The organism is Fusobacterium sp. (assembly GCF_032477075.1).
GTDB lineage: Bacteria > Fusobacteriota > Fusobacteriia > Fusobacteriales > Fusobacteriaceae > Fusobacterium_A.
This window is the reverse complement of the sequence record NZ_JAWDXO010000002.1, coordinates 1-57,671: the sequence shown is the minus strand read 5'-3', so window position 1 is coordinate 57,671 and position 57,671 is coordinate 1. Positions and strand designations below refer to the sequence as shown.

Annotated in this window: 50 protein-coding genes, 1 pseudogene and 2 riboswitches (1 of these 53 running past the window's edge); of the genes and pseudogenes, 28 read left to right on the top strand and 23 right to left on the bottom strand. The window is 29.0% G+C overall.

Features of this window, described 5'->3' with window-relative positions:
* From metK to E6771_RS01450, 4 genes are all read left to right on the top strand, one after another.
* Window positions 1-281 carry the 3' end of a methionine adenosyltransferase gene (gene metK, locus E6771_RS01465; protein WP_316089117.1) on the top strand. The gene continues 874 nt to the left of window position 1, outside the view, so the window shows 281 of its 1,155 coding nt (coding positions 875-1,155); the start codon falls outside the window, past its left edge; it ends in the stop codon at window positions 279-281.
* Between the two features lie 28 nt (window positions 282-309).
* Window positions 310-432 (top strand): hypothetical protein, encoded by a 123-nt coding sequence (locus E6771_RS01460; RefSeq protein ID WP_316089116.1) that lies wholly within the window; start codon window positions 310-312, stop codon window positions 430-432.
* Between the two features lie 215 nt (window positions 433-647).
* Window positions 648-857, top strand: a complete 210-nt coding sequence (locus E6771_RS01455) for a hypothetical protein (protein WP_316089114.1) — start codon at window positions 648-650, stop codon at window positions 855-857.
* Window positions 858-1,210: 353 nt separating this feature from the next.
* On the top strand, window positions 1,211-2,389 hold the full coding sequence (locus tag E6771_RS01450; RefSeq protein WP_316089113.1) for an NADP-dependent malic enzyme: 1,179 nt from the start codon (window positions 1,211-1,213) through the stop codon (window positions 2,387-2,389).
* Between the two features lie 45 nt (window positions 2,390-2,434).
* On the opposite strand, the gene E6771_RS01445 is transcribed toward E6771_RS01450, so the two are convergent.
* The 3 genes from E6771_RS01445 to metF are packed head-to-tail and all read right to left on the bottom strand — an operon-like array spanning window position 2,435 to window position 6,990.
* The gene (locus E6771_RS01445; RefSeq protein WP_316089111.1) at window positions 2,435-2,722 is read right to left on the bottom strand and encodes a putative quinol monooxygenase; all 288 of its coding nucleotides are present in this window, start codon (window positions 2,720-2,722) and stop codon (window positions 2,435-2,437) included.
* 60 nt (window positions 2,723-2,782) lie between these two features.
* A complete protein-coding gene (metH, locus tag E6771_RS01440; RefSeq protein WP_316089110.1) occupies window positions 2,783-6,109 on the bottom strand; it encodes a methionine synthase in 3,327 nt (1,108 codons plus the stop codon).
* Window positions 6,109-6,990, bottom strand: coding sequence for a methylenetetrahydrofolate reductase [NAD(P)H] (gene metF / locus E6771_RS01435; protein ID WP_316089109.1), 882 nt, complete (start codon window positions 6,988-6,990; stop codon window positions 6,109-6,111). Before metF ends, metH begins: the two co-directional genes overlap by 1 nt.
* Before the next feature lie 79 nt (window positions 6,991-7,069).
* Window positions 7,070-7,155: riboswitch (SAM riboswitch) on the bottom strand.
* Between the two features lie 136 nt (window positions 7,156-7,291).
* Between metF and E6771_RS01430 the strand changes: the two genes are divergently transcribed.
* Window positions 7,292-8,416: a sn-glycerol-3-phosphate ABC transporter ATP-binding protein UgpC gene (locus tag E6771_RS01430; protein ID WP_316089107.1), complete on the top strand. Its 1,125-nt coding sequence runs from the start codon at window positions 7,292-7,294 to the stop codon at window positions 8,414-8,416.
* Between the two features lie 94 nt (window positions 8,417-8,510).
* On the top strand, window positions 8,511-9,062 hold the full coding sequence (locus tag E6771_RS01425) for a toxin-antitoxin system YwqK family antitoxin (RefSeq protein WP_316089106.1): 552 nt from the start codon (window positions 8,511-8,513) through the stop codon (window positions 9,060-9,062).
* A gap of 61 nt (window positions 9,063-9,123) precedes the next feature.
* Here E6771_RS01425 and E6771_RS01420 read toward each other — a convergent pair whose 3' ends face one another.
* From E6771_RS01420 to E6771_RS01395, 6 genes are all read right to left on the bottom strand, one after another.
* Complete coding sequence (locus E6771_RS01420) at window positions 9,124-9,558, bottom strand: RrF2 family transcriptional regulator (RefSeq protein WP_316089105.1); 435 nt, start codon at window positions 9,556-9,558, stop codon at window positions 9,124-9,126.
* Between the two features lie 145 nt (window positions 9,559-9,703).
* Window positions 9,704-10,432 carry a GntR family transcriptional regulator gene (locus E6771_RS01415; RefSeq protein ID WP_316089103.1) on the bottom strand — a complete coding sequence of 243 codons (729 nt, stop codon included), beginning with the start codon at window positions 10,430-10,432 and terminating at the stop codon, window positions 9,704-9,706.
* A 146-nt stretch (window positions 10,433-10,578) separates the two neighbouring features.
* Complete coding sequence (locus E6771_RS01410; RefSeq protein WP_316089102.1) at window positions 10,579-11,685, bottom strand: alanine--glyoxylate aminotransferase family protein; 1,107 nt, start codon at window positions 11,683-11,685, stop codon at window positions 10,579-10,581.
* Window positions 11,686-11,750: 65 nt separating this feature from the next.
* Window positions 11,751-15,980 carry an acyl-CoA dehydratase activase-related protein gene (locus tag E6771_RS01405; RefSeq protein WP_316089100.1) on the bottom strand — a complete coding sequence of 1,410 codons (4,230 nt, stop codon included), beginning with the start codon at window positions 15,978-15,980 and terminating at the stop codon, window positions 11,751-11,753.
* A 56-nt stretch (window positions 15,981-16,036) separates the two neighbouring features.
* Window positions 16,037-16,375 carry a hypothetical protein gene (locus E6771_RS01400; RefSeq protein ID WP_316089098.1) on the bottom strand — a complete coding sequence of 113 codons (339 nt, stop codon included), beginning with the start codon at window positions 16,373-16,375 and terminating at the stop codon, window positions 16,037-16,039.
* 29 nt (window positions 16,376-16,404) lie between these two features.
* Window positions 16,405-17,121 carry an HAD family hydrolase gene (locus E6771_RS01395; protein WP_316089097.1) on the bottom strand — a complete coding sequence of 239 codons (717 nt, stop codon included), beginning with the start codon at window positions 17,119-17,121 and terminating at the stop codon, window positions 16,405-16,407.
* A gap of 155 nt (window positions 17,122-17,276) precedes the next feature.
* Between E6771_RS01395 and E6771_RS01390 the strand changes: the two genes are divergently transcribed.
* From E6771_RS01390 to E6771_RS01370, 5 genes are all read left to right on the top strand, one after another.
* Window positions 17,277-18,101: an endonuclease/exonuclease/phosphatase family protein gene (locus E6771_RS01390; RefSeq protein WP_316089095.1), complete on the top strand. Its 825-nt coding sequence runs from the start codon at window positions 17,277-17,279 to the stop codon at window positions 18,099-18,101.
* A gap of 14 nt (window positions 18,102-18,115) precedes the next feature.
* Window positions 18,116-18,748, top strand: a complete 633-nt coding sequence (locus E6771_RS01385; protein ID WP_316089094.1) for a thiamine diphosphokinase — start codon at window positions 18,116-18,118, stop codon at window positions 18,746-18,748.
* Between the two features lie 22 nt (window positions 18,749-18,770).
* A complete protein-coding gene (locus tag E6771_RS01380) occupies window positions 18,771-19,028 on the top strand; it encodes a hypothetical protein (protein WP_316089092.1) in 258 nt (85 codons plus the stop codon).
* Window positions 19,029-19,091: 63 nt separating this feature from the next.
* Entirely contained in the window at window positions 19,092-19,469 is a 378-nt protein-coding gene (locus E6771_RS01375) for a thioesterase family protein (protein WP_316089091.1), read from the top strand.
* A 79-nt stretch (window positions 19,470-19,548) separates the two neighbouring features.
* Entirely contained in the window at window positions 19,549-20,799 is a 1,251-nt protein-coding gene (locus E6771_RS01370; RefSeq protein WP_316089390.1) for a uracil-xanthine permease family protein, read from the top strand.
* Between the two features lie 247 nt (window positions 20,800-21,046).
* Here E6771_RS01370 and E6771_RS01365 read toward each other — a convergent pair whose 3' ends face one another.
* The 3 genes from E6771_RS01365 to E6771_RS01355 are packed head-to-tail and all read right to left on the bottom strand — an operon-like array spanning window position 21,047 to window position 24,084.
* Window positions 21,047-22,246 carry a glycine betaine/L-proline ABC transporter ATP-binding protein gene (locus tag E6771_RS01365; protein WP_316089089.1) on the bottom strand — a complete coding sequence of 400 codons (1,200 nt, stop codon included), beginning with the start codon at window positions 22,244-22,246 and terminating at the stop codon, window positions 21,047-21,049.
* A complete protein-coding gene (locus tag E6771_RS01360) occupies window positions 22,246-23,109 on the bottom strand; it encodes an ABC transporter permease (RefSeq protein WP_316089088.1) in 864 nt (287 codons plus the stop codon). The genes E6771_RS01365 and E6771_RS01360 overlap by 1 nt, the downstream gene beginning before the upstream one ends.
* Before the next feature lie 15 nt (window positions 23,110-23,124).
* The gene (locus E6771_RS01355) at window positions 23,125-24,084 is read right to left on the bottom strand and encodes an ABC transporter substrate-binding protein (RefSeq protein ID WP_316089086.1); all 960 of its coding nucleotides are present in this window, start codon (window positions 24,082-24,084) and stop codon (window positions 23,125-23,127) included.
* A 339-nt stretch (window positions 24,085-24,423) separates the two neighbouring features.
* Between E6771_RS01355 and pepF the strand changes: the two genes are divergently transcribed.
* Window positions 24,424-26,250, top strand: coding sequence for an oligoendopeptidase F (gene pepF, locus E6771_RS01350; RefSeq protein ID WP_316089388.1), 1,827 nt, complete (start codon window positions 24,424-24,426; stop codon window positions 26,248-26,250).
* A gap of 55 nt (window positions 26,251-26,305) precedes the next feature.
* Here the strand turns inward: pepF and E6771_RS01345 are convergent, their stop codons facing one another.
* The 5 genes from E6771_RS01345 to E6771_RS01325 all read right to left on the bottom strand — a co-directional run bounded on the left by E6771_RS01345 (window position 26,306) and on the right by E6771_RS01325 (window position 31,569).
* Window positions 26,306-27,229 (bottom strand): multidrug resistance efflux transporter family protein, encoded by a 924-nt coding sequence (locus E6771_RS01345; RefSeq protein ID WP_316089085.1) that lies wholly within the window; start codon window positions 27,227-27,229, stop codon window positions 26,306-26,308.
* A gap of 20 nt (window positions 27,230-27,249) precedes the next feature.
* Window positions 27,250-28,563, bottom strand: a complete 1,314-nt coding sequence (locus tag E6771_RS01340) for a hemolysin family protein (RefSeq protein ID WP_316089084.1) — start codon at window positions 28,561-28,563, stop codon at window positions 27,250-27,252.
* A gap of 85 nt (window positions 28,564-28,648) precedes the next feature.
* Window positions 28,649-29,014 (bottom strand): ACT domain-containing protein, encoded by a 366-nt coding sequence (locus E6771_RS01335; RefSeq protein ID WP_316089082.1) that lies wholly within the window; start codon window positions 29,012-29,014, stop codon window positions 28,649-28,651.
* Between the two features lie 10 nt (window positions 29,015-29,024).
* Window positions 29,025-29,909: a DMT family transporter gene (locus E6771_RS01330; protein ID WP_316089080.1), complete on the bottom strand. Its 885-nt coding sequence runs from the start codon at window positions 29,907-29,909 to the stop codon at window positions 29,025-29,027.
* A 115-nt stretch (window positions 29,910-30,024) separates the two neighbouring features.
* On the bottom strand, window positions 30,025-31,569 hold the full coding sequence (locus E6771_RS01325; protein WP_316089386.1) for an AbgT family transporter: 1,545 nt from the start codon (window positions 31,567-31,569) through the stop codon (window positions 30,025-30,027).
* A 423-nt stretch (window positions 31,570-31,992) separates the two neighbouring features.
* Between E6771_RS01325 and sppA the strand changes: the two genes are divergently transcribed.
* From sppA to E6771_RS01310, 3 genes are all read left to right on the top strand, one after another.
* Window positions 31,993-33,741 carry a signal peptide peptidase SppA gene (gene sppA, locus E6771_RS01320; protein ID WP_316089078.1) on the top strand — a complete coding sequence of 583 codons (1,749 nt, stop codon included), beginning with the start codon at window positions 31,993-31,995 and terminating at the stop codon, window positions 33,739-33,741.
* Between the two features lie 76 nt (window positions 33,742-33,817).
* On the top strand, window positions 33,818-34,174 hold the full coding sequence (locus E6771_RS01315; RefSeq protein ID WP_316089076.1) for a YbaB/EbfC family nucleoid-associated protein: 357 nt from the start codon (window positions 33,818-33,820) through the stop codon (window positions 34,172-34,174).
* Window positions 34,175-34,347: 173 nt separating this feature from the next.
* Entirely contained in the window at window positions 34,348-35,277 is a 930-nt protein-coding gene (locus E6771_RS01310) for an SPFH domain-containing protein (RefSeq protein ID WP_316089075.1), read from the top strand.
* A 50-nt stretch (window positions 35,278-35,327) separates the two neighbouring features.
* Here the strand turns inward: E6771_RS01310 and E6771_RS01305 are convergent, their stop codons facing one another.
* A complete protein-coding gene (locus E6771_RS01305) occupies window positions 35,328-35,639 on the bottom strand; it encodes a hypothetical protein (RefSeq protein ID WP_316089073.1) in 312 nt (103 codons plus the stop codon).
* Between the two features lie 101 nt (window positions 35,640-35,740).
* On the opposite strand from E6771_RS01305, the gene E6771_RS01300 reads away from it, so the two are divergent.
* Genes E6771_RS01300 through E6771_RS01290 form a run of 3 tightly spaced genes read left to right on the top strand, consistent with a single transcriptional unit; the run spans window position 35,741 to window position 37,773 of the window.
* Window positions 35,741-36,544: an ATP-binding protein gene (locus E6771_RS01300; protein ID WP_316089071.1), complete on the top strand. Its 804-nt coding sequence runs from the start codon at window positions 35,741-35,743 to the stop codon at window positions 36,542-36,544.
* A 2-nt stretch (window positions 36,545-36,546) separates the two neighbouring features.
* Complete coding sequence (locus E6771_RS01295; RefSeq protein ID WP_316089069.1) at window positions 36,547-37,305, top strand: tRNA 2-thiocytidine biosynthesis TtcA family protein; 759 nt, start codon at window positions 36,547-36,549, stop codon at window positions 37,303-37,305.
* A gap of 36 nt (window positions 37,306-37,341) precedes the next feature.
* Window positions 37,342-37,773: a YccF domain-containing protein gene (locus E6771_RS01290; RefSeq protein ID WP_316089068.1), complete on the top strand. Its 432-nt coding sequence runs from the start codon at window positions 37,342-37,344 to the stop codon at window positions 37,771-37,773.
* Between the two features lie 73 nt (window positions 37,774-37,846).
* Here the strand turns inward: E6771_RS01290 and E6771_RS01285 are convergent, their stop codons facing one another.
* Window positions 37,847-38,992 carry a M20 family metallopeptidase gene (locus tag E6771_RS01285; protein ID WP_316089066.1) on the bottom strand — a complete coding sequence of 382 codons (1,146 nt, stop codon included), beginning with the start codon at window positions 38,990-38,992 and terminating at the stop codon, window positions 37,847-37,849.
* A gap of 60 nt (window positions 38,993-39,052) precedes the next feature.
* A complete protein-coding gene (gene nhaC, locus E6771_RS01280) occupies window positions 39,053-40,441 on the bottom strand; it encodes a Na+/H+ antiporter NhaC (RefSeq protein ID WP_316089065.1) in 1,389 nt (462 codons plus the stop codon).
* A 302-nt stretch (window positions 40,442-40,743) separates the two neighbouring features.
* Window positions 40,744-40,923, bottom strand: a riboswitch (Lysine riboswitch).
* 218 nt (window positions 40,924-41,141) lie between these two features.
* On the opposite strand from nhaC, the gene E6771_RS01275 reads away from it, so the two are divergent.
* The 7 genes from E6771_RS01275 (at window position 41,142) to E6771_RS01245 (ending at window position 49,114) form a co-directional block, all read left to right on the top strand.
* A complete protein-coding gene (locus tag E6771_RS01275; protein ID WP_316089063.1) occupies window positions 41,142-41,795 on the top strand; it encodes a GntR family transcriptional regulator in 654 nt (217 codons plus the stop codon).
* Window positions 41,796-42,028: 233 nt separating this feature from the next.
* Complete coding sequence (locus E6771_RS01270) at window positions 42,029-43,207, top strand: hypothetical protein (protein ID WP_316089061.1); 1,179 nt, start codon at window positions 42,029-42,031, stop codon at window positions 43,205-43,207.
* A gap of 51 nt (window positions 43,208-43,258) precedes the next feature.
* Window positions 43,259-44,866, top strand: a complete 1,608-nt coding sequence (gene ggt, locus E6771_RS01265; RefSeq protein ID WP_316089060.1) for a gamma-glutamyltransferase — start codon at window positions 43,259-43,261, stop codon at window positions 44,864-44,866.
* Between the two features lie 244 nt (window positions 44,867-45,110).
* Window positions 45,111-45,740 carry a PAQR family membrane homeostasis protein TrhA gene (trhA, locus tag E6771_RS01260; RefSeq protein ID WP_316089057.1) on the top strand — a complete coding sequence of 210 codons (630 nt, stop codon included), beginning with the start codon at window positions 45,111-45,113 and terminating at the stop codon, window positions 45,738-45,740.
* Window positions 45,741-45,752: 12 nt separating this feature from the next.
* Window positions 45,753-46,430, top strand: a complete 678-nt coding sequence (locus E6771_RS01255; protein ID WP_316089055.1) for a response regulator transcription factor — start codon at window positions 45,753-45,755, stop codon at window positions 46,428-46,430.
* Between the two features lie 12 nt (window positions 46,431-46,442).
* Window positions 46,443-46,589, top strand: a complete 147-nt coding sequence (locus E6771_RS01250; protein WP_005951366.1) for a hypothetical protein — start codon at window positions 46,443-46,445, stop codon at window positions 46,587-46,589.
* 26 nt (window positions 46,590-46,615) lie between these two features.
* The gene (locus E6771_RS01245) at window positions 46,616-49,114 is read left to right on the top strand and encodes an AMP-binding protein (protein WP_316089052.1); all 2,499 of its coding nucleotides are present in this window, start codon (window positions 46,616-46,618) and stop codon (window positions 49,112-49,114) included.
* 74 nt (window positions 49,115-49,188) lie between these two features.
* Here E6771_RS01245 and E6771_RS01240 read toward each other — a convergent pair whose 3' ends face one another.
* Window positions 49,189-50,382 carry a coenzyme F420-0:L-glutamate ligase gene (locus E6771_RS01240; protein ID WP_316089050.1) on the bottom strand — a complete coding sequence of 398 codons (1,194 nt, stop codon included), beginning with the start codon at window positions 50,380-50,382 and terminating at the stop codon, window positions 49,189-49,191.
* 604 nt (window positions 50,383-50,986) lie between these two features.
* Between E6771_RS01240 and E6771_RS01235 the strand changes: the two genes are divergently transcribed.
* Window positions 50,987-53,449 carry an AMP-binding protein gene (locus E6771_RS01235; RefSeq protein ID WP_316089048.1) on the top strand — a complete coding sequence of 821 codons (2,463 nt, stop codon included), beginning with the start codon at window positions 50,987-50,989 and terminating at the stop codon, window positions 53,447-53,449.
* A 58-nt stretch (window positions 53,450-53,507) separates the two neighbouring features.
* On the opposite strand, the gene E6771_RS01230 is transcribed toward E6771_RS01235, so the two are convergent.
* A complete protein-coding gene (locus E6771_RS01230; protein ID WP_316089047.1) occupies window positions 53,508-54,179 on the bottom strand; it encodes a hypothetical protein in 672 nt (223 codons plus the stop codon).
* Window positions 54,180-54,196: 17 nt separating this feature from the next.
* Window positions 54,197-54,580 (bottom strand): GrdX family protein, encoded by a 384-nt coding sequence (locus E6771_RS01225; protein ID WP_316089045.1) that lies wholly within the window; start codon window positions 54,578-54,580, stop codon window positions 54,197-54,199.
* A gap of 390 nt (window positions 54,581-54,970) precedes the next feature.
* Between E6771_RS01225 and E6771_RS01220 the strand changes: the two genes are divergently transcribed.
* Both E6771_RS01220 and carB read left to right on the top strand, forming a co-directional pair.
* Entirely contained in the window at window positions 54,971-56,023 is a 1,053-nt protein-coding gene (locus tag E6771_RS01220) for a carbamoyl phosphate synthase small subunit (protein WP_316089043.1), read from the top strand.
* 24 nt (window positions 56,024-56,047) lie between these two features.
* Window positions 56,048-57,671: pseudogene (carB, locus tag E6771_RS01215) on the top strand (carbamoyl-phosphate synthase large subunit); the annotation flags it as partial.

Below are 57,671 nucleotides of genomic sequence, written 5' to 3'. Positions count from 1 at the left end.
GCGAAATCCAGTTGTCATATGCAATAGGAGTAGTAGAACCAACATCAGTAAAAGTAGATACATTTGGAACAGGAAAAGTAGATGAATATGATTTAGCAGAAGCAGTAAGAAAAGTATTTGACCTGACACCAAGAGGAATAGAAAGAGCACTTGAATTAAGAAGTGGAAAATTTAAATATCAAGACTTGGCAGCATTTGGACATATTGGAAGAACAGATTTAGATCTTCCATGGGAGAAAATTGATAAAGTAGAGGAACTAAAAAAAGCTTTAAATAAATAACCAAAATATAAAAAAATGAGTCAAAGATTTGGCAGATATTATCTATGAAGCTGCTGGAAAAGTTCTTGCAAAAGATAAAGTTGAAATTATAGAAAAATTTGTTCTTAATATAAAAGAAATTGCAATTTTTACAAGTATCCATGATAGATAGTTTAAAATATAGAGATTTAACTGAAAAAATAATATTTAGTTATATCATTGGAGGAAATAAGTAGCCGAAATAGTAACAAACTTTTTATATTCATTATTTATATAGCCATAAAAGGAGATATTTAGTTATCTTCTTTTTTATTATTTTAAAGGAAAGAAATTTTAATTTTGTATAATATATAATAGTAATAATACATTAATAAAGGAGGTATTTTTATGAGAGGTAGATTAAAAGATAGAATAGATGCAGAAAATTTGGCTAAGGCTGTAGAAAGAGGAGAAGAATTTTTGGAAAAAGATAAAAAAGTAGAAATATCTTTTGATGGAACTGCAATAGTAGTTACTAAAACTATATCTTATGCTATTACTGAGGAATTTGTAGAAGAAAATGAGGAAAAATTGAAAAAGTTAAATATATTAAAATAAAATATTGTATAAAATTTAGGTGACTGAAAAATAAATTTTTTCAATCACCTAAATTTTTATAAGAAATAAGATAATAAATAATATATATTGTACACTTATGAAAAAAATATTTTAAAAAAATATTTTCAGAAAATATATGTACTACTTTAAGTTTATTATATCAATATTAGAGATTAAATACGTAAATAAAACAAAATAAAAAGAAAACACTTTACTTTTGTGCAAAAAGGGAATATAATACATCATATAAGGCTTTAAAAGCAAATATATATTATTTAAATATAGTTTGCACTGTTATAAAAAATAAAAATAAATTTTTAAAAAATATTTTATAAAAATGGAGGGAGATATTTATGCCAACAGTATTTGAAAGAGCATTAGAAATGCATGAAAAAAACAAAGGGAAGATATCAATAGTCTCAAAAGTAAAAGTAGCCAATAAAGATGATTTGAGTCTTGCTTATTCTCCAGGTGTTGCAGAACCTTGCAGAAAAATAGCAGCTAATAAAGAAGATGTATATAAATATACAGCTAAAGGAAATATGGTTGCAGTTATTACTGATGGAACAGCTGTGTTAGGACTTGGAGATATTGGACCAGAAGCAGCGCTTCCTGTAATGGAAGGAAAATGTGTATTATTCAAAGAATTTGCAGGAGTGGATGCAATTCCTATTTGCTTAGATACTAAAGATCCAGAAGAAATAATAAGAACTGTAAAATTATTGGCTCCAGGACTTGGAGGAATAAATTTAGAAGATATTTCAGCGCCTAGATGCATAGAAATAGAAACTAGACTAAAAAAAGAATTGGATATTCCTGTATTTCATGATGACCAACACGGAACAGCAATAGTAGTTGCTGCTGGACTTATTAATGCTTTTAAAGTTGTTGGTAAAAAATTCTCTGATGCTAAAGTTGTAGTAAATGGAGCAGGAGCAGCAGGAAGTTCGATAACTAAGCTTATAAGAGACCTAGGAGTAAAAGAAATATTAGTTCTTGACAAACCAGGAATTCTTAGAAGAAGTGATAAGGAATCTTATGATTTTTCTAAAAAAGAATTGGCTGAAATAACTAATCCGAATGACCTTGCTGGAGATTTAGCTTTTGCTGTACAAGGAGCGGATGTTTTTATTGGAGTATCTGTAGGAAATATTCTTACTGCTGAAATGGTAAAAACAATGAATAAAGATGCTATAATATTTGCAATGGCAAATCCTACTCCTGAAATAATGCCAGAAGATGCTTTAACGGGAGGAGCAAAAATAGTAGGGACTGGAAGATCAGATTATCCAAATCAAATAAATAATGTTCTTGTATTTCCAGGACTATTTAAAGGAGCTTTAAGAGCAAAATCTAAGAAAATAACTGAGGAAATGAAACTTGCAGCAGCAAGAGGACTAGCTTCTCTAATTAGTGATGAAGAAATGAATGAAAATTATATTATTCCAGATGCTTTTGATAGAAGAGTAGCAGATGCAGTAGCAGATGCAGTTGAAAAGGTAGCAAAAGAACAAGGAATATGCAGAGATTAACAAATAAAAAGGCAGTCTGTTTTTATAAACAGACTGCCTTATTTTTTAAAATAAAATTTCATGTATAGTAAGTTCAGATTCTCCCTCTCTCAATTCATTTAATTGAGGAACAAGTGTAGTAAAATGCGAAGTTTTCATATGTTTATCTAAAACTTCCATATTCTCCCATTTTTCTATAAAGGCAAGAACATTTTTATTATTTGTGTCTTGTATCATTTCATAAAAAATATTTCCATTTTCTTTTCTTGTCTCTTCTGCCAGTTTTTTTGCTATTTCTAAATATTTATCAATATTTTCTTCAGGTACAATAGATTTTGCATATACAATTATCATAATATTTCTCCTTTAGTTGATCAAATTTAATATATATACTGTATCAGGTATTTAAAATTATTACAAATTAAAATAAAAACTTTTTGGATTGGAAATATAGATACCACATACTGTGCTCAAGGGAGACATAGCAAAATTATTAGTGAGTGATGCTCCTGTTTTTTCTCCATCAATGATTTCAAAAATAATTTTTTTAATGGAATGATCTGGAATTGATGAATACCCTATTGCAGGTCTGATATTTGATATCCAGATATTTTCTTCTTTCAGATAAGCTTCTAAAAATTCAGAAGCTGCTTCTGCAATTCTTGTAAGAAGGATATTTTCCATTATACACATATAATTATCTTGAGTGAATAAAGAACTAGTTACTGAAATAACAAAAGCTCCTATAAAATCTTCTTTATTGAAAAAATCACTTATTCCAATATTTTTATTTTTGCTCTTTCCCCTTATGAAAGAGATATTCCAGCTTTTATCTTTATCATTTATTGTTAAAGTATCTGAATTTTTTATACAAGAGAAAATTCCAAATGAACATCTTATTTTTATACTATTTTCTTTCATTTTATTGAAAATATATTTAGCATCATTTAATGTCTGTTCTTCTAAAGGAGTATTTTTAACTTTCATATTATGTAAAAGAAAATTCCAGTTAATATATTTTTCAATTTTTTCGAGAGAAAATTCTATATATTTTTTTCCTAATTGATTAGGAATTATAACTTTTGAGGTAAAATCATCTTTTAAATATCTCTCTTTTTCTAAATTTTCTTTTTTAGTATTTAAATAAATATTGCAGAGTTCTCTGAGTTCTTTTGTTTTTTCTTCCATAAATATTTTTTTATCACTATAGATAAGTTTATTTATTATTGTAAGAGTATCCAAAGCATCTGTAGTATGAAAAGTTCTTTTCTCATATAAAGGTTCCAGTTTAACTGCTGTATGTAATTTTGATGTAGCAGCTCCAGCTATAAGAACAGGAATAGATATTTTATTATCATTTAAAAGAGATAATGTTTTTTCCATTTCCTTTAATGAAGGGCTGATAAGCCCACTCAAGGTAATAATATCCACATTGTTTTTTACAGCTTCTTCTAATATTTTTTCTTTACTTATCATAACTCCTAAATCTATTACTTCATAACCATTACATTTTAAAACTGTTCCAGCAATATTTTTTCCTATATCATGAACATCTCCTTCAACAGTAGCCATAAGAATTTTACCTTTTATTCCTATATCAGCTTTTATTTTCATGTGAGGTCTGAGAATATCTACAGCTTTGTTCATAACACTTGCAGATCTTATAAGTTGTGGAAGATAGAGTTCTCCTTTTTCAAAAAGAATACCTATCTTATCCATGCCTTTCATTAAGATATTTTGTACTATGTCTAAAGGTGTCATATTTTCTAAAGCAACATTTATATCTATATCAAAAGTTGTACTTCCTCCATAGATAAGGGCTTTTTCTATTCTAGTTTTTAAAGATTCAAAATCATTGTTTATTATCTTATTGGCAGGAGAACTTATAATAGAGGTATTTTTTAATTTTGCAGCAAGTTTTAATACAGCCTCAAGAGAATCAGTTTCACCATTTATTAATGTTAAAATGATATTTTTTTCATCAAAAGTCAGTTGAGGGATTTTTTCACTAGGATTCATTATAGCAAAATTCATTCCTTTTTCTTTTGCAATTTCAATAAAAAGAGAATGAATAGCTGCTCTCAATGAGTTATTTCCTCTAAAAGCAAAAGATAAATTACTAAGTCCTCCAGTAATACTACAATATGGAAGATTATTTTTTATCCATTGAACTGTTTTTAAAAAATTTAATCCATTATATCTATCATCTTCACTCCCAGTACCAATAGTAAGTATATTTGGATCAAAAGTTATATCTAGGTCTGAAAATTTTTCTTCTTTTAATAGTTTATATGAACGATTACAGATTTCTATTTTTCTTTCAAAGGATATTCCCTGTCCCTTTTCATCAAAAGCCATAATTACAACAGCAGCACCATATTTTTTTATTATTCTGGCTTTTTTTCTGAAAGATTCTTCTCCCTCTTTTAGAGAAATAGAATTTACTATTGATTTTCCAGCAATATTTTTTAAAGCAGTTTCAATAGTGAGAAAGTCTGATGAATCTATCATTATAGGAATTTTTGAAACTATTGGATCATTTTGTATTATTCTTAGGAATTTTTCCATTTCTTCATGAGGTATCAATAATCCGTCATCAAAATTGATATCTAAAACAGCAGCTCCTTTTTCTATTTGTGAACGGGCTATTTCTAAGGCTTTTATATAGTTTTTTTCCTCAATTAATGTTTTAAATATCTTAGAACCAGCTACATTATTTCTTTCACCAATTACTGTGAATTTATTACTAAAATTATATATTTCATTTCCAGATAAAAAGCATTTATTTTCTTTAGAAATGGCAGGTCTAGGTTCTCTATTTTTTACTAAATCTGCTATTGACTTGATATGTGAGAAATGTGTTCCACAGCATCCTCCAAGAATATTTACCTGTTTTTTATCTACTAATTCTTTTAAATATCCAGCTGTTACTTCAGGAGTTTCCTCATATTCACCATTTTCATTAGGAAGTCCAGCATTTGGATACAGTGAAATATATTTATCTGTAAAAGCAGATATTTTTTTTATCATTGGAATAAGGTCCTTAGCTCCAAAAGAACAATTAAGTCCAAAAGAAATAACTGAAGGTCTATTTAAAGCAACAATTAATGATTCTATACTCTGACCTGAGAAAATTTTTCCCTGCTTGTTTACAGTTGCAGAGATCATAATAGGAAGCTGAATATTTTTCTTTTCAAACAGCTCTTCGGCAGCTATAAGTGCAGTTTTAGCATTCAATCCATCAAATATAGTTTCTATCAATATGCAGTCAGCACCACCATCTATAACACCTTCTATTTGTTCAGAGTATATATTTTTCATTTGATCAAAATTAATTTCTCTTTCATAAGGAATATCTCCAATAGGAAGAGAAAGACTTTTGCTTGTGGGACCAATAGAACCAGCAACATATATTTTTTTTCCAGAAGATTTATAGAAATTATCTGCTATTTCTCTAGCTAATTCAGTACCTTTTTTAGAAAGAGTGTAAGACATATCTTCTATTCCATAATCTTTCAGAGATATTCTGTTGCAATTGAAAGAATTGGTTTCTATAATATCAGCTCCAGCTTTTATGTAACCAGTATGTATTTCTTTAATAATATCAGGTCTAGTAATATTGAGAATTTCATTGCAACCTTTTTTTCCCTGAAAATCGATCTCTGTAAGATTATATTTTTGAATAGCTGTTCCAGTAGCTCCATCTAATATTAGTATTCTCTTTTTTAGTTCATTTATCATTATCTGCTACCTCCAGAAACTTCTCTTATATGTGCTATATTTGCCATTATTTTTTTAGCTGTATCTACTTTATTCATAGTATACAAATGTATTCCATCAATATCAGATGTTATTAAATCTATAATCTGCTCAGTAGCATATGCAGTTCCAGCTTCTTTTAATGCTTGAGTATTATCTTCATATTTATTTAATATTTTTTGAAATTTTTTTGGAATACTGCACCCACACATTGAAGTTATTTTTCTTATTTGTTTTGCATTTGTGACAGGCATTATACCAGCAATTAATGGTATATTTATTTGAAGCTTGTCTAATTTGTCTTTGAAACGATAAAAAGATTCATTGTCAAAGAATATCTGTGAGATAAGAAAGTCAGTTCCAGAGTCTACTTTTGTTTTTAAGTTAAAAAGATCAAGAAGATCATTTGTTTCCTGATGACCTTCTGGGTAATAAGCTCCTCCTATTGAAAAATCTCTTTTTTTCTTTACATATGAAACAAGTTCCTGTGCATATTTAAAATCTCCTTCTTCTATAGGAAATCCATCTTTAGGTTTATCTCCTCTTAAAGCAAGAATATTTTCTATATTATTTTTTCTTAACTGTTCCAATATATCATCAATTTCCCTTTTTTTTGCTCCCAGACATGTAAGATGTGCCAGAGCTTCTATTTTGTAGTTATTTTTGATTTTTGAGGCAATCTCCACTGTCTTTCCTCTGGTAGCACCACCAGCTCCGTATGTGACACTCATGAAGTCAGGTTGTAGTTTTGCAAGTTCATCAATGGAAGAATAAACATCTTCTAAAGAATATACATTGTTTGGTGGAAATACTTCAAAGGATACAATTGTTTTTTTTCTTTTAAATAATTCTGAAATTTTCATTTGTTCATCTCCTGTTTGAATCCAATAAAAAAAGCTTTTTCCACCTGATAGATGAAAAAAGCTTAAAGTCTTAGAATCTAAACCATCTATCAGGAATTAGCACCACACTTAAAGCAGGTTGCTGAGATATCAAAGGGCCTGTCCCTCCATCTCTCTCTATGGATTTAATTATTTTATGAATTGTATCACATTCAAATATTATTGTCAATAGAGTAAAAATAACAAGTTATCTTTTTGTTTTTATACAACAAAGAAAAAATGTGGTATAATTTCTATTGAAGAATACAAAAAAGGAGCAGATATGAGTGGAGTTATCTTAAAAAATATTGAAAAAGTATACCCTAATGGTTTTAAAGCTGTTCATGGGATAGACTTGGAAATAAAATCAGGAGAGTTTATGGTATTAGTGGGTCCTTCTGGTTGTGCTAAATCAACTATGCTGAGAATGATAGCTGGTCTGGAAGATATAACAAGTGGAGAATTATGGATAGAAGGAAAAATGTCAAATGGTCTTCCCCCTAAAGATAGAGGAATAGCTATGGTATTTCAAAATTATGCTCTTTATCCTCATATGTCTGCTTATGAAAATATGGCTTTTGGATTAAAAATGGCAAAATTTCCTAAGAAAGAAATAGATAAAAGAGTAAGAGAAACTGCTGAAAGACTTGAAATAGGTGATATTTTGGATAGAAAACCTAAAGAAATGTCAGGAGGTCAAAAACAAAGAGTAGCATTGGGAAGAGCTATAGTAAGAGAACCAAAAGTATTTCTTTTTGATGAGCCTCTTTCTAATTTAGATGCTAAATTAAGAGTATCTATGAGAGTAAGAATAACACAGCTTCATAAAGAACTTCTCAATGAGGGCAAAAAAACTATAATGGTATACGTGACTCATGATCAGGTAGAGGCAATGACAATGGGGGACAGGATATGTGTACTTAATAAAGGAAAAGTTATGCAGGTAGATACTCCAATGAATATATATAATTCTCCTGTAAATAAATTTGTAGCTGGATTTATAGGTTCACCAACTATGAATATAGTTGAAGGAGAGCTTTTAGAGGAAAATGGAAATATTATAATAAAATTGAGTACTGATACTTATTTAACTTTAAGTAAAGAAATGTATGAAAAATTAAAAAATAATATTGGTGAAAAAGTATGGTTTGGAATAAGACCAGAGAATATAAAAGTGGCAGATGAAAATAATAGAGAAAAAAATAGAATTAAAGGAATTGTCAGTGTAGTAGAAAATATGGGAAATGAAGTGTATATATATTTTAAAATAGGAGAAAAGGAATTCACAGCAAGAGCTTCTACAGATGTAATTGAAAATATTTCATTTGGAAAAAAACTATTTTTTGACTTTAATATGTTAAATATTCATATTTTCCATTATAAAACAGAAAAAAATATATTGAAATAGGAAAAATTTAATTTAATCTCTTTATTTCTTAAAGATTATGAGGTATACTAATATTAGCTATACATCATTATCATTATTCAAAGGGGGAATAATCATGACAAATCAGTATAATAAGGATGGTAAAAAAGAAGGACTATGGGTAAAAACTTATGATAACGGAAGAATTCAGGAAGAAAAAAATTATGTAAATGGAATTAGAGAAGGAGAATATAAATCATATTATATGAATGGTCAGGTAGAAACACATAAATTCTATAAAAATGGAAATATCCATGGAATATATGAAACTTTCTATAGTGATGGAAAATTAAGTTCTAGGCGTACTCTTGTAAATGGAGAAACAATAGGACTTTATGAAGAGTTTTTCCCAAATGGAAAATTAAAAAAATCATCAGAACATACTAGTAACTCTACAACAACAAAAAATATAAAATATTTCCCGAATGGACAAGTGAAACTTGATGTTAATTTTAAAAATGGAGCTATGTATGGTTCTTATAGAGAATATTTTTCAAATGGAGTTCTATATATAGAGTGTAATTATGGAGAAAATGGAAAATTAAATGGTGTTTATAAAGAGTATGATGCAGAAGGAAAATTAGTAAAAGAATGTCATTATTCTAATGGATCTGAACAGTTTAAATAATTTGGAAAAGAAAATAAGTAGCTGCCTGAAGAAAGGATATTTTTACAGGCAGCTTTTTTTATTAAATAGTGATTTCTAATATACTTTTTAAACTTACTTTATTATTTATAATCATATCAAAAGTTATTTTTTTTAAGACTTTTTTTTCAAATTCTTGTATTTGCTCAAATATAGAAAATATCTCATCTTTTTTTATATCTTTCTTAGACATATTTTTCATGACAGTCAATATATTAATATCATTTTGCACAGCAATTATAACATCAAAAAGACTAATTTTATCAATAGTTTTTTTTAAGCAGTATCCTCCAGTAACACCTCTGAAAGGTAAAACTATATTTGCACTTGTCAAAGGTCTCAAAACTTTAAGTACAAATTTATCAGAAAATTCAATGAATTTTCCAATAACTTTTGCAGAGGATACTTCACTTTTTTGAAGTGTAGATAAATATAGAATAGCTTTTATAGCACAATTCGTTTCCTGTGTTATTTTCATTTTTTTACTCCTTTTCTAAATATATTATGCAGCATTATATCATAAAATATAGTTTAATAGAATAGGACTTTAGAAAAAAAGAAATTCTCTATAAGAAATAAATGTTTATCATAAGTAATTTCTATTAATTTAGTTTCTTTTAAAATTAAAATGAAGTTATAACTGTATATTTAAATTTATCCCCTCTAACTATTCGTTCAGTGAACATTATGGGTATTTCGTCTTCAAAAGTAGTTCTTTCTATTTTTATTACTGGCTGAAATCTCATCAGACTAAGGTATCTGGCTATTTCTTCATCAGGAGTGATTGGATAAAAAGTTTCCTCCCCTTTAGAAAATTTTACAGAAAATCTATTTTTTAATATATTACAGAGTGATGAGTTATTTAATTCATCAATATGGAAATAGCCAAATTTTTCCATAGGAAGATAGGTTTTTTCAAAAATAAGAGGGATAGAATCTACAATCCTTAGACGAGTAATTCTATGAACATTACTATTTTCTTTTATTTTTAAAAATTTTGCTATATATTTATCAGCAGGGATTATTTCAAAGGATAAGATTTTAGAGGCAGCATCTTTTCCAAGTTTTTTCATTTCCTCTGTAAAATCATAAAATTTATATAAATCAGGTTTTAATTGCTTTGGGGCAACAAAAGTTCCTTTTCCATGTTTTTTATAAATATATCCCATTTTTTCTAATTGAAAAATAGCTTGCCTCACAGTATCACGACTTAAACAAAATTTATCACAGAGTTCTCTTTCAGATGGCAATTTTTCATATTCTTTAAACTTATTGCATTCTATTTCTGAAAGTAAAAAATTCATTAACTGTCCGTACAATGGCATTTTATTATTTTTATCAAGATCACACATAAAGTTTCCTTCCCCTGAAATTGAATTTATTTATACTATCTGCATTATATAATATATAATCAAGATTAAATAAAAACAATAGATTGAACTTAAAAAGTCTCTTTTATGACTTGAAGTGCCAAAAAAGAGACTTTTAATGTAAAATATTATTTTTTTAGAATTCTCAAAGTTTTTTCAATAGCTTTTAAAGTATAGTCAAGTCTATAGAAACGAGCATTTTCACCCATATGCCCTATTCTAAGTACTTTATTGCTTAAGTAGGAATAAGAATCAGCTATCATTACTTCAAAATTATGAAAAAGATAGTCAGATACTTCTTTGTAATCGTATCCTTCTGGGAGACAGAAAGCAGTTACTGTTGGAGAATAACCGTTTTTTAAATAAAGTTCTAATCCTATGTCCATAAGACGAGTTCTAACATATTCAGCAGCTGTATGGTGTCTTTCTCTAACTTTTTCTATTCCTTCTTTATAAATGTTATCAATTGCAACATCAAAGGCTATTAAATCACTGGCAGGCATTGTATAGGGAAAAAGCTGTTCTTTCACACAATTTTTCCATAAAGATAAATTGCAGTAAAAAGAAGCAATAGGAGTTTTTCTATTCTCAATGGTTGCCCAAGCATCATCACTTACTGTCATTATTGTAATTCCAGAAGGAGCAGAGAAAACTTTTTGAGAACCTCCTAAAGCAATATCAATTCCCCATCCATCCACATCTAATTGTACTCCACCTACAGCAGCAACACTGTCAACTACTGTCATAATTCCTTCAGATTTTAAAATTTTACAAATAATTTCAACATTATTAAGTACTCCAGAAGGGGTATCACAATGAACCATAGTAGCATATTTAAAATCTTTATTTTTTTCAAGAAATATTCTTAATTTATCTATATCAAAAGTATTTTTAACATCAGTTTCAAATAAAGTAACCTCTCCACCATAAGTTTCCACCAGACCTTTGAATCCCTCTCCAAAGATACCATTAGATACAACAAGAACTTTGTCTCCTGGCTCAGTAAGTGAAGCACAGGCAGTATCTAATCCAAGCATACCTTCACCATTCATTATAACAGTTTGAGCTTTTTTAGCTCCAAATAATTTTCCAGTTTTTTTACATAATTTATCATAAAAAACAAAAAAATTAGGATCTAGGTCAGGGTTTCCAAAAAAGTTGCATCTAGCTTTTAAAACATTTTCTCTTACCATTGTAGGTCCAGGGGTCATCATAAGATAGTTAGCTTTATACAATCAATCCACCTCCAAAAATTTAAAACCTCTTTATTTCTTTAATTATATCATAAATTAAATCTTTTTTAAGAGTTTTTTAGATTTTTTCTAGCAACAGAAAGCATAAGTTTTATCCTATTTAGTTGATTGACTTCAGAATAAGCAGGATCATAATCTATAGGAGCTATATTAACATTCTCATACTCTGATCTTAATTTTTTAATCATACCTTTTCCAGTTATATGGTTAGGAAGACATCCAAAAGGTTGTACACAAACGATATTAGGAACATCTTTCTCAATGAACTCTATCATTTCTCCCATAAGAAACCATCCTTCACCAGACTGATTTCCTATTGATATGTACTGAGAAGTTTTTTGAGCAAGGTCTTGTATAGAATCCTCATGTCCAAACCTAGAATTTTTTTGTAAAGCATTATTTAATACTTTTGTATACTGTTCTATTATCCAAAGTGCAGCTTTTAATTTCATTGCTGCAATTTTGCCTTTAAATCTTTCAGTTATAAATATATCACTATATATACAATACTTAACAAAACTCATAAGACTTGAAGTATAAACCTCTCCTCCTTCAGCCTCTATGAATTCAGCTAGATTATTATTAGCGAAAGGGCTGAATTTAACAAGTATTTCTCCAACTATTCCAACTTTTATTTTCTTTTCATCAGATACTTCAATTTTAGAAAAATCATTTACTATTGCATTTATATTATTTTTAAATTGAGAAAACTTACCATTATATATATTTTCTTTGACTTTTTCATTCCATTTTTCATATAATTCAAAAGCACTTCCTTTAATTTTTTCATAGGGACGTACATGATAAAGAAGTTTCATAAGAATATCTCCATATGATACAGCTATCAGGCATTTATGAGCAAAAGGAAGAGTTATAGAGAAACCTTCCTGTTTTTCAAAACCGCTTGCATTTAAAGAAAGAATAGGAATTTTTTCAAAGCCACTGTCTTTTATAGCTTTTTTCAAGAACCCTAAATAATTAGTAGCACGACAGCTTCCACCAGTTTGTGAAATCATAACAGCAGTTTTATCAAGATCATATTTTCCTGATTTTAATGCCGCGATGAGTTCTCCAATAACCAATATAGATGGATAGCAAGCATCATTATTAACATATTGAAGTCCACAATCTAATGCTTCTTGTGTTTCATCCAGTACTTCAAGGTTATATCCTTCAGCTTTGAATGCAGTTTTTAATAATTTAAAATGCATTGGTGCCATTTGTGGAGCAAGGATAGTATATTCTTTTTTCATTTTTTTAGTAAATTGAGCTCGTTTATATTCTATTTTCTTTTTAATAGAAGATCTAAGAGCATTTTTCTTATAGTCTAGAGCAGCTAAAAGGCTTCTTATTCTTATTTTTACAGCTCCAAGGTTACTTATTTCATCTATTTTTAAAAGAGTATGTACCTTTCCATAATTGGCTAATATTTCTTCTACTTGGTCAGTAGTCACTGCATCTATACCACAGCTGAAACTATTTAGTTCTATAAGTTCAAGACACTTGCTTTTTCCTACATAAGCAGCAGCTCTGTATAACCTTGAGTGATATGTCCATTGATCTATTACTCTCAGTTCTTCATCAAGAGAAGCAAGACTGGCAACAGCATCTCCTGTAAGAACAGCTATTCCAAAGGAATTTATTATGTTTGGAATACCATGATGAATTTCTTTGTCACAGTGGTAAGGTCTTCCACAAAGAACTACTCCAGTTTTTCCAGTTTTTTCTAGATCAGCAATTATTTCAAGAGCTTTGTTTCTCATATCTTTTCTAAAGTTATATTTTTCTTCCCATGCAGTATCTACAGCCATTTTAGCTTCAGATTTTGATATTCCAAATCTTTCAAATTCTTCAAAGACAGTCTTATAAAGAACTTCTTTACTTTCAAATGAGAAAAATGGAAGTATTAAATCTATATGTTTTTCTTTTAATATATCCATATTATTATTAATAACTTCTGGATATGACATAACAATTGGACAGTTAAACTGATTAGAAGATTTTTCATCTTCTTTTTCTTCAAATATAACACAAGGATAGAAGATTCTTTTTACACCTTTTTCTATAAGATCCACAATGTGTCCATGAACAAGTTTTGCAGGGTAGCATATAGAATCAGAAGAAATAGTATCAATCCCTTTTTCATATAATTTTTTAGATGAATCATCAGATATAATTACTCTAAATCCAAGATTAGTCAATAATGTAAACCAAAATGGATATGAGTCATAGAAATTTAAGACTCTAGGAATACCGATTTCTCCTCTAGTAGCTTTTGAAGGTTCTAAAGGTATATAGTTAAATAATCTGTTGTATTTATAATCAAACATATTAGGTGCTGTATTTTTCTTCATTTTTCCAAGAGGGTTATCACACCTGTTACCTGATATAAAATTTTCACCATTTTTAAATTTATGGATAGTCAATAAACAATGATTATTACAAAGCTTACATCTAGTAAGATTTGTAGTACAACTGAAATTATTTAACTCATCAAGAGTCATAATAGATGAACTTTCTCCAGCCTGTTCCATTGCTATAAGGGCAGCTCCAAAAGCTCCCATAAGTCCAGCAACATTAGGTCTGATTACATTCCTTTCTGAAACCAATTCAAAAGCTCTCAGTACAGAGTTATTAAGGAAAGTTCCTCCTTGAACAACTATATTTTTTCCTAATTCATCTTTGTTTTTTATTTTTATAACTTTAAAAAGTGTATTTTTGACAACAGAGTAAGAAAGTCCAGCAGAGATATCAGCTACTTCTACTCCATCTTTTTGTGCCTGTTTAACTTTTGAATTCATAAATACAGTACATCTGGTACCAAGGTCAGCTGGAGATTTGGATTCCATTCCTAATCTGGAAAATTCCAGAATATCCATTCCAAGCGAATGAGCAAAAGTTTCAAGGAATGATCCACATCCAGAAGAACAAGCTTCATTTAAAAGAATAGAAGTAATAATACCATCCTGTATTTTCAGACATTTCATATCTTGTCCACCAATATCAAGTATAAAATCAACATCTGGCTGGAAAAATTGTGATCCTTTATAATGTGCCATAGTTTCAACTATACCAATATCTACTCTCAATGCTGCTTTGATTAGAGTTTCTCCATATCCAGTAACACATGAACCTTTAATAATAATATTTTTATTCATTTTTGAATACAGTTCTTTAAGTGTAGCAATAATATTATCAAGTGGATTTCCCTTGTTATGTGAATAATGTGAGAACAATATCTCTTTTTCTTCTGAAATAAGAACTACTTTAATAGTAGTGGAACCTGCATCTATTCCAAGATAAGCATTTCCTTCATATGTACTTAAATCTCTTGTTTCTATTTTTTCTTTTTCATGTCTTTCAAGAAATTCATTCAATTCATCTTCATTTTCAAATAATGGCTGAAGTCTTGAAGTATCAGAAGTATCTTTTTCATTAAGACGCTCTACTTTAGTTTTAAGCTCTTCATAAGAAAATACACTTTCATTTTCTTTAGAAAGAAAAGCAGCACCCTGAGCAACAAAAAGCTGTGAATTTTCAGGAAAAACAACATCTTCAGGAACTAATTTTAATGTATCAATAAATCTATTTCTAAGCTCACTTAAAAAGAAAAGAGGACCTCCTAAAAAAGCCACTTTTCCTGTTATTTTTTTACCACAAGCAAGACCAGTTATAGTTTGGTTAACCACAGCTTGAAATACAGATACGGCTATATTTTCTTTTCTTACTCCCTCGTTGATAAGAGGTTGTATGTCAGTTTTTGCAAACACTCCACATCTGGCAGCTATTGGATAAATAGAATCAAATCCTTTAGCAAGTTCATTAAGACCTGAAGCATCTGTGTCCAAAAGAGTAGCTATCTGATCAATGAAAGCTCCTGTTCCACCAGCACAGCTTCCATTCATTCTTTGATCCATATCATTTTTAAGAAAAGTTATTTTTGCATCTTCCCCTCCAAGTTCAATAGCTACATCAGTTTCTGGAATAAGAGTTTCAATAGATTTTATACAAGCAATAACTTCCTGTACAAAATCTATACCTATCCAAGAAGAGATTCCCATTCCACTGGAACCAGTAATACTTATTTTATATTTAATATCTTTTCCAAAATTATTTTTCATATGTTCTAAAAATTCATCAAACATTTTTTTAGTTGTTTCTCTAACATTAGAAAGATGTCTTTGATAAATTGAATAGATAACATTATCTTTTTCATCAAGACATACTATTTTTATAGTAGTAGAACCAACGTCCATTCCTATATAAAATTCTCTCATAAATTAATCTCCTTATTATTGTTTCTTGAATATAATGTGATTTTTATGAGAAATTGTTAAATCAAAAGAATTCGGGAATCATACCGTTCAAGGATTGTATAAAATGTTAAAATATCTTTTTGCAGATAAATAACAGTATTTATGCAAGGCTCTTCTGTAACAATCTCTGTCATTTCTAAAAAAGCAGGTATGGGATTTTTTAAAGTTTCCCTATCTGCAAGTTCTATTTTGTCTATTTTTATAAAACTATATTCTCTAGTACTTTCTATCTTACCTAAAAGAAGAATATTTTGGGGTAAGTCTTTAAAAGCAGAATGTTTTTCCTGAATATCAAAATTAGAAGTAAAAAACATAAACATAAATGAAATTATAAAATAAAATAATCTCATTCTCATATTTGCCTCCTTGATTAAAATTAAAAAAATTATAAAGTTTCCACGTTAGAATGTACTTTATAAATGACATCTTTCCTTTCTATAATAATTTCTGTATTTTTTTTCAAATAATCAGATTCTCTTATACTATTTAAAAGTTCAAGACTTGGATTAATAGCTCTGGGATGACCAACGCTAAGGAGCATACTGTAATCACCATGAGTATCTCCATAGGCATAACTTTTCATTAAATCAATACTATATTTTTTACAAAACATATCTATAGACTTCATTTTATTTTCTGAATCCCACATTGGAGAAATTTTTCCAGAAAGCATTCCATTTTCAACATGATATATAGAACCACAAAAATCATCAGCATCCCATTTTTTAGCCATTCTGGATACTAAAAAATCTGGACTTCCAGAAATAAAAATAACTTTATGCCCTTGTTCTTTATGCCATTTTATCATGCTTCTTGTGTAAGAATAAACTCTGTTTCCTTTTAATTCTACTACCTGATCTGCCACAAAATCATTATATTCTGTAGAAAGTCCCTTTATAGCATCAACATAAGTCTGTGTAAGACCAAGAAGGTACTTATCATAATCTCCAACTCTTTCATCCCAGAGCTTAAAAGCTTCTTTTACTCTTGTATCGTATTCTCTGAAATCCAACAATTCATATTTTATAAGTTTTTTAAAATGCTCAGTCAGAAGAGAATTTCTATAAATTGTCCCATCAATATCAAAAAATGCTGCAATCATATACATCATCTCCTCATTTTTTATATGAAATTAATTATCCATGTTAAGAAATTATAGTTCAAAAATGAAAAAAAGTCAATTTTTCTCATTGTTTATTGACTAAAATATGGTAAAATTAATATAATAGTATTTTTTGTAAAAAAGGTGTGTGAAATATGAAAAAAATAAAATTGATTTTTATATATTTTTTATTAACAGTGATAATTTTTGCTCAAGAAGGATATATAGCATCTTTTAACACATTAAGACTCGGAAAAAGCCAAAAAGATTATATTTTGATGGCTAAAACTCTTGAGATGTTTGATATAACTGGGCTTATAGAAGTAATGAATATAGAGGGAGTGGAAAAGCTTGTCAACACTTTAAATAAAGTGTCTGGAGAGAAATGGGATTATCATGTTTCACCATATCCAGTAGGAAAAAATAGTTATAAAGAGTATTTTGCTTATATATGGAAAAAAGATAAAGTAAAATTTTTAAAAGAAAGAGGTTTTTACAAAGATATAGAGGATAAATTTGCAAGACCACCTTATGGAGCAGATTTTAAAATAGGAGAATTTGATTTTACTTTTGTTCTTGTTCATTCAGTGTTTGGAAAAAATGAAAGTGCAAGAAGAGCAGAAGCTTTTAAGATGAATGAAGTGTATGATTATTTTCAAAATATGGATTCAGAAGAAAATGATATTATTATTGCTGGAGACTTCAATCTTTCTGGATTTGATGAGTCATTTGAAAAGTTTCTTTCACATTCAGATAAAATAATATATGCTTTGAGCCCAATAATTAAAACAACATTAGGGAAAAAAAGTTTAGCAAATTCCTATGATAATATGTTCTTATCAACAGTACACACTAGGGAATTTACAGGGAAAAGTGGGGCTTTGGATTTTACTCAAGGACAATATAGACTTATGAAAGATAAAATATCAGATCATCTTCCTATATTTATAGTGGTAGAAATATCAGAGGATGATGATTAAAAATAGAGGTAGTAATGAAAATAGCATATGTATTTTTTAATGGACAACTTGAAGGAAGTAAAGAATTTTATACAAAGTTAATAAATAAAAAAAAAGGAGATATTTATTGTGCTGATGGTGGTGCTGTCCATTTAGAAGCTTTAGGGATTTTCCCTTTAGAAATATGGGGAGATCTTGATTCTGTAACAAAGGAAATTACAGAAAAATATCGTAATAATAATGTAATAATAAAAAAATTTCCTAAGAATAAAGATTACACAGATGGAGAACTGATATTGCAGTATATTTCCAAATTAAATTATGATGAAATTTTTATAATTGGAGGACTGGGAGGAAGAATAGATCATTCGCTGACAAATCTGAATCTCATATTTAAATTTAAAAATCTTATATTTGTAACAGAAAAAGAGAAAATATTTTCTATTGAAAAAAAAGCTGAATTAATAGGATTAAAAGGGAAGACAGTTTCTTTTATACCTTTCTCTGAAAAAGTTGAAAAACTTACATTAGAAGGGTTTAAATATCCATTAAATGAATATACACTCCATCAGGGGGATTCCATTTGTATGAGTAATATAGCTGTAGATGATAAATGTAGAGTAACTTTTAATACAGGGAAATTGATGGGGGTAGTATTAAGTGAGTAGAGTAGGATAGGAGGGGTAATATATGCTGAAAACATGGATTGTTATAGGAATATCATTATTAATAATTGCAGTATATTTTGGAATTCTTTTGGCAAGTTCAACAAAAGAATCAGATGATAAATATGTTGTAGGAGTATTGAGAGTTGGATATAAAATATTTGAATATTTTAATAGGAAGAAAAATAATTTAGGAGTATACTTTTCTTATATTATTTTATGGGTGGGATACATGTCACTGAATGGAAGAAAACCTAAACTAAAAAAAGACACAATGAAGTAAAGTATTGACAAAAACATATTGTTGTAGTACAATTTTCGTGAATTTGATATGAGGAGGATAATAATGCTGAAAGAAGGAATAAGCTTAACACTTGAAAAAGTAGTAAATGAAAATGAAACAGCAGCTAAAATTGCATCCGGAGCTTTAAATGTTTTTGCAACACCAATACTTATAGCATTTATGGAAAATACTTCATTTGAGTTGATACAAAAAGAACTTCCAGCAGGAGAGACAACAGTAGGAATATCTGTAGACATAAAGCATTTGAAAGCTAATCTTGTAGGAGATAAAATCAAATGTATATCTGTTCTTGAAAAAATTGATGGGAAAAAACTTGATTTTTCTGTAAAAGTATATCATGGAGATACTTTAGTTGGAGAAGGAAAACATGGAAGATTCATAATAAATGAAGAAAAATTTTTAAATAAATTAAAGGGGTAGTCTCAGTACTATCCTTTTTTTAAGGATAAATAAAATTTTAAATAATATATTTTTAAAAGGAGGAAAAATGGAAGGTAATATAGAAAAAATTGGAAGTAAAACAAAACTTTTATTAGGAGCACAGCATGTACTTGCAATGTTTGGAGCAACGGTTTTGGTTCCTTTCTTAACAGGTTTAAATCCTTCAATTGCACTTATAGCAGCAGGAGCAGGAACATTGATATTTCATTTTTGTACTAAAAGAATAGTGCCAGTATTTTTAGGTTCATCTTTTGCTTTTATAGGGGCATTGAGTTTAGTATTAAAAGAAGAGGGGATTGGAGCTGTAAAAGGCGGAGTCATAGCAGCAGGATTTATTTATTTGATAATGGCTTATTTAGTAAAAGTTTTTGGTGTAGAAAAAATCAAATCTTTTTTTCCCCCAGTAGTAACAGGACCAATTATAATGGTAATAGGTCTTAGAATGAGTCCAGTAGCTCTGAGTATGGCAGGCTATGCAAATGGAAAATTTGAACCTAAAAGTTTGATAATAGCTTTAGTAGTCATTATTTCTATGATCAGCATTACGATAATGAAAAGATCATTTTTCAGACTTGTTCCAATTTTAATATCTGTAATATTGGGATATATTGTAGCCATGTGTATGGGACTTGTGAGTTTTGAGCCTATTGCAAAAGCAAACTGGGTAGGTCTTTCAGCTGAAGCTGCTAACGATCTTTTTACACTTCCAGCTTTTTCTGTAAGTGGGATACTCGCAATAGCTCCTATAGCTTTAGTGGTTTTTATTGAGCATATTGGAGATATTACAACAAATGGTGCTGTTGTAGGAAAGGATTTCTTTAAAAACCCAGGTATACATAGAACACTTATGGGAGATGGAGTTGCTACAATTGTAGCTGGACTTTTAGGTGGTCCAGCGAATACTACCTATGGAGAGAACACTGGGGTTCTTGCAGTAACTAAAGTTTATGATCCCTCAATTTTAAGAATAGCAGCATGTTATGCAATCATCTTAGGACTTTTAGGAAAATTTGGAGTGATTCTTCAAACTATACCTGCTCCAGTAATGGGAGGAGTTTCAATAATATTATTTGGAATGATTTCATCAGTGGGAGCCAGAACACTAGTAGATGCAGGATTAGATTTTTCTAATTCAAGAAATCTTATTATAGCTTCATTAATATTTGTATTTGGAATAGCAGTAGACAATATTGTTATATGGAAAACAGTTTCGCTTTCAGGACTTGCTCTTGCAGCACTTGCAGGAGTTATTTTAAATAAAGTTCTTCCATTAGATAGGGAAGTGGCAATAAATAAAAAAATAGATTAATTAAAGTAAATCCTTTAAGCAAAGATTTTTGCTTAATGGATTTTTTTATTTAAAAATATAATATATAGTAAAAAGCAAAAAGATATAAGTATTTTTTTAGGCTTTAAAAAATTTAAATTAGATAGGATAGCCAAAATAATAGGGAAAATATTAAAAATAGCAGATTTCTGAAGATTGAGTATAGTAATTTAAATATAAATAAAAAAGCATGATTATTGTGTATAATAAACCATGCTTTTTATCTTAATTAAATTAATGTGGATAAAATAGATGCTTTAGAAACTATTCCCATAAGTTCTCCATCATCAATAACTGCAAGTGGAAACTTAGTATTTATTGCAATAGGAAGAATATCGTTTATTAATGTATCTGAAGATGTAGTAGGAATTTCATTAATTATATAATCAGAAAGAAATCCATTTTCATTTCTACATTTAAGAGCATTATCAATAGTTATTATTCCTAAAAATTTCATATGATTATCTATAACATAAGCACTTGAAACCCTGTTACTTTTCATTTCACGAATAGCAATTCCTGCACCTTCTTTCAAACGAATTATACAAGAAGGATTAAACATTATCTGTTTTACACTTATAACTTTAGTTTTATCAGCACTATCAATAAATTGGCGAACATAGTCATCAGCTGGATTAGCAGACATATCTTCAGGTGTATCAAGTTGAATAAGTCTTGAATCTTTCATTATAGCAACTTTATCACCAAGTTTAAAGGCTTCATTTATATCATGAGTAATAAATACTATTGTTTTCTTTAATTTTTTTTGTATTGATAATAGTTCAAATTGCATATCACTACGAACTAATGGATCAAGAGCTGAAAATGGTTCATCCATGAGAAGTATTTCAGGATCACTAGCCAAAGCTCTGGCAATTCCAACTCTCTGTTTCATTCCACCAGAAAGACTGTTGATATTTGCATGTTCCAATCCTTCAAGACCTACCATTTTTAATACTTTCATGGCTTTTTTTTCTCTTTCTTCCTTTGGGATACCTTTAATTTCAAGACCATATTCAATATTACTTATAACATTTCTGTGAGACATCAATCCAAAATTTTGAAAAACCATAGAAATTTTATTTCTTCTAAAGTCTATAAGTTCTTTTTGGGAGAACTTCCCAATATCCTTACCATCAAATAAGATGGTTCCAGATGTAGGATTATGAAGTCTATTTAAACAACGAATAACTGTGGATTTACCAGAACCAGAAAGACCAATTATAACAAAAATTTCTCCTTGTTTTACATCAAAGGACATATTCCATATAGCAGAAGTTACACCAGTTTTTTTGAAAACTTCATTTTTTTCTGCTCCAGCTTTAAGCATTTTTGCAGCTTCATTTTTATTTAAACCATAAAGTTTTGTTAGATTTTTTACACTTAAAATATGTTTTTCATCATTATTATTTTCTATATTATTGTTCATTATTTTTTCTTCACCTCACTTCTATTAATCCATGCCTGAGTGATACGATCCATCAAGATAGCTACTATAACAACAGCAGTACCTGCAACAAGACCACGTCCTATCTCAATACGGTTTACTCCTATGAGAACTTCCATACCCAGACCACTAGCACCAATCATAGAACATGTAACAACCATAGCCATAGCCATCATCAAAGTTTGATTTACACCAGTCATAATAGTAGGAAGAGCTTGAGGTATTTGTACCTTCCATAATGCTTGAAATTTTGTAGAACCAAATGCTCGTGCAGCTTCTACTACTTCTTTATCCACTTGTCTGATACCATGACTTGTAAGTCTGATAACAGGAACAATAGCATATATTGTAGTTGCAATAACTGCAGGAGCTTTTCCTAGTCCAAAGAAAAGTACAGCTGGAATAAGATAAACAAAGACAGGCATTGTTTGCATAGTATCAAGTATAGGTCTTACAAAGCTATTTATTTTTTCACTTCCAGAAATTAGTATACCTATTGGAAATCCTAATAAAAGAGAAATAAAAACAGCAGCAAGAACAATAGAAAGTGTATCATTCATCAAATCCCAAAGTCCTATTATACCTATGAAGAAAAGCATACAACTGTAAAGTATACCATTTCTTAATTTTCCTGTGAGCCTCCACCCAGCAAGAAATACTAGTAAGATAAGTACCCACCATGGAATAAAGTTAAGTATGGTCAATATACCACCTATTAGTCCATTTAAAATATTTTTTATAATATTAAAAAATCCACTAAATTGAATACTAAAATTTTTAACAGTTCTATCTATAAGAGCTATATCAATATTCAATTTAAAAGGAAAATTAAAAATTCCGTTCATAATACCCTCCCATTATTAATTTAGAGCTTTTCTTACTGCTTCAGCTTTATCAGCATTTAGCCATTGATCTATTAAATTATCATTGTTTTTAAGAAGCCATTTAGCAGTTGCATTATAGTTATCTCCAGTTTCCTGCATATGTGCCAAAGCTTCTGAAGTCAATTTGCTTGAAGTATGATACTTGCTGAGAAAAGCAACAATTTCAGGAGCTTTTTCTTTAAATTTATTACTTGCTCCAATAGTTACTTTTACAGATGGGCAAGCAGTTTTCCCTTCAAAATATTTTTCAGCATCATAAGGCTCATCTTCTAAAAGAACAAAATCATATTTACCTAATAACCAAGTTGGTTCCCAATAATAACCTACAATTGGCTCTTTTTTTTCGTATGCAGCTGTGAAAGCAGCAGATAATGCAGCATCAGAACCTGGTCTGAAATATACAAAATCCTTATCAAGACCATAAGCTTCATATTTTTTATACATAATATTATCTATTTCCCAACCAGGAATTGCACCATAAATACGTCCCTTTTCAGGATTTTCACTATCTTTAAAAAGCTCTTTATATTTAGGTAAATCTTTTACAGATTTTAAATCAGGGGCCATAGTTTCTATTACATATCTAGGAACATATATTCCTTGTCTATTATCATCAAAGTTAGTACCTAATTCTTGGAAAAGACCAGCTTTTAAATCAGGATAGTAACTAGGAATATTATCAGTCCATTCTTCCATATGTACATCTATTTCCCCACTTTTGATAGCCTCATGTAAAATCGGTGTAGAACCAGGAACTTCACTCCAAGTATAACCAAATGCATTTTCTATAATAAAGCCAGCAACTGCATTGTGAACTTTGTTGCTGTCCCATCCTGCATCAGCAAAACGCACTTCTTTTTTATCATTTCCACCACATCCCAAAAATGCTAAAGTAAGAAAACTAGTAATAATGAAAGTAAATATTTTTTTCTTCATATAAAACCTCCTAATCATGAAATAAAATATATGTGTTGATTTATTATTCAAATGTAGATTAAAAATTCTTTTTTTAAAAGTAACAACTTTATTTTACAACTAAGTTGTTACTTTTGTCAAGATTTTTTTGTGAATATATGGTATAATAAGAGGGTATGAAATGAATATTAATAAGGAGGGAGAACTATAAAAAAAATATTTATAATTGGATTCTTAGCAGCACTCATAGGAGCAAAATTTTATTTTCAAAATGAAGGAAAAGGAAAAGAAAACCATAATAGAAAAAATATAGAAATAGGAAAACAAGAGGAGAAAAAAGGAGAAAAAATGGAGAAGAAAATTTTGAAGAGAGAAGATATAGATAAAAAATATAAGTGGAATTTGGAAGAATACTATTCTAATTGGGATGCATGGGATAGAGAACTGGATAATACAAAAGAATTGATGAAGAAAGTTCCAGAATATAAAGGAAAAATAAAATATAGTTCAGAAAAATTTACAGAAATGATTCAACTAGAAGAAAAGATAAGTAGGACAATAGAAAAATTATATATATATCCATATATGTTAAAAGATATTAATTCTAAAGATGAAACAGCATCTATAAAATTACAAGAGATAATGGCAATTCTTACTGAATATTCTGTGTCTACTTCTTGGATGACACCTGAAATATTAGAAATACCAAAAGAAACAATGGAAAAATGGATAGAAAAAAATCCGGTTTTACAAGAGCATAAATTCAGCTTAATGGAAATATATAGGTTACAGGGACATGTATTAGATGAAGGAAAAGAAAAACTTTTGTCTTATTATGGACAATATATGGGAGCTCCTGATGACATATATGGTGAACTTTCTATTTCAGATATAAAATGGAATGAAGTAGAACTTTCAGATGGTTACAAAGGACCTGTTACAAATGGTATTTATTCAAAAGTTTTATCTACTAATAGAAATCAAGAGGACAGAAAAAAAGCTTTTGAAGCTTTATATGGATCATATGATGCTAATAAAAATACTTATGGAGCAATATATAGATCACTTCTTCAAAGAGATGTAGCAACTTCAAAAGCCAGAAATTATAATACCACATTAGATAAGGCTCTTGAACCTAAAAATGTACCAACTGAAGTATTTGAAACTCTATTAAAATCTGCAATAGATAATAATGCTCCACTTCAAAGATATGTAAAACTTAGACAACAAGCTCTAGGATTAGAAAGTTATCATTATTATGATAACAGTATAAATATTGTTGATTATAATAAGGAATTTTCATATGATGCAGCGAAAGAAATGGTATTGGATTCAGTAGCTCCATTAGGAAAAGATTACAGCGAAAAAATGAATAAAGCTCTTAGTGAAGGATGGATAGATGTATATGAAACTGAAAGTAAAAGAAGTGGAGCTTATTCTATTGGAATTTATGATGTTCATCCTTATATGCTTTTAAATTATCAATCTACTATGAATGATGTATTTACATTAGCTCACGAGCTTGGTCATACAATGCATACAATTCTTTCAAATGAAAATCAACCTTATACATCTTCTAATTATACAATATTTGTAGCTGAGGTAGCTTCTACATTCAATGAAAGACTTATGCTTGATTATATGATAAACAATAGTAATGATTCAAAAGAAAAAATAGCATTATTGGAACAGGCTTTAGGAAATATAGTAGGGACTTTTTATATTCAGACTTTATTTGCTAATTATGAATATCAAGCCCATAAATTAGTTGAAGAAGGAAAAGCAATAACTCCAGATGTTTTAAGTGGAATAATGGAAAATCTATTCAAACAGTATTTTGGAGAAACTCTTACTATGGATGAATTACAAAAAATAATCTGGGCAAGAATACCACATTTCTATAATTCGCCATATTATGTATATCAATATGCAACAAGTTTTGCATCATCAGCAAATTTATATGATAGAATAACTAATGAAAAATATGGAATAGAAGAAAGAGGAGCAGCAGCTTCTGCTTATCTAGAACTATTGAAATCTGGTGGAAATGATCATCCAATGAATCAGTTGAAAAAAGCTGGGGTAGATTTGGAAAAAGAAGAAAGTTTTCATGCAGTAGCAAAAGAATTTGATAGACTTTTAGATCAATTGGAAAAAGAACTTAAAAATTTAGAAAATAATAAATAAAATATTGATAAATTTAAAGAAAGGAAGCAGTCTAAAATTGCTTCCTTTTCTGTTTCTATTCTTGAATAAAACTATTTATTACCATTCCAATTGCAACTAAGACTATTCCAATTATACCTAATATAGTAGGAATAGTATCATGAAAAATCAAAACTCCACCCAAAAGTGTAAAGATAAGTTCTCCAACTTGTGTAGATTCTATAACAGCAAGTTTATGGCTATCTCCTTTGACTATATCTGTAGCTTTAAAAAACATTATTGTAGCAATAACACCAGAAGAAATAGCAACAATAAGAGATTGAATAATTTGATTATCAGTAGGAATTCCTGTCTGAATTACTCCCAGAATTACTATAATAATCCAGAATGGAATACTGCATAATGTCATTCCAAATACTCTTTGAAGTGTATTTAATCTGCTGTTGCATAGTTCCATCATTTTACGATTTCCCAATGGATAGGAAAATGCTGCAAAAAGAACAGGAACAACTACTAAAAAACTATCAAAAATAGATATTTTTTTAGCTTCTTCAGAAAGCATAAGAAATATTCCAATTAAAATTATAAAAGAAACAAATAAAAATTTTTTAGGTATATGATTTCTTACTCTTTGTTCATCAACAATTGTATAAAAAAATGGAGACATAAGAGCACCTGCTATTATAGTCAGCTGCCAAGTTCCAGCTACTAACCATGAGGCTCCATATGCTGAAGCAAAACTTAAAGGGGCATAAAAGAATCCAAATCCTATAGTACTCCATATAAGCCATGAGACAGGATTTTTTTTGATATCTTCTATAACTGGGAATAGTTGTTTTTTTATTGTTACTATAAAAAATAATATAGGGAGCATAAAGAGATATCGTAAAGATGAGCTCCAATACCAACTTCCTCCTCCAATATTCATCTGTCTATTGAGAACAAATGTAAAGGAAAAGAAAAAAGAGGCTCCAATACCAAATAAAAGGGCTTTTTTCATTTCTTTCTCCTAGCGAAAATCTAGTTTAAGATAAGTTCTATTTTATCTATTCTATTTTCTTTTATACTTTTTATTTTAAATATAACATCATTTACTTCTATTTCTTTATCAAGATATGTATCATCAGGTATTTCACCTAATATATCTATCAAATATCCAGATATAGTATTATGGTTTTTAGAAATAATATCTATATCAAGGTTGTCTATAAGATCATCAACAGAATAAAGACCATCAACTGAATAAGTATGATTGTCAATTTTTTCTAGTTTTGGTTCATTATCATCATATTCATCATCAATATTTCCCATAACTTCCTCTACAAGGTCTTCCATAGTAACTATACCAGAAAAGCCTCCATATTCATCTATAAGTATAGCAATATATTTTTTAGATTTCTGCATTTCTTTAAATAATGTATCAATATTTTTACTTTCTGGAACAAGATAAGGTTTACGAAGTATAGAACGAATATCTACATTTTCAAATCCTTTATTTCTTGCTTCTAAAATGAGATCTTTTATATAAAGAACACCAATGATATTATCAATATCGTCTTCATATACAGGTATTCTTGAATGCTTAGTTGCCAGTAATTCATCTATATATTCATTGATGGGAACATCAATATCAATTGAATAAACATCTGTTCGAGGAATCATTATTTCTGAAGCCAAAATATCATCAAATTCAAATATACAATTAATCATCTCTTTTTCAGTTTCATTAAATACACCATTTGCTTGTCCAGCTTCTACCATGGATTTTATCTCTTCTTTGGAAATATTTTCTTCAAGGTTTTCAGCTTTCATTCCCAGAATCTGCAAAATAAAATTTGTAGAAAAAGATAAAAGTTTAATAAAAGGTGAAGTAAGCTTTGAGATGAACAAAATAGGCTTAACAGTAAATAAGCTTATAGCTTCAGCTTTTTGTAAAGCAATACGTTTAGGGACAAGCTCACCAAAAACTAAAGTAAAAAATGAAAGAATTATAGTAACCAAAACAATTGCTATTGTTTCTCCATAAGGAATTTCTAATTTTGTCATAATGACATTTAAAGGATGAGAGAAACTAGTGGCAGCAGAAGCACTTGCTAAAAAACCAGAAAGTGTTATTGCCACCTGAATAGTAGATAAAAACTTTGTAGGTTCTTTTAATAGTTCCTGAAGAAGCAAGGCATTTTTATCACCATCTTCTGCAAGCATTTTCACTTTGTTTTTATTTACTGAAACAGTCGCCATTTCTGCACCAGCAAAGAAAGCATTTGCAATAGTTAAAACTAAAAGAAATAATAATTGTGATATGACATTGGTCGTACCAGGTAATTCATCCATAAAAAAAAATCCTCCTAAATAATTGATTTAAATTAAGAGGATTTTATCAAATTTAAGAATAAATGTCAAAGTATATTTATAAAATTTATTTAAAAATATAGTTAGAGTTTTTTAAGATTTCTATTGCTTTATCAAACTTGTCAGACTTTAAAAGGATATAGTCAGTATTGTATGTAGAAACAGCAAATATGCTTATTCCGTTTTCAGCAAGAACACTTGATATTTTAGCAAGAATACCAATTAATGAAAAATCTAAAATTCCTTCTATTCTAAATCCTTTCCATTCATTGTCACATTCAATATATTCTTGAGGGACATATTCAGTAGAACATACCAATGAAAGTTCTTCATCTGTTTTTCCAATAAAAACAAATTCATCTTCATAGTTTATATCATTTAGACTTTTTATTTTGCAAATAGAAAAATCATTAGGTAAAATTTTTAAATTCATAAAACCTCCCTCATAGAAAAAATAATGCAATTCCAAAAACAGAAACAAATGCTCCTAAAATTTCTCTCATTTTAACTTTTTCTTTAAAAACAATTATAGAAATAGGAATTACTATTATTGGACTGATAGAGGAAAAAGTAGAAGCAACTCCAGCATTTATTAAATTAAAAGCAGAAATTAAAAAAGTAATACCAACAGTGGCAGTAACTGTTCCTAATAAAATAAGACCCATAAGTTTTTTATCAGTGAAAGAAAAAAATATTCTTCCCCATTTCTTTTTAAATGTAAGATAAAATAGAAATACTCCCATAGCACAAATCATTCTTATTTGTGTTGAAGAACTAGGATCATATCCTTTTGCACCTATTTTTGTGAATATATTACCAAGAGCTTCTAGAATAACTGCTATTGTAATAAGGGCTATTCCTTTTGGAGAGAGTTTCTTATCTTCAGGATTTTCACTTTTAGGTTTTAAAACAACCATAAGAACACCAGAACATGTGATAAACATAGCAATAGTTTGAGTTAATGTAAGAGATTCACCAAGAAATAAGAATCCAAATAATCCTACAATAAGAGGAGTCATAGTCATAAAGAGCATACATATTCTTGCTCCTATGAGGATATATGATTCATAGAGAAACATGTCACCAAGAAAAAGTCCAATTATTCCAGAAATACTTAAGAAAGTCCAGTTATGGATTGTAGAATCTGTAGGGAAGAATACCCCTCTTGTAAAGAAAGTAGCTGAACCTAACATGATTATTCCCATAATAAGTCTGATTACATTAACTGTTGTACTATCAGCTTTTTTAGAAGCTGCTTCAAAAAATATAGAGCTGAATGCCCAACCAAAAGCCGTAATTAAAGCATAGAGTTCCCCAAGATAATTCATTTTTTCCTCCTGTTTTTTATTTGTTAAAATACATTATAATATATTTTTCTAAAAATAAAAAGAGAAATAAAAAAGAATCTGATAACTAGAACCAGATTCTTTAATTTTTATTAGATTATCCTAGCATTTTACTAAATTCAATAAATACCCCAGGTCCAATTGGCAGTCCAAAAGCAAACCAAATAGCTAGAAGTATAGTCCATCCAAGTAAGAAACAAATCGAGAATGGAAGCATCATTGAAATAAGAGTTCCCATACCAGAATCTTTATCATATTTTTGCATGAAAGCAACTATCATTGCAAAGTAAGACATCAATGGAGAAATAATATTTGTAGATGAGTCTCCAATTCTGTAAGCAGCTTGAGTAAATTCAGGCGAGTAGTTAAGTTCCATAAGCATAGGAACAAATACAGGAGCCATTATTGCCCATTTAGCTGATGCAGAACCCATAAATAGGTTGATGAAAGCAGTGAATAAAACAAATCCTAAAATTAATGGTAATCCAGTAAATCCTATTGATTTAAGAGTATCAGCACCTTTAACAGCAAGGATAGTTCCTAGATTTGTATATCCAAAATATGCTATAAATTGAGATGCTGTAAATGCAAGAGCCATATATCCACCCATTCCAGCAAGAGCTTTACCCATAAGTTTTGCAACATCTTTATCACTTTTTAAAGTTTTAGCTGTAAATCCATAAGCTAATCCAGGAAGTAAGAAGAAGAACATCATTGCAGGAATAAGTCCAGAAGAAGTCCAAGCTTTTAAACTTCCATCTACTTTTAATACAGCATTAGTTGGCAAAGTTAGAACTAACATAACTGCAATATAAGCAAGAACAACAATTCCAGCTGCTCTTAGCCCTTTTCTTTCAAGATCAGTTAATTCTTTCATGTCATGATCAACATCACCATGGTAAGGACCAAGTCTAGGCTCTACTATTTTTTCAGTAATGATGGTTCCTAAGGCAGTGATAATAAATGTAGATACAAACATAAAATAATAGTTAGCTGTTGCTGCAACGAAATAATCAGGTCTGATAAGTTTAGCTGCTTCTGTAGTTATACCACCAAGTAGAGGATCAGTAGTACCTAATAAAAGGTTAGCAGAAAATCCTCCAGATACTCCTGCAAATGCAGCAGCTAATCCTGCTAATGGATGTCTTCCAAATGAAAGGAATATAACTGCTCCCAATGGAACAAGTACAACATATCCAGCATCAGAAGCAACATTAGACATAACACCAGCAAAAACAACTATAGCAGTTATAGCCCTTCTAGGAGTTCCCATAACAACTTTTTTGATAGTAGAAGACATAAGTCCGCTTCCTTCACAAACCCCAATACCAATAATACCTACAAGAACTGTACCTAAAGGAGCAAACCCAGTAAAGTTTTTTACCATAGAGTTAAATATATACCTAATACCTGCAGCATTTGTTAAAGATTTAACAGTAACTGTTATTTCTTCAAAGTTTCCAGTCTTTTTATTTAAAGCATTGTATGTAGCAGACACACCCATTTTTTCAGTAATTCCTGAAACTATTATGATAGTTAAACAGAATAATACGAAAAGTGTAACTGGATGTGGAAGTTTATTTCCACCAACTTCGATGAAATCAAGGAACTTATTAAAAAAGCCCTTTTTTTCTTGTTTAATTTGACTCATAAAATCCTCCCTAAAATTTTTTCTTGACCTTTATAATATCAGTATTCACTATTTAAAATTCAACAAAATGTGTATATCTGAAAATAAAAGTCGTTATTTGAACAAATTATACATGAAAATGATATTAAAATCAATTTGAAATTACTTATGGGAATGATATATCAAATATATTATTTAAAGAAATCAAGTATATAAGAAGTTAATTAATAGGAATAAATAAAGGAAAGCAATAAAAAAATAGTACAAATTAATATTTATAATCTTAAATTAATTTCTAATAGGAATTATTCTGTCAATTGTTATTGTAAAATAAATAACACGAGTGAAGAAGAAAATTTGATAAAGTTTGACACAGATGTGTAGAACTGTTATTATAAAATTATAAGGAAAAATTATGGAGGTAGGTGTAGCATAGTGAAATTTTTAAATTTTTTTAAAAAATTTATTTTAGGAACAATATTATTTGTAATAAAAGAAATTTTTTCTTTTTTTATAAAAGCTTTTTTATTTTTTTTGGTGATATTTTCAATAGGTGCTTTTTTTGCAAAAACAACATTAGAGAAAGATAAAGTGATTATTGAAAAAGGAAGTTATATAGAAGTAGATTTATCAAAAGATTATAAAGAAAAGGGAAAAAATTTACCAGAATTTTTAAAGGGACAAGATACAAATTTTTTCTCTATTTTGAAAGTTTTTGATTATATAGAAAAAGATAATAATATTAAAGGAGTAGTATTGAAATTAGATAATCTATCTCTTGATAGTGCTCAAATAGAAGAATTTGGAAAAAAATTAGATAATTTGAAAAAAAGTAAAAAAGAGGTATATTCATATGTAACAATGGTTGATAATAGGAATTATTCACTAGCTATAAAAAGCAATCATATTTTTATGCCTCCCACAATGAGTGCTCCTGTAAATATTACTGGATATTATGGAGAACTTATGTATTATAAACTTTTAGCAGACAAATTAGGAATAGAGTTTAATGTTATTCATGTTGGGGATTATAAAGCATATGGAGAAAATTTAACAAAAGAGCACATTTCTAAAGAATATAAAGAAAATATAGAAAGAATGTATAATAGAAAATATACTAATTTCATAAATAATATAGCAACTGAAAGAAAAGTAAATCATGACTTTATTAATGAAAAGATTCTTAATGGTGATTTAATGGTATCAGAACCAAATCAAATGAAAAAATTAAAATTAATAGATGAATTTATGTATTATGATCAGCTTAAACAAGTTATCGGAGATAACAAACTTCTTTCTTTTGAAAAATATAATACTTTTTTATCTAAAAATAGTCTTTTAGGAATGAATGGAAATAAAAGAAAAGATAAAATAGCAATAATATATGCTGAAGGAACAATATTCATGGATAGTACTTCAGGTAGTATTTCAGGAAGTATAACTCCAAATACCCTCATAGAGGAGATAAATAAGGCATTAAAAGATAATACTGTAAAAGGAATAGTTTTAAGAATAAATTCTCCAGGTGGTTCAGCATTAGCTTCTAATATAATAAGCAATAAAATAACGGAAGCAAATGAAATTAAACCAATATATGTTTCTATAGGGGGAGTAGGAGCTTCAGGAGGATACTATATAGCAGCAGTAGCAGAAAAAATATATGCAGATAAAGATAGTCTTACAGGTTCAATAGGAGTTGTAAGTATTATTCCAAATATAAAAAAAATGCTGGGAAATATATCAATAAATGTAGAAGAAGTTAAAAAAGGTGAATATTCAGACATTTACTCCATGGTAAAAGATTTTGATGCAGACAAAAGAGATAAACTTTATGCTTCAAATTTAAAAGTGTATAATGAATTTTTAGATACAGTATCTTTTGGAAGAAAATTGAATAAGCAACATGTAGAGCGAATAGCTCAAGGAAAAGTATGGCTTGGAGAGGAAGCATTAGAGCTAGGATTAATAGATGAGATAGGGGGATTAGAAAATGCAGTAAAAGGTCTTGCTGATGATCTTAAATTAGCAGACTATGACACAATTGAAGTAATAAATGCTCCAAATTATGATTCTATTTTAAAAAGGTATGTACCAGCAGTGAAAATGTTAGAAAAATATGATTCTTTTATTTTTGAAAAAGAACTTTATTTTAAACCTATATATTATTTTCCATATGATATATAAACTTATAGGTTGAAAAAATATGAGATACTATGATATAATCAATCGTAAAGAACAAAAATTTTAGGAGGAAAAATTAATGGTAAGAAAATTAAAAGGTGGAAGAACAGGTAATGGAGCTTCAAACCAGATGGATATATTAAAGCAAGCTCAATCTATGCAGCAACAAATGATGGTTGTTCAAGAAGGGCTTAAAGAAAAAGAATTAACAGCATCAGTTGGTGGAGGAGCTGTTACAGTAAAGGTCAATGGGCAAAAAGAATTATTAGAAGTTAAATTAAGCGATGAAATAGTTAAAGAAGCTGTTGAAGATAAAGAAATGCTTGAAGATCTTATTCTTTCAGCTATAAAAGAAGCAATGAGACAAGCTGATGAATTAGCAGAAGCTGAAATGGGCAAAGTAACTGGAGGAATTAATATTCCAGGATTATTTTAATAAAATATGTCGAGACTGAAAATTTTCAGTCTCTTTTTTTAATGGGTAATAAAAAATTAGAAGTAAAGGTGAAATACAGAATTGAGAAAATTTTATTTAAAATTACCTGTTTTATTTAAAGCCATTTTATGATATGATTTAAATGTATTATTAATTTAATAAGGAGGAAAAAAATGGGTTCATTTATTATATTTTTATTATTTGTATTTGTTGTAGTATTGATAGCTTTTCATGTAAGAATAGTACCTCAATCAAGAGCTTATGTAATAGAAAGACTTGGGGGATATAAGGAAACTTGGAATGTTGGAATAAACTTTCTTGTTCCTTTCATTGACAGAGTTGCAAAAAGGGTTTCTTTAAAAGAACAGGTTATTGATTTTAAGCCTCAGCCTGTTATAACTAAAGACAATGTAACCATGCAGATAGATTCTGTAATATATTTTCAAATTACAGACCCTAAACTATATACATATGGAGTAGAAAATCCTATGAATGCTATAGAAAATCTTACTGCTACTACTCTTAGAAATATAATAGGAGATATGGAACTTGATTCCACTTTAACTTCAAGAGATACTATTAATACTGAGATGAGAGCTATTCTTGATGAAGCTACAGATCCATGGGGAATGAAAATAAATAGAGTAGAGTTAAAAAATATAATTCCACCTAGAGAAATTCAGGATGCAATGGAAAGACAGATGAAAGCAGAAAGAGAAAGAAGAGAAGCTATCTTGAGAGCAGAAGGACAGAAAAAATCAGCTATCCTTGTAGCAGAAGGAGAAAAAGAATCACAAATCTTAAGAGCAGAAGCAGAAAAGCAATCAGCTATCTTGAGAGCAGAAGGTCAAAAAGAAGTTGCAATCAAAGAAGCTCAAGGTAAAGCAGAAGCTATTTTGTCAGTACAAAGAGCAGAAGCAGAAGCTATCAAGTTATTAAAAGAAGCAGATGCAAGTAAAGAAGTACTTATGATTAAAGGAATGGATACATTTAGTAAAGTTGCAGATGGCAAGTCTACTAAGATAATTATTCCATCAGAACTTCAAAATCTAACTACATTTAGTACTTTATTTGGAGAGTTTAAAGAAAAAGATAAAAAATAAAATAAAAAGTTGGCATAAATCCATGCCAACTTTTATTTTTTAGCTTCAAGTTAATAATTATCAAATTCTAAGATAGCTTTTATTGTAATTATTTTTATTTTTGATGTATCAAAAGTATTATCCATGCTACAGCTATTACAGCTGCTGCAATTCTTCTCACTACAGCAGTTAGAAGAACATCCTTTTTTAGGATTTCTAGCTTCATATTCTTTATATGATTCCAGATACCCATTCTTTTCAAGGGAATTATAAGCAGCTATAAGTTCCTCTTCATTTATTCCTAAATTTTTCATAACAGCATTGTCACTGTAGACAGATGAAGTAAGAAGAAATCTTATAAGTCTTATTTCAATATCAGTCATGATTTTTCCTTTCGTATAAAATATGTTTGAATAAATTATACCACATCCTAGACAGAAATAGGAAAAAATATTATAATATCATATCACAAAAGGAGGAACAGATGAAAAAAGGAGAAATAGCTTTAGAGAGTTTGAGGACTACATACAGGAAAAAAATATGGACTAAATTTGTAAAAGCCATAAAGGACTTTAATCTTATAGAAGATGGAGATAAAATAGCAGTAGGAGTATCAGGAGGGAAAGATAGTCTTCTTTTATGTAAATTATTTCAAGAGATGAAAAAAGATAAAAGTAAAAATTTTGAAGTAGCTTTTATTTCTATGAATCCAGGTTTTGAAGCTATGGATATGGAGAAGTTTAAGTCCAATCTTGAAGAATTAGAGATACCATGTGAAGTGTTTGAGTCTAATGTATGGGAAATTGCATTTAAGGAAGACCCCGAAAGACCATGTTTTTTATGTGCTAAAATGAGAAGGGGAGTGCTTTATAATAAAGTAGAAGAGCTTGGATACAATAAGCTTGTTCTAGGACATCACTTTGATGATATGGTAGAAACTACTATGATAAATATGTTTTATGCAGGAACTGTAAAAACAATGATACCAAAGGTAAAATCTACAAGTGGAAAAATGGAACTTATAAGACCTATGATATATATAAAAGAAAAAGATATAATAGCATACACTCAAAAAAATGAGATAGAGGCTATGGGATGTGGTTGTCCTGTTGAGTCTGGAAAAATAGATTCAAAAAGGAAAGAAATAAAGAATATTTTAAATAGGTTAGAAGAAAAAAATCCAAATGTAAAACAAAGTATATTCAATTCTATGAGAAATATAAATCTTGATTATGTTGTAGGATATACAAGAGGAAATAAAAGGAATACTAATAAAGTAGAGGAATAATAATGGAAGAAATAGTAAAAAAAAATAATATATTAAATTTTATAGAAAATAAAAGTTTCAGTAAAACTATATGGAGTCCAATAGGACGTGCAATGCATAATTATAATATGATAGAAGCAGGAGACAGAATAGCAGTAGGAGTATCAGGAGGAAAAGATAGTTTGACTGTTTTAAATGCTTTGGTAAGAATAAAAAAGATAGCCAATTTAGATTTTGAAATCATTCCTATTCATATACATCCTAATACTGATAAAGCCTCTTTTGAAGTAATAGAAAAATATTGTGAAAAATTAGGATTAAAACTTCAGATAGAGGATACAAATTTAAGTGATATGCTTTTTGGAGAAAAGGAAGTGAAAAATCCATGTTTTTTATGTGGGAGAATAAGAAGAGGAATTCTTTACAGAATGGCGAAAGAACAAGATATAAATAAATTAGCTTTAGGTCATCATAAAGATGATATAATAGAGACATTTCTTATGAATGTTTTTTATCAGGGAAATATGAAAATGATGAAACCCTGCTATCTTTCAGAGGAATATGGTATTAAAATAATAAGACCACTTGCATTTGTTGAAGAAAAAGATATAATAAGATATGTAAGTAAATTAGGACTTCCTGTAATAAAATCTGATTGTCCATATGAAGTGAATGAAAATTCAAGAAGATTGAGAATAAAAAATCTTATAAAAGAAATATCTTTAGAAAATAAAGATGTAAGGAGTGTTATTTTTAATAGTATTAAAGATTTATTAAACTAAAGTTATATATCAGAATAAATTAGAAAAGGAGGAAGTATGATAAATATTTACCACGCTTTTATCATACAAGGAATTATGAGTTTATTATTAAATATTATATGGTTATTTTTAGGAGGACTTGTTCTAGCTTTTGAATGGTTTGTAGCTGGGATAATAAGTACAATATTGATAGTTACAATACCATTTGCAAGAGGTTGTTTTGAAATGGCAGCTTCATGTCTCACACCTTTTGGAAAAGATATAGTACTGAAAACTGAATATGGAGAGCCACCAAGACCAATATCAGCATTTTTTTGGATAATATTTTTAGGAATATGGTTGGCTATATCACATATTATAGCTGGAATATTACAATGTATCACAATAATAGGAATACCAGTAGGAATACAAAATTTTAAATTAGCTAAAATAGCTTTTAATCCTTATAAATATACTTTAGTAGACAGAAGATTCACACCAAAAAAGTAATATTGCATATGTAAGAAAGAGAATGGATTGCCCATTCTCTTTCTTAATAGTTTCAAAAATATTTAATATGGTGTTATTTTGAAAGTTTTGAAACAGTTTTTATGTAAATTTTTGTAGCAGCAAGTACTTGGTGAAGATGTCCATACTCATTTGCTCCATGCATATTTCCTCCAGAAGGGCCAAAAGTTACTGTAGGAATATTTAATGAATTAGCTAATATATTAGAATCACAAACTGACTTGTCAAACTCAATTCTGATTTCATCACCAGTAACTTCTTTGAAAGTTTCTTTTACAGTTTGAACTAATATATGAGCTTCTTCCAATGCAAATGGTTCCATATATGCTGACTTTCTAGGTTTTAATCTAACATCTACTTTACCAGATAGTCCTAATTTTTCAGCAGCTTCTAAAATTTGTTTTTCACAAACTTCATAAGTTTCTCCCGGAACAGTATATCTGTCTATAAATAATTCACATTTTTCAGGAACTATTAAAGCATTTTTTACTCCACCTTCAATACTTCTCACTACCCAAGTTCCTCCACCTAATGTAGAATGGATTATAGTAGGAAGCTCTTCAATGGCAATAGCTAATTTGCTTCCATAAATAAGGGCATTTTCTCCAACATTTGGATAATGACTTGCATGAGCAGCTTTTCCAGATACAGTAACTTCAATACTATATCTTCCTCTAAAACCAATAGCCATATTATCAAATCTACATTCAGCCATTATAGCCATATCAGCACTCAATCCTTCATTAACTAATTGATAAGTTCCTTTAGAAAGATTTTCTTCATCTGATACAAAAGCAAGAACAAGTTCTCCAGTAAATTTATCTTTATTTTCAGAATAATATTTTGTAGTAGCAAGAATGGCAGCAAGACCACCTTTCATATCCATTGCACCCAAACCATATGTTCTGTCACCATCTTCAGTAGGAGTAAAAGGATCAGTATTCCATCCATTTGCCACTTTTACAGTATCTATATGACCAATGAGCATAACTCTTGGACCTGGTTTTCCACTATCTAAAACAGCATAGACAGAAGGACTCTGCTTTTCTTCATCTCCTTCATAGTAACTTATTTTAGGATCAAGACCAAATCCTTTTAATTTATCAGTAACATATTCAGCGAGTTTTGCTTCTTCTCCTGTGATACTTCTGATTTTTATCATATCATACCAATACTCTTTGATCAGATTTTCATTTATCATATATTAACCTCCAATATAGTTTATTTTCCAATAAATTTTATCAAGAATTAAAATTATTTTTTATTGGTTACCATCAACTTTTTCAATAGTAAATCCTGTAATTATGTAGATGAAAGAAATTACTATACTTAAATAAGTAACTGGAGCATATAATATGAAATCCATTGTTTTTACTCCAAGAGTAGTTGCAACAAATACTCCTGTAACACTCCATGGAACAATAGGAGCAAATCCAGTACCTGTATCTAAAAGTATTCTAGCTAGATTTTTTCTTTTTAATCCATAAGAATCAAATAAACCTCTTACCATTTGTCCAAGAACTGAGTAAGTTACATAATAACTTCCAGTTATTGTAAAGAATAATGAGTGTAAAACAAATACTCCAATCATCATTGATTTACCTGTCTTAGCTATATTAGTTATTTTTTCAAGTAAAATATCTACAACACCTGCTGTTCTTAATGGAGCACCAAATATTGCTGAAGCTATAAGTAGAGCAACTGTACCAAGCATGCTATTTAGTCCACCTCTAACAAGCATTTTATCTACAATAGCTACACCTGTTTTAGTAGTATATCCACTAGAAAGAGCACTAGCTACCTGATTTAATGAAGTTCCTTGGAACACCATAGCTAAAATACAACCAGCAATAATTCCAATAGTAAAAACAGGTAATGTAGGTTTTTTCATAATAATAAGTACTAGAACTAATACAGGTGGAATTAATAATAATGGATTTAGTGTAAATGTTTTTTCTAGAGTTCCCATAATAAGATCATAACTTTCTCCACCAATAACTCCATCTTTATATTGAAGACCAATCACAAAATACATTATTAATGCTACTATAAATGCAGGTAAAGTTGTTTTAAATGAATGCTTTATTGCTTCTAAAAGATTAACTTCACAAACTGCTGCTGAAAGTACAGTAGAGTCAGATAAAGGAGAAAGTTTATCTCCAAAGATAGCTCCACTAACAACAGCTCCAGCTGTTAAAGGTAAAGAGATACCAAGTCCAACAGCAACGCCCATAAATGCAATACCAACAGTACTGATTGTTCCCCAAGATGTTCCAGCCATCACTGACATCAATGTACAAATTATGCATACCATTACCAAGAAAAGACTTGGACTAAGAACTTTCATTCCATAGTATATCATAAGAGGAACAGTTCCAGATATCATCCATGCTCCAACTAAAACTCCAACAGATAGAACAATAAGAATAGGAACAGCCATAGTAGTTATAGTTTTCACTATATCACTTTGAATGTTAGAATATTCAATTCCAAAGATAGTAGAAATTATAACAGTAATAACTCCTCCAAACAATAAGATAATAGCAGTAGGTGCTTTAACCACTTTTATTCCTAATATGATAACAAGTATTGAAATAATAAGAATAAGCATAGCCTGGCCAGATGAAACCTTTTTTGCTTGGTTTTCCATAAAGATAACCCCCCATTTTAATTTAATATATGCCTTTTAAAGATTGTATACATTTTTTACATTTTAGAATATTGTATACAATTTCTTAAATAGATTTTAATAGATAATTATAAGTTTGTCAATACTTTTTTTGATGTAATTGTATTATTTCAATTTTTTTTGATTTGTTTTAATATTGATATAACAACTAAATCACCTAAAAAATTATTTTTTATTAGGAATAAATAAAAAAATCACAGTTGTAAAATACAAACTGTGATTAAAAATTTTTTACATAATTTAAAAATTTTAAGTAGAAAACTTTTAAAGACAGTACTCCATTAATTGAAAATTAATGACAGTAATATGAATATTTTCCATACTCCCAATAAAAATATTTTGGCAAAAATTTTTATTTCGACAAAATTCCCTTTCTAAATCATTCTTAATACCTGTCAAATATGAATGAATATACTCATGTTTTCTGCACCTCTATCTAAAAAATTATTTTGTTATTAAGTATATAATAGATAATCTTTTTTGTAAAATATATTAATTATATTATTAATATCTAAAAAAATAGCTTTATATAAAGGTTTTTAGCTATTATCTATTTTTTAAGTAGAATTTAAATTGAAATCCTAGATTAAAAATAAAAAGTGTGATAAAATTATTATGGGGATAAATAAATTTTGGTAAATTCTATTAAGGAGTGTAACATATGAAAGAAAACGCTATAGAAGTTATGGATCGAAGGACACTTGTATTTGAAGCATTAAAAAATGATATTATAAATGGTAATATAAGGTTTGGGGAAAAAATAAATGAAAATGAGTATTCTATCAGATATAATATAAGCAGAACACCTTTGAGAGAAGCATTAAGTAAATTAGAAATGATGGGAATAATAGAAAGAATACCTTTTAAAGGTGTATTTTTAAAAAAATTTGATTCAGATAAAGTAAAAGAAATATATGAAATAAGATTAGAACTTGAATATATTATCTATAAGGAAATAAAAGATATAATGGGAGATAAACATATTAAAAAAATTACAAAGATAGTAGCTAAAAGTCAAAAGTACAATAATAGTAACAATCTTGCAAAATTTTCAGAAACATTAGAAGAGTTTGATAATTATCTATATTCTTTATCTAAAAAAGAACTTTCTTTAAAGATACTTTCTGAACTTTCTTTCTATATGAATATATTTAAAAAAACTAACCCTAATATGCAGGAAACAGTGGATGAACATGAAAAAATAATAAGGGCATTAAAAGAAAAAAATGAAGAAAAAATATATAAAGCGTTAGAGGAGCATTTAGATAATGCAGCAGATTATGTTGTAAAAACTTTTGATAAAATATCTATTTAAAATAAAAAAGAATGAAGTCAGAGCTTCATTCTTTTTTTGTTTCCTAGAAATTTACACTAAATTTTTATTACTTATAAAGTATTGTATACTAAAAATAATATATTGTATACGAAAAATATAAGAGATGTATCATTTGGATATAGAAATTATATTTGTGAAAATCTATTTTTTAAGGTATACCTTAGTAAATACTTTTTATAAAAGTATTAATAAATCTACAAGGGGGAGTAGAAATGGAAAAATTTTTGATGCTTAGTATTGTAGCAGGATTATTTGCAATTGGAGATATTCTGGGTGTAGCAACTAAAGCTAAACTTTCATCAGTATTCATTGCATTAATGGGCTTTCTTATTTTATTCATGACAGGAGTAATACCTTCTGATCTGATTGCAAAGGCACAGTTGGATAAAGTAGCCACATTGGCAAGTCCTATACTTGTATTTCATATGGGAAGCATGGTAAATGTAAAACAATTAGTAGAAGAATGGAAAACTGTTTTAATGGCTTTTATAGGGATGATAATAACTTGTATTGCAGTTTTTTTAGTGATGCCAATTGTAGGAAGAGAAGTGGCTATTGTAAGTATTCCTGTATTGAATGGTGGAATTGTTGCTACTAATATAATGGTAAATGGCGCACTTGAAAAAGGATTTGTGACAGCTGCAGCTTTTGGTACATTTGCTTATGCTATTCAAAAATTTGTTGGAACACCACCAGCATCATTTTTCGGTCTGAAAGAAGCTAAAGTTATAATAGCAGATTACAGATTAAAAAAATCTGAAGGCGAAAAAATAACAATCTCTGGGGGAAAAGAGAAGAAAGAAGAAGTAAAAAGAGAATGGTATAAAAAATATGATAAATATTTTACTGTTTATGTATGTTTTGCTGTAACTGCTATCTGTTGCTATTTTGCAGCAATACTTTCTAAGTATACTGGAGTAGGAACTACTATATGGTCACTGATAATGGCTGCTACACTTGCATATTTAGGAATAATTCCACCAAGAATTCTTGATAGAGGTAAAATGTCTGGATTTTTCTCTATGCTGACATTTGCTCAAATTATTCCTTCCCTTGCTAAAATAAAATTTGATGATCTTATAGTAATGGGGTATTACTTATTAGTTATATTTGGAGCAACAATGATTGGATTGTATGTATTTACTCAAGTTCTTCCAGTATGGAAACTTGTTGGTTCTAAAAACTTAGCTATGGGAATAGTTGTTGCCCAACTTTTGGGATTTCCAGCTACATATCTTATATGTAATGAAATAGCAACTGCTGTAGCAGGAGATGAAGAGGAACATGAATTTATAATGTCAAAACTTACACCAGCATATGTTGTTGCTGGACTGGCTTCTGTAACTACATTATCGGTAATTGTGGCAGGAGAATTTGTAAAAATGCTTTAATAATAAAAGTATTTTCAATCAAATATATTATAAATATTAGGGAGGAATAAAATGCTAAAATTTGATTCTACTATTTATCCGTATCCATCAAGAAGAAACGTAATGTACGCTAAAAATGGTATGGTAGCAACTGGTTCTCCACTTGCTGCACAAGCTGGACTTGAAATACTAAAAAAAGGAGGAAATGCAATAGATGCTGCTATTGCCACTGCAGCAGCTCTTACTGTTGTAGAACCTACAGGTAATGGTATAGGAGGAGATGGATTTGCCATCCTTAGTATAAAAGATAAAATATATGGACTTAATGCCAGTGGTCCTTCACCAAAGCTTCTTGAAGCACAGGAATTACTGAATAAAGGATTAAAAGAAATGCCAAAATATGGTTTTATTCCAGTTACTGTACCAGGAATACCTAAAGCTTGGGCAGAGTTAAGTAAAAAGTTTGGAAAACTTCCTTTGAATGAAGTTGTTGCTCCAGCTGTAAAATTAGCAAGAGAGGGATATGCTGTTCCTGTAAATGTTGCTAAACTATGGAGAAAAGCTGCTGTGAATTTTGGAAAAGAAAGTGGAGAAGAGTTTAAATACTGGTTTGAAACTTTCACAAAAAATGGGAAATGCCCAGAAATAGGAGATGTAGTAAGACTTCCAGATCATGCAGATACTCTTGAGATGATAGGGGATACATATGCAGATGTTTTCTATAAGGGGGAATTAGCAGATAAAATAGATGCATTTTCAAAAAAATATAATGGATATATAAGAAAAGAAGATTTAGAAGAATTTGAAGCAGAATGGGTAGAACCCATTTCTGTAAAGTATCATGGATATGATGTTTATGAACTTCCACCAAATGGACATGGAATAAGTGCTCTTATGGCGCTTAACATCTTAGATAGATTCCAGTTTGAGGCAAGGGAAACAGTGAGATCATACCATACAATGATAGAGGCAATGAAGCTTGCATTTGTAGATGTACAAAAATATGTAGCAGACCCTAGATTTATGAAAGTGACAGTTGACCAGTTATTGTCAAAAGCATATGCAGAAGACAGAGCAAAGCTGATAGGAAGTACAGCAATCATGCCAGAAGCAGGGGATCCATATAGTGGAGGAACAGTATATCTAGCAGCAGCAGATAATGAAGGAAATATGATATCATATATTCAAAGCAACTATATGGGATTTGGTTCAGGAATGGTAGTTCCAGGAACAGGAATAGGGCTTCACAACAGGGGAAACAACTTTAATCTAAATCTTGAAAGTGCAAACTGTGTAGGACCAGGAAAGAAACCATATCATACAATAATACCAGGATTTTTAGGAAAAGATGGAAAAGCTATAGGACCATTTGGAGTAATGGGAGGATTTATGCAGCCACAGGGGCATGTACAGGTAGTAACTAATACAGTGGACTTTCTGATGAATCCACAGGCAGCTTTAGATGCTCCAAGATGGCAGTGGGTAGGAAAGAAAAATATAGAACTGGAACATGGAGTAGCAGAACATATAGCATACGAATTGGCAGCAATGGGTCATGAAATAAAAGTTTTATATGATCCATTAATGATGGGAAGAGGAGAGATCATCTGGAGAATGGAAAATGGGGTTTTAGTAGGTGGAACTGAACCTAGAACAGATGGACATATTGCTTTATATTAGTATGAAAAAAATACATTAAAAGAGTATTAGGGGTAGTGTTTGAAAGAACAATACCCCTTTTATATTTTTTATGGTATAATGTAAAATAAAAAAATATGACCCCTGATTTGTGAAGAGAAATTAGATGAAATATAAATATTAGAGATTATTTATTTTGAAAAACAGGATTTAAAATATGGTATAATATAGAAAAAGAAAATACTTGAAAAAAGGATGGTTATATTTTTGAAAGGAGCTGAATAATATGGATTACAACAAATTAGAAGAACAGTTTAACTTTATAACTCATTATATAGGAGCAGGAATGGCAATAGCTGGATGTGTTTCATTGATAGTACATGCAGTAAAAACAGGGTATCCAAATTATATAGTGGGATCTGCTATATTTGGAGGAGCTCTTATTCTCATGTATGTTATGTCAGGAACTTATCATTTGCTTGAAGAAGGAAAGGCAAAAAAAGTATTTAAAATACTTGATCATTCAGCAATATACATATTAATATCTGCTTCATATACACCTTATCTTCTTACAGTATTAGAAGGAAAAAGCAGATGGATTCTTTTTGCAATACAATGGGGATTGACTTTTTTAGGGATAATATTTAAAATATTCTTTGTTGGAAGATTTAAAATTCTTTCCACTTTATTATATATACTTATGGGATGGATAGTTGTCTTTGTATTTAAGGATTTAAAAAATTCTTTAAGTCCAATTTCTCTAAATCTTCTTGTAATAGGAGGAGTTATATATACAATAGGAACAATATTTTATGCAATGAAGAAACTTAAATTTGCTCATTTCATATGGCATATATTTGTAATAGGAGGAAGTGTTCTTAATTATCTTTCTATTTACAATATTATTCATATATAAAAGGTGAAATAAATGAATATTCTTATAGTACAAAAAGATATAGATATAAAAAAATATTTGAAAAAAGGTTTGAGAGAAGCAGGATATTCTGTAGAGGATAGTTCTGATTGGGAAGAAGCATATTATCATGCTGTATCAGGAAATTATGAGCTTATAATACTTGATAGTGTTATTGGGAATAAAACTGGAATAGAACTTTGTGAAAAAATAAGAAAAGAAAATAGTGAATCAGGGATAATATTTATATCTTCTGAAGATAAAATAGAGAAAAAAGTAGAAGCTCTAGATGCAGGAGCTGATGACTATATTACTAAACCATTTTCTTTTATAGAACTCTTAGGAAGAATCCGAGCAATAATAAGAAGGACTGCAAAAATTTTTGCTGCTGGAAATAATATAATTACAATAAAGGATTTATCTATAGATTTTCTTACCAGAGAGGTTAAAAGAGGAGATAAACTTATTGAACTTACATATAAAGAGTTTTCTCTGCTTGAATATTTGGTAAGAAATAAGAATCTTGTTCTCAGCAGAACAATGATAAAAGAAAAAATATGGAGTATAAATTTTACAAGCAATACTAATATAGTAGATGTATATATGACACATTTAAGAAGCAAAATTGACAGAGAATATAAAGAAAAATTAATATATACAGTAAGAGGAGTAGGGTATATCCTCAAAGGGTAAAAGGAGAAGAGTATGAATTTTTATGTAAAAATGCTTATAAAAGTTTTAGAAAAGAGCATGAGTGCACAAGAAAGTGAAGTTTTAAAAAAATTAAAATCTGGAATAGATTTAAATAATAAAGATAGAAAACAATTGGAAGAGATGATTGATAATTTATAAAATATCTCTGACAATAGGAGGCAATAATGAATTTTTTACATGACAGAAAAAAAGCTGCTATTATATACAAGAATAGAGAATATTCATATAAAGAGCTGCTGACAGGAATAAAGTATTATTCTACATTATTAAAGATAAAAAAAGATGATAAAGTTGTTGTATACATAGAAAATAGACCTGAAATAATAGAAGCACTTTTCTCAGTATGGAATTCAAAGGGAATAGGGGTTGTATTGGATGCAAGTTATACTGCAGAACAGCTTCTTTATGTATTTGAAGATGCAGAGCCTCAATATATTTATGCAACAAATAAAAATTATAAAAATGCAATAGAAGCTAAGGAAAAATATGGAAAAGAAATAGAAATAATAAATATAGATGAAATAATAGTACCAGAAAATTTTATACCAGATGATTATGAGGTAAATATAGATAATACAGAGGATGTAGCTTTACTGCTATATACTTCTGGAACAACTGGAAATCCCAAGGGTGTAATGCTTACATATGCCAATCTTTTATCTAATATAAATGCTATAAAAGCGATAGAACTGGTAGATGAGACTGATAGAATACTTGCTATACTGCCATATCATCATATATTTCCATTAAATATAAATCTGCTCATGACCATGTATTTTGGAACTTTAGTTGTAATATTAGATGAAATGTCTTCAGAGGCTTTGAAGAAAGCTTTAAAAGATTACAAAATAACTGTAATAATTGGAGTGCCAAGAATATGGGAAATGTTACACAAAGCTATAATGGGGCAGATAAATAAAAATTGGATAATTAGGAAATTATTTAAGTTATGTCAAAAAATAAACAGTCAAAGACTTAGCAGATTAGTGTTTAAAAAGGTCAATGATGAATTGGGAGGTTCATTGAGAGTAATGGCATCAGGTGGAGCTAAGCTAGATCCTCAAATAGCCAAAGATTATCTTACTCTTGGACTTCCACTTATGGAAGGATATGGACTTACGGAGACCTCTCCTATTATTTCATTCAATAATCCTCATAGAATAAAGCCTGGAACAGTAGGAGAACTTATACCAGATATAGAAGTACAAATAGCCGAAGATGGAGAAGTACTTGTGAAGGGTGCCAATGTAATGAAAGGGTATTACAATAATCCTAAAGCAACAGCTGAAGTAATAGATGTTAATGGCTGGTTTCATACAGGTGACCTGGGTAAACTAGAAAATAACTATCTTACTATTATTGGAAGAAAAAAAGAAATGATTGTTCTTTCAAATGGAAAAAATATTAATCCAAGTGATATAGAAAGTGAAATATTTAAAGGAACAGATATTATAAAAGAAATAGCTGTCATGGAATATAATAATCATTTAATGGCAGTTGTATATCCTGATTTTGATTTAATAAAACATAGAAAAATAACTAATATAAAAGAAACATTGAAATGGGAAATAATAGATAAATATAATGTTACAGCTCCTAAATATAGAAAAATACTGGAAATAAAAATAGTAAAAAATGAACTTCCAAAAACTAAACTTGGGAAAGTAAGAAGATTTATGCTTAATGATTTTCTGAAAGGACAGGTAATAGAAAATGGTAATGAAGAAAATTCAAATGTTACATTGAAAAAAGAAATAATAGTACCAGGGGAATATAAAATTGAGTATGAAACTTTGAAAGATTACATTGAAAAAAATTATAATACAAAAGTTACACCAGATGCTCATTTAGAACTTGATTTAGGATTAGACTCATTGGATATAGTAGAAATATTATCTTTTATAGAAATGAGTTTTGGAATTAAAATAACAGAAGAAGAATTTACTGATATAAAAAATGTGTTGGATATAGCTAAGTTTGTGAAAAAAAAAGGTGGAAAATTTAGCGAAAATGAAGTTGACTGGAAAACAATTCTCAATCAAGATACAGATATAAAGCTTCCAAGATCAGCATGGGTAGGAAAGTTTATGAGAGTCTTGTTGAAACCAATGTTTAGTATTTATTTTAGTTTAAAAAAAGAAGGCCAGGATAAAATACCTTCAGAGTCAGCAATATATATTGGAAATCATCAAAGTTTTTTGGATGCTCTTATCTTTAATCAAGCAATACCAGCTGCTAAGATGAAAGATACATATTACCTTGGAACAGTAGTACATTTTGGTTCACCTTTAAGAAAATATTTAGCTGACAGAGGTAATGTCCTTATTATAGATATAAATAAAAATCTGAAAGAAACTTTGCAGGTAAGTGCAAAAGTACTAAAAGAAGGTAAAAATCTCGTTATATTTCCAGAAGGAGCAAGGACAAGAGATGGAGAGATACAGGACTTTAAAAAGACTTTTGCTATTCTTTCCAAAGAATTGAATATACCAGTTGTTCCATTTGGAATAAAAGGTGCATATGAAGCTATGCCTTATGGACAAAGGTTTCCTAACATGATGCCAATATCTATAAAGTTTTTTGATAAGGTAATGCCAGAAGGATTGACAGTGGAAGAAATAGTTGAAAAAAGTAAGGATAAAATAGAGTTATGGTTAAAGTAAAATAATAAAACAAAAAAAGAGATTAGCTGTAAGATAAAAAACTTTTCAGCTGATCTCTTTTAATTTTATGATTATTAGTTATCTGTATAGTTATCAAAATATCCTTGAATTAAAACAATAGGAGTTCCTTTATCTCCACTTCCAGAAGTAAGGTCACATAGTGAACCTATAAGATCTGTAAGTCTTCTAGGAGTAGTTCCTTGGGTTATCATCTGTCCTTTAAGATCAGAGTTTTTATTTTTTATAGCCTCAGCAACTGCTTTAGTCAATTCTTCACCAGTAAGCCCAGCAAGATCATTATCAGCAAGATATTTTAATTTTATTTCATTAGGAGTTCCTTCTAAACCAGGAGTATATCCAGGAGAAACTACAGGGTCAGCAAGTTCCCATATTTTTCCAACTGGGTCTTTAAATGCTCCATCTCCATACACCATTACCTCAATAGCTTTTCCAGTTTTATCTAAAAACATTTTTTGAATAGCAAGAACAGTACTTTCGCAATTACGAGGGAAAAGTTTTATAGTATCTTCAGTGGCTTTATTAGAACCTAATAATCCGTAATCTTCGTTATATCCGCTTCCATTTAGAGAGGAAGTAAGGATTTCATCCATACCAAATACTATTTTAGCTCCAGCTTTTTTTAATAATTTTCTAGTTCTGAAACGAGTGTGGATATCGCAATTTAGAACGCAATCAGTGTAATTTAAAATAGCAGTAGGATTATTAGCAAATATTACTTCTACCTCAATTCCTTGTTCTTTAATTAAATCTGAATAATATTCAATATAATTTACACCAGTAAATTCATGAAGAGGTTTTCCAAATTTTTCAGTAAACTCAGTCTCATTGAGAATATCGCTCCAAGGATTTACTCCTTTTTCATCTAAAAGCTCCATATCAATGAAATGATTTCCAACTTCATCAGATGGATAACTGAACATAAGAACAATTTTTTTAGCTCCTTTAGCTATTCCTTTTAAGCACACAGAAAATCTGTTACGGCTTAAAATTGGAAAAATAATACCAATAGTATTATCTCCATACTTATTTTTTATATCTGCTGCAATATTATCAGTAGTAGCATAATTTCCTTGAGCTCTGGCAACAATAGATTCTGTAACAGCAACAATGTCCTTGTTTCTCAGTGTAATACCATCACTTTCAACAGCAGCTAGTACTGCTTCAACCACAAAATCTTCAATTTTATCACCTTGATGAATAATAGGTGCACGAAGTCCTCTAGAAATAGTCCCAATTAGTCTTCCCATCACATTCTCCTTTAAAGTTATTAAAGTATTAACAGTTAATTATAATACATATTTAAAAATATGTAAACCATTTATTTGGAAGATAAAATTTTATATATTTAAAAAATAAAAAAAAATTTTTACATGATGTTTTTTATAAAAATTCTTTATATTGAATTAATACAAAAATATGATAAAATTTAAGAAAATATTAATTTTAGAAAGGAGAAAAAGTTGATAGAAATAAAAGAAAAAGTTTTGAAGTATATGAAGAAAAATAATTTTAATGGAATAATTCTAAAAAAAGAGATACAAAGCTTTGGATGAGCAGGTTGCCAAGATGTAATTCAGGGTGAATTCATAAGAGATATAGTTAATGTTTCACAAAGGGAGATAAAATACATTATAAAAGATATAGAAGGAATAAAAGTGTTTATTCCAGAGTATTTAAAAAATGTAAAAGAAATAAGAATAAGTTCATTATTCAGTGTTTTTAGTAAAATAATGATTTTAAATATTGAAATAACATATGTTTAGAATATATATGGGTGTACTGTTTTAATTGTCTAAAATTATAAAATATGTTATAATTATACTAAATGATTAAAATATTTAGGGGGATAAGTTGGAATTTGTAAAAGATTATAATAAGACAGCAATAATATATGAAGGAAGAAATATAAGCTACAAAGAAATGATAATAAAAGCTAAGATTTTTTCTTCACAGGTTTTGATAGAAAAGGAAGACAGGGTTATTATCTATATGGAAAACAGACCAGAATTTCTTTATTCATTTTTAGGAGTTTGGGACAAATCAGGAACATGTGTATGTCTTGATTCAAGTTTATCAGGAGATGAACTTGTTTATTATATAGAAGATTCTGATTCAAAATATATTTACACTTCACATAATAATCTTTCAAATGTAAAAAAAGCTTTAGAGATAGTTGGAAAAGATTTAGAAATAGTAATTGTAGACGATGTTAAAGATTATGAAATAACAGATGAACTTATTCTCAATTCACCAGAACCAGAAGATATAGCCTTAATGTTGTATACTTCAGGAACTACTGGAAAACCTAAGGGAGTAATGTTGAAATTTGATAATATACTTGTTAATATAGAAGGATTAGATAAATATAAAATGTTTATTAAAGAGGACATTGTTCTAGCACTTCTTCCAATGCATCATATATTTCCATTGTTGGGATCAGGAGTTGTTCCTTTAGCTAAAGGAGCTACAATTATATTTCTTAAAGAAATGTCTTCTCAGGCTATGATAGATGCTTTTCAGACTTATAAAGTAACCATGATGATAGGAGTACCAAGACTATGGGAAATGCTTCATCAAAAGATAATGGAGAAAATAAATGCAGGAAAAATAACTAAATTTATTTTTAAATTATGTGAAAAAATAGACAGTATATCTTTTAGTAAGAAAGTATTTAAAAAGGTACACGATAATTTTGGAGGAAATGTAAGATTTTTTGTATCAGGGGGGTCGAAACTTGATCCAAGAGTTTCAAGAGATTTTCTTACACTTGGATTAAAAGTGTGTGAAGGATATGGAATGACTGAAACTTCTCCAATGATTTCATTTACACCATTAAATGAGATAAGACCAGGATCAGCAGGAAGAATACTTCCAGGAATAGAAGCAAAAATAGCAGCTGATGGAGAGATTGTTGCTAGAGGCAGAAATGTAATGAAAGGATATTACAATAAGCCAGAAGAAACTGCTGAAACAATTGATAGTGAGGGATGGATACATACAGGAGATTTAGGTGAAATAAAAGATGATTTCCTATATGTAACTGGAAGAAAAAAAGAAATGATTGTTTTATCAAATGGAAAAAATATTAATCCAATTGAGATAGAACAACAAATAATGAATAAAACAAATCTCATTCAAGAAATAGTTATAGCAGAAATAGATTCTGTGCTTACAGCAGTTATATATCCTAACTTTCAAAAAATATATGATGAAAAAGTAACTAATATAAAAGAAACATTAAAATGGGGAGTCATTGATTCATACAATGGAAAAGTACCAAACTATAGAAAAATACTTGATATAAGAATTGTGCAGGAAGAAATGCCTAAAACCAAAATAGGTAAAATAAGAAGATTTATGATATCTGATATGTTAAAGAAGAGGGAGACAGAAAGTCTTCAAATAGAAGAACCAAAGTATGAAGAGTACATTTTTATAAAAGATTATTTAATAAAAGCTAAAAATAAACCAGTATCTCCAACAGCTCATATAGAACTTGATTTAGGAATGGATTCTTTAGATATGGTAGAGCTCTTGACTTATTTAGAGAGTAATTTTGGAGTGAAAGGAGCAGAGAATATAATTCTTGATAATTCAACTGTAGAAAAACTAGCTGAATTTGTAAAAGAAAATAGAAGTGATGAAAAGATAGAAGAAATTAATTGGAAAGATTATTTAAATAAAGATGTAGAGGCTGATTTACCTAAATCAAATATAATAACAATAATTGGGAAATTTTTTACATGGCTTCCTTTTAAGTTATATTTAAGAATACAAAAAAGTGGGTTGGAAAATCTGACATCAGAGCCAGTTATTTATGCTGGAAATCATCAAAGTTTTTTAGATGCTTTTATATTTAACCATTCAGTTCCAACAAGATTACTTAAAAATATATATTATCTTGCAAAAGTAAAGCATTTTTCTAAAGGGTATATGAGAAAACTTGGGGAAAATTCAAATGTTATTCTTGTGGATATTAATAAAAATCTTGGAGAAGTACTTCAGACAATGGCTAAAGTATTGAGAAGTGGTAAAAGTGTTGTTATATTTCCAGAAGGAGCAAGAACAAGAGATGGAAAGATGCTGGAATTTAAAAAAGCATTTGCTATTTTAGCTAAGGAAATGAATATACCAGTTATTCCATTTGGAATAAAAGGAGCTTTTGAAGCATTTCCAGCTAATAAGAAGTTTCCTAAAGCTTCTAAAATAAAAATTAAGTTCTTTAATAGAATTTTACCAGAAAAATTAACTTATGATGAAATCGTAGAGAAAACAAAAGAAAACCTTGAACATTGGATAGAAGATAAAAAATAGCTAAAAAACCTGATTTAACAATTACTAAAGTATAGTATTTGAATCAGGTTCTTTTATTTTATAATTCAGTTTCATCAAATTGTTTATTTTTATTAAAATAATAATAGTAGTCTACTCCTATTTTTTTTAATTCTTCTTTTGTTAAAGAAAGGTCAGTATTTGTATTAAAAATTATTTTGATGTTATTATCTATATATTCTTTTATGAGTAAAAAATTTTGAATATCTCTAATTTCAATAAGTTCTGGTTTTTCCTGAGCAACTACATTTAAATTTATTGGTATACCTCTATCTTCTTTATTGAGTTTAAGATATTTAAAATTACAATTTTTAGTTTCTTTGTAAAATTTTTCCCAATCTGTTATTCCTTTTATATCAAAAATAATATTATTTTCATTAAATTTGAGAGAGGATATCAATGTATGAATTCTATCAAAGAATATACTATTGTCTAGGACATAATTCAATCTTAGAGTATAAAAAAGCTTCTTGTCATTATAATTGTTTTCAATGGCCATTTGAAATGATTTTTCAAGAAGTTTTAAAACTAGAGTTTCAAATGTATCATCTTCAAAAGCCATTTGATACATAAGATCTTTATCATTAAATCCTATTATAGAAAAATCTTTTATGATTTTGTAACCATAAATAGAATCATCTTCCAAACTAAAAACAGGAATGAAATTAAAATTTATTTTTTCAAGAATTCTTTTAAAATAAAATTGAACCACAGTCCACCTCCGAATAATTAATAACTAAAAGATTTAGTTCCATCAGTTAAGAGATTTAAATCAATAAATCTGAATTCTTCTAAAATATTTTCAGAAAATTCAGAAAAGTTTTTTCTGTTTGGAATTTTTTTAGCTATACTGATTACTCCATCTATTAATTTTTTCTGAGTTCCATTGTCTGAAAAAATATTTTTAGAAACAGCAATAGACTTATATGGATTCTCAGAATTTTCTAGATTATACATGATAGGGTCAGAAAGAAGTTTATGACCTTTATATATTTCTTCTTTCACTATCTCTAAAAGATCTAAGAAATCTTTTTTTTGAAAATAAAAAACATCATTTGTTTCTTTGTAAAAATTATAAACTTTATTGTTATTAGTTATAATTATAAAATCCATGATACACCTCCCGCTATTTTATTATCACATAAATGAACAATAGTCAATACAAGAAGCTAAAAAAATTATATTATTTTTATATTTTATAAAGAACATATAAACAAAAAAGTAAAAAAATTAAAATAGGTATTATTAAAAAATTCTTGACATAATTTGAAAAAATAGATATACTTACTTTTAGTAAAAAAGGAGGTAAAAGAATGGAAGGAATAAAAATTTTATTATTAAAGCAGATAAATTATTCTATTTTCAATTCTTTTACATTTATTTTTAAAATTTTTATAGGAATATTGTCTTTAAAATTAATTCATATATATTTATCTTAAAAAAGGATATGACAAGATGTTATATCTTTTTTTTTAGAAAAACTTTTAAATTATAGGAGGTCAAATGAAAGGGAAGCTTATTCTTGAAAATGGTATGAGTTTTGAAGGAAAAATTTTTGGAGAGTTAGGTGAAACTGTTGGAGAACTTGTTTTTAATACAGGTATGACAGGATATCAGGAACTTTTAACAGATCCTTCTTATTATGGACAGATAGTAGTGATGACATATCCCATGATAGGGAATTATGGAATAAATTTAGATGATATGGAATCTTCTAAAATAAATTTAAAAGGGTTCGTTATTAAAGAAGATGCAAAACTTCCAAATAATTTCAGATGTGAAATGACTTTGGATGGTTTTTTAAGACAAAACAAAGTTATAGCATTTAAAGGTGTAGATACAAGGCAACTTACAAAAATAATAAGAGAAGAAGGAGCTATGAAAGCTATAATCACTTCTCAGGATCTTACTCAAAAAGAAATAGATAAACATTTTGAAAGATTTTATAATAAAGATGCTGTAAGCAGAGTAAGTACAAAAGAAATTTATGAAATATCAGGTACAGGAAAAAGAATTGGAGTAATGGATTTTGGAATCAAAAGAAATATTCTTAGGAGCTTTAAGAAAAGAAACTGCCATATGGTAGTTTTCCCTTGGAATACAACTGCTGAAGAGATAATGAAGTATGATCTTGATGGATTGTTTCTTTCAAATGGACCTGGAGATCCAGCAGATCTTACTGGAGTAATAAATGAAATAAAAAAGATAATAGGGAAACTTCCTATAATTGCAATATGTTTAGGACATCAGCTTTTAGCATGGGCATTAGGGGGATCAACAACTAAGTTAAAATATGGTCATAGAGGATGCAACCATCCAGTTAAAGACTTAGAGAAGAATAAAATATTCATAACATCACAAAATCATGGTTATGTTGTAGATAATGTACCAGAAGCTATGAAAGTGACTCATATAAACCTGAATGATAATTCTATTGAAGGAATGAAAAGCAGTGAATTGAGAATAATGTGTGTACAGTACCATCCAGAGGCTTGGCCTGGGCCATCTGATTCTGATTATTTATTTGATGATTTCTTACAAGTTATAGAAGGTTAATTTAAAGTTTGAGGGAGGAATAAAATGCTAGATAAGTCTATAAAGAAAACATTAGTAATAGGTTCAGGACCAATTATAATAGGACAGGCAGCAGAGTTTGACTATTCAGGAACTCAAGCTTGTGAAACACTGAAAAAAGAGGGAATAGAAGTTGTACTTATCAATTCTAATCCAGCAACAATAATGACAGATAAAGCAGTAGCTGACAGAATATATATTGAACCAATTACTGCAGATTTCGTAGAAAAGGTGATAGCTAAGGAAAGACCTGACTCTATTCTTGCAGGAATGGGAGGGCAGACGGCATTAAATATGGCTGTAGAGTTATCTGAAAAAGGTATTCTTGAAAAGTATGAAGTAAAAGTAATAGGAACACCTATTGAATCTATAAAAAGAGGAGAAGACAGAGAGCTATTTAGAGAAGCTATGGAAAAAATAAGTGAACCTGTTATTCAAAGTAAAATAGTGGAAAATCTTGAAGATGGATTCAAAGTAGCAAGAGAAATAGGATATCCAGTAGTTGTAAGACCTGCATATACACTTGGAGGAACTGGTGGTGGATTTGCATATAATCCTAAAGAACTTGAAGACATACTTATGAAAGGGTTAGCTTTATCAAGAGTAGGGCAGGTTCTTATTGAGAAATCCATTTTAGGATGGAAAGAAATTGAATATGAAGTAATAAGAGATAAAGATGGAAACTGTATTACAGTATGTAATATGGAAAATATTGATCCAGTAGGGATTCATACAGGGGATTCAATAGTTGTTGCCCCTTCTCAAACTTTATCTGATAGAGAGTATCAAATGCTTAGGACTTCTGCTATTAAAATAGTAAATGAAATAGGGGTTATTGGAGGATGCAATGTACAATTTTCTCTCCATCCAAAGTCATTTGAATATGCAATAATAGAGATTAATCCAAGAGTATCAAGATCGTCAGCACTGGCTTCTAAAGCAACAGGATATCCAATAGCAAGAGTAGCAACAAGATTATCATTGGGATATCTGCTAGATGAAGTAAAGAATGAAGTAACTGGAAAAACTTTTGCCTGCTTTGAACCTGCTCTTGATTATATAGTTGTAAAAATACCTAAATGGCCATTTGATAAATTCAAAAAAGCTGATAAAAAACTTGGAACAAAAATGATGGCAACAAGTGGCAGAAATGCTGAGAAGAGGATATATTAAAGAGAAACTGCAAAAGATAACAGGAATTGATAAATTCTTTATGGAAAAAATTGAATGGATTGTTAAGCAGGAAGAAATTTTAAAAGATACAGAATTTAAAAATTTAGATGAAACATATTTAAGAAATCTTAAAAAGAAAGGATTCTCAGATAAAGGAATAGCTTCTTTAATGGGAGTTACTGAAAAAGATATTGAAAGAAAAAGAAAATATTTTCACATAGAGCCAGTATATAAAATGGTAGACACTTGTGCTGGAGAGTTCAAGGCATCATCTTCATATTATTATTCAACATATGATCAGTATGATGAAGTAGAAGTATCTGACAGAAGAAAAATTGTAGTAATAGGTTCAGGACCGATCAGAATAGGTCAGGGGATAGAATTTGACTACTGTACAGTCCACGCAGTAAAGACACTGAAGAAATTAGGAATAGAAAGTATAATAATCAATAATAAC

Bases quoted from the DNA above. Each gene is read 5' to 3' on its own strand.
- E6771_RS01365 (WP_316089089.1), bottom strand. From the start codon at position 22,246: ATGAACAATAATATAGAAAATAATAATGATGAAAAACATATTTTAAGT.
- E6771_RS01220 (WP_316089043.1), top strand. From the start codon at position 54,971: ATGAAAGGGAAGCTTATTCTTGAAAATGGTATGAGTTTTGAAGGAAAA.
- trhA (WP_316089057.1), top strand. From the start codon at position 45,111: ATGGATTACAACAAATTAGAAGAACAGTTTAACTTTATAACTCATTAT.
- E6771_RS01420 (WP_316089105.1), bottom strand. From the start codon at position 9,558: ATGAAAATAACACAGGAAACGAATTGTGCTATAAAAGCTATTCTATAT.
- E6771_RS01385 (WP_316089094.1), top strand. From the start codon at position 18,116: ATGAAAATAGCATATGTATTTTTTAATGGACAACTTGAAGGAAGTAAA.
- E6771_RS01360 (WP_316089088.1), bottom strand. From the start codon at position 23,109: ATGAACGGAATTTTTAATTTTCCTTTTAAATTGAATATTGATATAGCT.
- nhaC (WP_316089065.1), bottom strand. From the start codon at position 40,441: ATGGAAAACCAAGCAAAAAAGGTTTCATCTGGCCAGGCTATGCTTATT.
- E6771_RS01415 (WP_316089103.1), bottom strand. From the start codon at position 10,432: ATGTGTGATCTTGATAAAAATAATAAAATGCCATTGTACGGACAGTTA.
- E6771_RS01245 (WP_316089052.1), top strand. From the start codon at position 46,616: ATGAATTTTTTACATGACAGAAAAAAAGCTGCTATTATATACAAGAAT.
- E6771_RS01275 (WP_316089063.1), top strand. From the start codon at position 41,142: ATGAAAGAAAACGCTATAGAAGTTATGGATCGAAGGACACTTGTATTT.
- ggt (WP_316089060.1), top strand. From the start codon at position 43,259: ATGCTAAAATTTGATTCTACTATTTATCCGTATCCATCAAGAAGAAAC.
- E6771_RS01300 (WP_316089071.1), top strand. From the start codon at position 35,741: ATGAAAAAAGGAGAAATAGCTTTAGAGAGTTTGAGGACTACATACAGG.
- E6771_RS01315 (WP_316089076.1), top strand. From the start codon at position 33,818: ATGGTAAGAAAATTAAAAGGTGGAAGAACAGGTAATGGAGCTTCAAAC.
- E6771_RS01380 (WP_316089092.1), top strand. From the start codon at position 18,771: ATGCTGAAAACATGGATTGTTATAGGAATATCATTATTAATAATTGCA.
- E6771_RS01270 (WP_316089061.1), top strand. From the start codon at position 42,029: ATGGAAAAATTTTTGATGCTTAGTATTGTAGCAGGATTATTTGCAATT.
- E6771_RS01225 (WP_316089045.1), bottom strand. From the start codon at position 54,580: ATGGATTTTATAATTATAACTAATAACAATAAAGTTTATAATTTTTAC.
- E6771_RS01305 (WP_316089073.1), bottom strand. From the start codon at position 35,639: ATGACTGATATTGAAATAAGACTTATAAGATTTCTTCTTACTTCATCT.
- E6771_RS01455 (WP_316089114.1), top strand. From the start codon at position 648: ATGAGAGGTAGATTAAAAGATAGAATAGATGCAGAAAATTTGGCTAAG.
- E6771_RS01290 (WP_316089068.1), top strand. From the start codon at position 37,342: ATGATAAATATTTACCACGCTTTTATCATACAAGGAATTATGAGTTTA.
- E6771_RS01395 (WP_316089097.1), bottom strand. From the start codon at position 17,121: ATGATTGCAGCATTTTTTGATATTGATGGGACAATTTATAGAAATTCT.
- E6771_RS01450 (WP_316089113.1), top strand. From the start codon at position 1,211: ATGCCAACAGTATTTGAAAGAGCATTAGAAATGCATGAAAAAAACAAA.
- metF (WP_316089109.1), bottom strand. From the start codon at position 6,990: ATGAAAATTTCAGAATTATTTAAAAGAAAAAAAACAATTGTATCCTTT.
- E6771_RS01390 (WP_316089095.1), top strand. From the start codon at position 17,277: ATGAAAAAAATAAAATTGATTTTTATATATTTTTTATTAACAGTGATA.
- E6771_RS01345 (WP_316089085.1), bottom strand. From the start codon at position 27,229: ATGAAAAAAGCCCTTTTATTTGGTATTGGAGCCTCTTTTTTCTTTTCC.
- E6771_RS01240 (WP_316089050.1), bottom strand. From the start codon at position 50,382: ATGGGAAGACTAATTGGGACTATTTCTAGAGGACTTCGTGCACCTATT.
- E6771_RS01335 (WP_316089082.1), bottom strand. From the start codon at position 29,014: ATGAATTTAAAAATTTTACCTAATGATTTTTCTATTTGCAAAATAAAA.
- E6771_RS01430 (WP_316089107.1), top strand. From the start codon at position 7,292: ATGAGTGGAGTTATCTTAAAAAATATTGAAAAAGTATACCCTAATGGT.
- E6771_RS01250 (WP_005951366.1), top strand. From the start codon at position 46,443: ATGAATTTTTATGTAAAAATGCTTATAAAAGTTTTAGAAAAGAGCATG.
- E6771_RS01285 (WP_316089066.1), bottom strand. From the start codon at position 38,992: ATGATAAATGAAAATCTGATCAAAGAGTATTGGTATGATATGATAAAA.
- E6771_RS01400 (WP_316089098.1), bottom strand. From the start codon at position 16,375: ATGAGAATGAGATTATTTTATTTTATAATTTCATTTATGTTTATGTTT.
- E6771_RS01295 (WP_316089069.1), top strand. From the start codon at position 36,547: ATGGAAGAAATAGTAAAAAAAAATAATATATTAAATTTTATAGAAAAT.
- E6771_RS01330 (WP_316089080.1), bottom strand. From the start codon at position 29,909: ATGAATTATCTTGGGGAACTCTATGCTTTAATTACGGCTTTTGGTTGG.
- E6771_RS01255 (WP_316089055.1), top strand. From the start codon at position 45,753: ATGAATATTCTTATAGTACAAAAAGATATAGATATAAAAAAATATTTG.
- E6771_RS01355 (WP_316089086.1), bottom strand. From the start codon at position 24,084: ATGAAGAAAAAAATATTTACTTTCATTATTACTAGTTTTCTTACTTTA.
- E6771_RS01310 (WP_316089075.1), top strand. From the start codon at position 34,348: ATGGGTTCATTTATTATATTTTTATTATTTGTATTTGTTGTAGTATTG.
- E6771_RS01405 (WP_316089100.1), bottom strand. From the start codon at position 15,980: ATGAGAGAATTTTATATAGGAATGGACGTTGGTTCTACTACTATAAAA.
- E6771_RS01375 (WP_316089091.1), top strand. From the start codon at position 19,092: ATGCTGAAAGAAGGAATAAGCTTAACACTTGAAAAAGTAGTAAATGAA.
- E6771_RS01425 (WP_316089106.1), top strand. From the start codon at position 8,511: ATGACAAATCAGTATAATAAGGATGGTAAAAAAGAAGGACTATGGGTA.
- E6771_RS01445 (WP_316089111.1), bottom strand. From the start codon at position 2,722: ATGATAATTGTATATGCAAAATCTATTGTACCTGAAGAAAATATTGAT.
- metH (WP_316089110.1), bottom strand. From the start codon at position 6,109: ATGATAAATGAACTAAAAAAGAGAATACTAATATTAGATGGAGCTACT.
- E6771_RS01340 (WP_316089084.1), bottom strand. From the start codon at position 28,563: ATGGATGAATTACCTGGTACGACCAATGTCATATCACAATTATTATTT.